Raw genomic sequence first — 56,182 nt, 5'->3', positions numbered from 1 at the left:
CGCAGCGCTCCCCCATATTCCCGCATGGATGCCCTCCATTGAAGCTCTCGGCTCCTCGCCTGATTTCTCTGTTATCCTATCAGATGTCCCTTCGAAATACAAGGAACTCTTGCAATACCAGGCCAGAACTGGTAAGATGGAACTACTCCATAAGAAACGGTGGGTGAAACCATGATGGTCTATTTCTCCCTGGGCGCTCTGTTCATCATCCTGGGCCTGATTTTCCTTCTGATCCCCTTTGAAAAACTGCAAACCGTTTTTCGGCGGATGCGCTCCAGCATCACTACAAAAGTGGGTGGAGCTGTGCTCCTGGTAGCCGGAATCGTTACCATGATTATGGGTCTGCTCCAGTAATATCCATGCGCCGGTGTGTTTTCTCCACCGGCGCACCTTTTTTGATCGTTTTTGCTTGCTTCCTATCTTGAGTTTTCTTTTTTAGCTGGATTTTACCAGAGGACGCCCCGATCAATTCGTCAGACTGTCTAAAAAGCAGTCTGATTTTTTGTGCGTAAACTTGATTGATTATGATTGACTATGATTGTTATCAGTGCTATATTGAAGTCACAAGATAGAACAGTCATTTTCAATCAAACTAGAGCATAGAGGAGGGATTCTCAATGTTGGCAGAGCAGCGTTTTGAAACCATCCTACAGGAACTGACCAACAGCAGGGCTGCCAGCGTAACGCGTCTGTGCGAGCTCACCGGCGCATCAGAGGCCACCATCCGGCGGGATCTTACCATTCTGGCCCGCCAGGGCAGACTAAACAAGGTACACGGCGGAGCGGTTCTGACCAGCAGCACCTTTCAGGGGGAAGAACCGGACGTAACCACCAAGTCCCTGCTCCACCGGGATGAAAAAGATCTCATCGCCCATTATGCCGCCGAGCTTATCAACAATGACGACGTGGTCTACCTGGACGCAGGTACCACCACGGTACGGATGCTGGAGTATTTAAAGGGCTCCCGCGCCACCTTTGTCACCAACGGTATTGCCTGCGCCCAACGGCTGATGGAACTGGGGCTGCGCGGCTATGTGCTGGGCGGCTATCTTAAGCCGGGCACCTGGGCTGTGGTGGGCACCGGCGCGTTGGAGGAGCTTGGTAAGTATAACTTCACCAAGGCCTTCCTGGGCATTAACGGCATTACCATCCGTCAAGGCTTCACCACCCCCGACCCGGAGGAGGCCGCCATCAAGACCAAAGCCGCCGAGCAGTCTTACCTCACCTTTGTACTGGCCGACAGCAGCAAATTTGAGTTGGTATCCACTGTGACTGTACTTCCTCTGGAAAAGGCCACTATCATTACCGAGCATCTGCCCGACCCCAGCTATCTGGAACACACGGTGATCAAGGAGGTATCCGCATGATCTATACAGTAACCTTTAATCCCGCTCTGGACTATGTGGTTTGGATGGACGCTCTGCGTCCGGGCCAGATCAACCGCACCCAGAGCGAGGAGATCCAGTATGGCGGCAAGGGCATCAACGTGTCCACTGTTTTGTCCGCCCTGGGTGTGGAAAATGTAGCACTTGGTTTCCTGGCCGGCTTCACCGGCCGGGCCCTGGAGGAGGGTCTCCGGAGCCAGGGCATCCGCACCGACTTCATCTGGCTTCCCGATGGGCTGACCCGCATCAATGTCAAGGTCAAGGGAGGCGACGAGACTGAGATCAACGGCCAGGGTCCTACCATCGGGCCGGTGGCTCTGCGGTCTCTGCAAGATAAGCTGGACCGACTGGAGGCCGGGGATATCCTGGTGATCTCCGGCTCCGTGCCTGCCGCCCTGTCTCACGACGTGTACGAGCAGATTCTGGCCCGGCTGGAAGATCGGGGGATTCAGTTTGTGGTGGACAGCACCCGGGATCTGCTGTGCAGCGCACTCCCCTATCACCCCTTCCTCATCAAACCCAACAATCTCGAGCTGGGTGAGATTTTCGGGAAGACTCCTGTCACCGATACCGAGATCCGGCACTGCGCCGCCCAGCTGCAGGCCAAGGGTGCCCGCAACGTACTGGTCTCCATGGCAGGAGACGGCTCCCTGCTGGTAGACGAGCGCGGGAACTGCCACCGTCTGGGCGTACCTAAGGGTAAAGTCCGCAACTCGGTGGGGGCCGGTGACTCCATGGTAGCTGGCTTCCTGGCCGGCTGGCTGGAAACCGGCGACTACGCCTATGCCCAGCGTCTGGGCGCTGCTGCCGGTTCCGCCACTGCCTTTGCCGACGGACTGGCCACCAAAGAACAAATCATGGCACTGATCCATACCTTCTAAATCAGAAAGGAGCTCACTACCATGCGCATCATCGATCTGCTGAGCCCGGAAAAAATCGCACTGGGAGCGTCTGCCGCCGATAAGGAAGGCGCCATCGATCTGCTGGTGGACCTGCAAAGCAAAAGTGGCTGTCTCACCGATCGGGAGACCTATAAGCAGGCCATTCTGGCTCGTGAGTCCCAGACCAGCACCGCCATTGAGATGGGCATTGCTGTGCCCCACGCCAAAAGCGCCTGCGTTAAAGCCCCCAGTTTGGCTGCCTGCATTCTGAAAGAGGGCGTGGATTACGGAGCCATGGACGGCCAGCCCTCTGACCTCTTCTTCATGATTGCCGCTCCCATGGACGGGGATCTGCATTTGGAGATTCTCTCCCACCTGATGGTGCTGCTGATGGATTTCAACTTTGTCAGCGAGCTGCGCGCCGCCTCTGACCCCAAAACCTTCATGGAAGTCATCGATAAATACGAAGCTGCCAAATTCCCCGAAGAGGTCCCCGCAGAAACCCCCGCCTCCGTTGTTGAAACCCCCGCAGCCGGTCCCCGCATCCTGGCGGTCACCGCCTGCCCCACCGGCATTGCCCACACCTATATGGCTGCCGAGGCTCTGGAGAAAAAGGGCAAAGAGGTCGGCATCTCCGTCAAGGTGGAAACCCAGGGCTCCGGCGGCGCCAAAAACATTCTGACCCAGGCAGAGATCGACACCTGTGACGGCATCATCATTGCCGCCGACAAAGAGGTTGATCTGGCCCGCTTTAACGGCAAGCCCGTCCTGCGGGTGCCCGTCTCCGATGGCATCCACAAGCCGGAGGAGCTGATCCGTCAGGCACCCAACGCCCCCATCTATCATCACGCCGGCCAGGTGGTTCAGGAGACCTCTAATGAAAGCCTTGGCCGCAAGCTGTACAAGCAGCTGATGAACGGCGTCAGCCATATGCTGCCTTTCGTGATCGGCGGCGGCATTCTCATCGCTCTGGCCTTCCTGCTGGACGACGCCTCCATTGACTACGCCAACTTCGGCACCAACACCCCCATTGCCGCATGGTTCAAAAACATCGGCGGCGTGGCCTTCAACTTCATGCTGCCCATTCTGGCCGGCTACATTGCCATGTCCATTGCCGACCGACCCGGCCTGATGGTCGGCTTCGTGGGCGGCGCACTGGCCGTGTCCGGCGCTACCTTCGCCTCCCCCTCCGGCACTTCCGTCTCCGCAGGCTTCCTGGGCGCGCTCATTGCCGGTTTTGCCGGCGGCTACCTGATGCTGGGTATGCGGAAGGTCTGCGACAAGCTGCCCCGGGCATTGGAGGGCCTCAAACCTATCCTGATCTATCCCGTGGTGGGACTTCTCATCATCGGCCTGTTTATGTGCCTCATCAATCCCATTGTGGGCGCCATCAACACCGCTCTGTACTCCGGTCTGGAGGCCATGGGCGAGGGCAGCAAGATTGTGCTCGGTATCGTACTGGCCGGTATGATGGCCGTGGATATGGGCGGTCCCTTCAATAAAGCCGCTTATGTGTTTGGTACCTCCACCCTGGCCACCATGGCCGCCGGACAGGGCTCCGATATCATGGCTGCCGTCATGATCGGCGGCATGGTGCCCCCCATCGCCATTGCTCTGGCCACCACCTTCTTCCGCAACCGTTTCACCGAGGATGAGCGCAAGTCCGGCGTAGTCAACTACATCATGGGCCTGTGCTTCATCACCGAGGGTGCCATTCCCTTCGCCGCCAGCGATCCTCTCCGTGTCCTGCCCGCTTGTATCGTGGGCTCCGGTGTGGCCGGCGCTCTGTCCATGGCCTTTGGCTGCGCCCTCCCCGCACCTCACGGCGGTATCTTCGTCTTCCCCGTCATGACCAATATCCTGGGCTATGTGGTCGCCCTTGTGGTCGGCTCTCTGGTCGGCATGATTCTGCTGGGCCTGCTCAAAAAGAAAAAGGCTTAACCAAATTATCACCTCATCCATCCCATTTGACTGAATACAGAAAGGAAGTATTACTATGGTTACCGCTAAGACTAAGATCGTCAATCCCCAGGGTATGCATATGCGTCCCGCTCAGCTCTTTGTCAATACCATGGCCAAGTACAAGAGCGACGTCACCATCGTTTTCAACGGCAAGAACATCAACGCCAAGAGCATCATGCATCTGATGGCCGCCTGCATCAAGCAGGGCAGCGAGATCGAGATCCAGTGCTGCGGCGAGCAGGAGGCCGACGCTCTGAAGGCCGCTGTGGAGCTGGTGGAATCCGGTCTGGGCGAGTGATCGCCCGGATCCCCGAACCGACAAACAGGAGGAGACCGCTATGATCTTACGGGGCATCGCCGCTTCGGACGGAATCGGCATCGGTAAGGCCGTCTGCGTCCGGGAGCAGAGTCTGGACTACTCCGCCGTGAAATACGGCGGCAAAGAGGTAGAGAAAGATCGGCTCCAGGCAGCTATCACCCAGTTTAACGAGAAGACCACCGCCATGGCGGAGCACATCCGGGCACAGGTGGGAGAAAAGGAATCCGAGATCCTCACCGGCCAGATCATGATGCTGAGCGACCCCTTTATGCAGAGCCAGATGGAGGAGGTCATTGATGCCGGCCAGTGCGCCGAGGCAGCGGTGGATCAGGTGTGCACCATGTACGCCGAGATGTTCGCCGGAGTGGACGACGAGCTCATGCGCCAGCGTGCCACCGATGTGCGGGATATCCGCAGCCGGATGCTGGCCATCCTGCTGGGGGTCACCGGCGTGGATGTGAGCCATCTGCCCGCAGGCAGTGTGCTGGTAGCCCATGATCTGACGCCCTCCATGACGGTGGGCCTGGATAAGGAGCACGTTGCAGCCATCCTCACCGAGGTGGGCGGCCGGACCAGCCACTCCGCCATCCTGGCCCGGGCCCTGGAGCTGCCCGCCGTACTCAGCGTGCCCCGGGTCATGGAGCAGCTGAAGGACGGCGACAGCGTCATCGTGGACGGCAGCGAAGGGACCGCCATGGTCAACCCGGACCAGCGCACTCTGGCCGAGTATTTGGCCAAGCAGGAGGAGTTCCTCCGCAGAAAGGCCCTGCTGGCTGTCTACCGGGACCGGGAGACCGTGGATGCCGAGGGCAACCGTTACGCCCTGTACTCCAACATCGGCTCCCCCGCGGAGGCTGGCGCAGCCGCGGAAGCTGGCGCCGAGGGCATCGGCCTGTTCCGCACCGAGTTCCTGTTCATGGACCGGAACAGCGTGCCTACTGAAACTGAACAGTATGAGGCCTATTTGGCTGTTTCCCGCATCATGGCGGGCAAAGAGGTTATCATCCGCACCCTGGATGTAGGCGGCGACAAGGCGGTAGAGTACCTGGGGATGGCACACGAGGACAACCCCTTCCTGGGCCACCGGGCCATCCGCTACTGCCTGGACAACCCCGACCTGTACAAGGTCCAGCTTCGGGCCCTGCTGCGGGCAGGCGCCGAGGAAAAGAACATCAAGATTATGCTGCCCCTGGTCACCTCTCTGGAGGAGATCCGCGGCGCCCGGGCTCTGCTGGAGACCTGCAAGGCCGAGCTGGAAGCTGAGGGTCTGCCCTACCACAAGGACATCCCCCTGGGTATCATGGTGGAGACTCCCGCTGCCGCCCTCATCGCTGACCTGTTGGCGCGGGAGTGCGACTTCTTCTCCATCGGCACCAATGACCTGACTCAGTACACCATGGCAGTGGACCGGGGCAATGCCCAGGTGGAAAATCTGTACACCACCTTCCATCCCGCTGTGCTCCGTTCCATCCGCAGCGTGATTACTGCCGCCCAAAAGGCTGGTATTCCGGTGGGTATGTGCGGCGAGGCTGCCGCCGATCCCCGGCTCATCCCCCTGCTCATGACCTGGGGACTGGATGAGTTTTCCGTCAGTTCCTCCGCTGTACTGGCCACCCGCGCCCAGATCCATCGCTGGCGCACTGCCCAGGCAGCCCAGGTAACCCAAGAGGCCATGAGCCTGTCCACCGCCTCCGGCGTGGAGGGTTATCTCCAGTCCGCAGTCAAAGACTAAACCTATCCTTTTTCCTTCTTCCTCATCAAACAGAGCGGCCCCCGGCTTTTGCCGGGGGCCGCTCTGTCAGGATTCAAACGCTTGATTCAAAAGCGGTCTCCCTGGCGGATCGGATTTGACCTGTGTCACAGGTTTCCTGATTTTCTGAATAAGCTTAAAAAGGCTTCCCTGCGCTGTCGTGCAGGGAAGCCTTTTTGTGTTCTGAACGATTGGACCAGCTCAGTAGCCCTGAGGGGTCTGGCCCTTTACCAGCTTGACGATGGCGGAAGTACCCAGGCGGTCGGCGCCCAGGTTGATGAAGTCCTCAGCATCCTGAAGGGTGCGGATGCCGCCAGCGGCCTTGATACGCACCTGGGGACCCACGTTGGCCTTGAAGAGGGCCACATCCTCCCGGGTAGCGCCGCCGGTAGAAAAGCCGGTGGAGGTCTTGATATAGTCGGCCCCCGCCTCGGTGACGATCTGGCACATCTTTACCTTCTCCTCCTGGGTGAGCAGGCAGGTCTCCACGATGACCTTCAGGATACGCCCCTGGCAGGAGGCTTTGATAGACTTGATCTCCTCCAGCAGGTCATCCCACCGCTGGTCCTTGACCCAGCCGATATTGATGACCATATCAATCTCATCAGCGCCATTGCGGATGGCATCCTCAGTCTCAAAAACCTTAACTGCGGTGGTGGAGTAGCCGTTGGGGAAACCAATGACGGTGCAGATCTTCAAATCATTTCCCACATAGTCAGCTGCCTGCTTGACAAAAGAGGCGGGGATGCAGACGGAGGCACACTCGTACTTCAGGCCATCGTCACACACGGCCTTGATCTGCCCCCAGGTAGACTCCTGCTTGAGCAGCGTGTGGTCACAGTGGGCCAGGATCTCCTTTACGTCCATGTCAACTCTTCCTTTCTTTGGGCGTTATTTTACCTCGATCAGCTCATAGGCACGGGTACCCACACCGATCTTTTCACAGTGCGCCAGACAAACCTTCCAGTCCGTTTCCGGCATACTGTTGATAAAGTGGTCGTGGTGGTCGCAGAAGCCGGACCGGTGCATCTGTTCATCCAGTGCGGATCCGGGGATGGGAGTCTGACGCAGGCAGGCGTCGGCACAGGCCTGATCCAGCGCCACGGCATCGAAGGAAGCAAACATCCCCACGTCAGGCAGGATGGGCAGATCATTCTCGCTGTGGCAGTCACAGTAGGGGGACACATCGATGACCAGGCTGATATGGAACTGGGGACGGCCGTCCACCACTGCCTTAGCATATTCCGCCATACGGCAGCTCAGCTCCTCCATGGCGGCGTCGTAGCCCGCGTGGATGGCGTCGGCGTTGCACACTGCGATGCAGCGACCGCAGCCCACACACTTATTCTGATCAATGGAAGCCTTCCGGTCCTCCCCGTAGGAGATAGCATCATGGGCACACTGGGCGGAACACTTCCGGCAGCCTACGCAGTGCTTCTGCTCAACCACCGGCTTACCCTGAGCGTGCTGCTCCATCTTGCCCCGGCGGGAACCGCAGCCCATGCCCAGGTTCTTGATGGCGCCGCCAAAGCCGGTCTGCTCATGACCCTTGAAGTGAGACAGAGAAATGATCACATCAGCCTCCATAATGGCCTTGCCGATCTTGGCCGTGGTGATGTGCTCCGCGCCCTCCACAGGCACCTCCACATCATCGTTACCACGCAGGCCGTCGCCGATAATAACCTGACAGCCGGTAGACAGCGGAGAGAAACCATTCTCAAAAGCGGCATCCAGATGCTCCAGGGCATTCTTCCGCCGGCCGGGATACAGGGTGTTGCAGTCGGTCAGGAAGGGCACGCCGCCCAGACTCTTTACCACATCCGCAACCACTTTCGCGTAGTTGGGCCGCAGAAAGGCCAGATTGCCCGGCTCTCCGAAGTGCATCTTGATAGCTACCAGCTTATGGTCAAAATCGATCTCGCCGATCCCGGCAGTGCGGATCAGCTTCTCCAACTTATTCAGCAGGTTTTTCCCAGGCTGACAGCGCAGGTCAGAGTAGTATACCTTTGCCTGTTCCATAGGTGTAACATTCCTCCCAGTTTACACTGTAATGTTTATTCAACTTATTTTATACCGGTTTTCCAGGAACCGCAAGTGCTTTTCTTGTGCACGCCTTTTTAGCCTCTCACTTTGAAAGGTGCCCCCTGTGTTCTTTCATCTGCGCCTTATTTTTGCATTATGTCACCGAAAACCCAACAGTTTCTTTTTTCTTCTTTTCCCCATTGTGGAAATTTCTGTGGATATGTGGACAAATTCATCCACAAATCAGGCATCTCCATTCTGGTCCTCATATTTCCGCCTCTCATGTATTAAATTATGTAAATCATGTTTCCATTTTAACCGCCTGTGCCGGATACCGTTTTTTCCAGGTTTGCCGCAAATATCAGCACCCATTTTTCATACGTCTTTTTCCCTGGCCAAATCGACGAACCTATTCTTGCAGCAACTCCTTCATTTTTCCACCTATAGAGCAGCTTCATACCGCACATCCTAACTTCGGGGTGATATGATGAGAGCATATTACAGGGATCTTTATGTCCTGTTTCGCCACGATTCCAGAGCGCAGGAATACTTTGACCACCTGCCCGCTCATGTACAGGACCGCATCAGCGCTCAATACCGCCAGATTGACTCCATGGACCAGCTGGAGCGCTTTGCTGCCCGCTACCACGCGCCCCTCTTTCCTCTGGAGGGTATCGGCGGGCAAACCTTTCTTCCTCCGCCGGTGCAGCCATAGGTCTGCACATTGCTTTGCATCGGGCGTTCTTCTGTGCTATAATGTGACAAAGCACAAAAGGAGGCCGTTATCATGGAATTGACCCGCGTGCAGGCCCTGGACCTGCTGAAAACATACAATAAGGAACCCTTCCATCTCCGTCACGCCTTTACCGTAGAGGCTGTCATGGGCTGGTTTGCCCGTCAGCTGGGCTATGAGACGGAAGCTGACTTCTGGGCCACAGCAGGACTCCTCCACGATCTGGACTTCGAGCAGTATCCCGACGAGCACTGCGTCAAGGTCCGGGAGATCATGGAGGAGCAAGGCCTGGATCCCGCCCTCATCCACGCGGTGGTCAGCCACGGCTGGGGTATGACCGAGGGCAACGCAGAGCCGGAACATCAGATGGAGAAGGTCCTCTTTGCTGTCGACGAGCTCACCGGCCTGATCGGGGCTGCCGCCCTCATGCGTCCCTCCAAGAGCGTGCAGGATATGGAGTTATCCAGTCTGAAAAAGAAGTACAAGGACAAACGCTTTGCCGCCGGCTGCTCCCGGGAAACCATCGCCCAGGGCGCCCAACTGCTGGGCTGGGAACTGAACGACCTGCTGGAGCGCACCCTTCAGGCCATGAAGGACTGTGAGGCCTCCATTGAGGCCCAGTGCGCCGACCTTTGAACTCACTGATCTAAGGACCTGCTGCCCCTCCCGACAGCAGGTCCTTCTTTTTTCTTTATTCATATTATTTTACTAGGTTTTCCGCCTCATCTATGATATACTGTTAGCTGTTGTATACCCACAGAAAAAAGGAGCGTAGCATACCCATGGACCTGATATTGACAGACTGCCCCCTCTCTTCCTTGCCCGCAGGTAGTGATTTGCGGCTGGTCAACGTGGCGGAACAGGCGATTGCTCCCTGCGTTGGCTGCTTCGGCTGCTGGATCAAGACGCCAGGACGCTGCGTCATTCGGGATGACGCCCCGTCCATCTACCCTGATATTGCCCGCTGTGACCGGTTACTAGTGGTCAGTCATCTGTTTCTGGGCTGTTATGATCTGCCTATGAAGCGGCTGATGGAGCGTTCCCTCCCCAATCAGCAGGCCTTTATCCGCCTTCACCACGGAGAGAGTCACCACGTCCAGCGGGCCGTAAAGTCAAAGCAACTGACGGTGGTGGCCTACGGAGCTCAGGATAAGGAGGAACAAGCTGTGTTCGATCGCTGGTTGGCCCGCAATGCTCTGAACACGCTTGCAGAGCACTACACCATTCACTTCGCGGACTCCCAGGCCCAGGCGGAAGAGCTGGCCGGAAAGGTGGTACAGACATGGGCAAACTGATGATTATCAACGGCAGCCCCCGGGCCCCTAAATCCAACTCCAAGCAATACATTCAGGCCTTTTTGTCCGCCTGGTCCGGCGCATATGAACAGTACAGCGTACTCCAGCGGCAGCACACCGCCTGCCTGGAACAGTTGAAGGAATGCTCTGACCTGCTGCTGGTTTTTCCCCTCTATACCGATGGCCTGCCTTCCGGTCTGATGGAATTTTTGAAGGCCATGCTGGAGCAGCCTACCGCCCCCCTTACCGTCCATGTGATCATTAACTGCGGCTTTCGGGAGCCCCATCAGAACGATGTGGCGATAGACATGATCCGGCTCTTCTGTAAACGGGGCGGGCATAAGCTGGGAAGTGTTCTGCGGATGGGCTGCGGCGAGGCCTTCCCAACCACTCCGTTTATGGGGATGGCTCGTCGAAAGATCCAAAAGCTGGCCCGATCCATTCAAAAAGGCCGCTCTGTTCAGCTTTCCATCACCATGCCGTTGACAAAGGGATTGTTCCTGCGGGCCGCCAACCGGTACTGGCTGAGCCGGGGCGCGCAATTCGGGAACTCCCAGACCCAGATGGCCGCCATGGATATCGAAGGCCCGTAAGGTATAATGGGGCGCAGCTCTGTATATACTGACTCCAGGTGATACGATATGAAACAAGTTCCCTGGAAAATCTATGCCCTGTTTATCCTCGTCACGGAGGGAGTGGGCTTTCTCTCCGGCTGGCTCACCCGGGACGGAGCTCAGGCTTACAGTCAGTCCATTATACAGCCGCCTCTGTCCCCGCCTGCCATCGTCTTTCCCATTGTCTGGGGCATCCTCTTTGCCCTGATGGCCATTGCTGCCGCCCGGATCTGGCTCTCACCGCCGTCGGATCTCCGAACCCGGGGGCTGGTGCTCTACGCCGTACAACTGGTCTTTAATTTCTTCTGGAGCATCCTGTTCTTTAATCTCCAGGCCTTCGGGTTTGCCCTCCTTTGGCTGGTGGTGCTATGGGGGCTGATCCTTTGGCTGTTCCTCACCTTCCGCAAGATTGATCCCATTGCCGCCTGGCTGCTGCTCCCCTACCTGCTGTGGGTGAGTTTTGCCGCCTACCTCAACCTGGGCGTCTGGTATCTCAATCGATAAAAAATCCGGCAGGCATAGCCTGCCGGATTCTTTATTTAGTTCTCCCCAAAAAACAGCTTCATGTCGTCTTCCACAGTACCGATGCCGGCGATACCAAAGTTGTCCACCAGCACCTTGGCCACATTGGGGCTGAGGAAGGCAGGCAGTGTGGGCCCCAGGTGGATGTTTTTCACACCCAGGTACAACAACGCCAGCAGCACGATCACCGCCTTCTGCTCATACCAGGCGATGTTGTACACGATGGGCAGGTCGTTGATGTCGTCCAGCCCAAAGACCTCCTTCAGCTTCAGAGCAATGACCGCCAGAGAGTAAGAGTCGTTGCACTGGCCCGCGTCCAGCACCCGGGGAATTCCACCGATGTCCCCCAAGTCCAGCTTGTTGTACTTGTACTTGGCGCAGCCGGCAGTGAGGATCACCGTGTCCCGAGGCAGGGCCTTGGCAAACTCGGTGTAGTAGTTCCGGCTCTTGGCCCGGCCGTCACAGCCCGCCATAACCACGAACTTTTTGATGGCGCCGTTCTTAACAGCCTCCACTACCTGGTCGGCCAGAGCCAGCACTTGAGCATGGGCAAAGCCGCCCACGATCTCGCCGGTCTCGATCTCCTCAGGGGGAGCGCATTTCTTTGCGTGCTCGATGAGGGCGGAGAAGTCCTTCTTCTCCCCTACACCGCCGGTGATGTGCTTGCAGCCGGGGAATCCGGTGGCTCCGGTGGTATACAGCCGGTCCTTGTAGCTCTCCTTGGGCGGCACGATGCAGTTGGTGGTCATAAGGATGGGGCCATGGAAGGACTCGAATTCCTCCTTCTGCTTCCACCAGGCATTGCCGTAGTTACCCACAAAATTGGAATACTTCTTGAAGGCGGGGTAGTAATGGGCAGGCAGCATCTCCGAGTGGGTATACACATCCACGCCGGTGCCCTGGGTCTGCTCCAGCAACTGCTCCAGGTCTTTCAGATCGTGGCCGGATACCAGAATACCCGGATTCTTGCCCACGCCGATGTTGACCCTGGTAATCTCCGGATTGCCGTAGGCCCCAGTGTTGGCCTTATCCAGCAGAGCCATACCCTGGACGCCGTATTTGCCGGTCTCCAGAGTCAGGGCCACCAGGTCGTCGGCGGTGAGGCCGTCATCCAGGGTAGCCGCCAGAGCCCGCTGAAGGAAGGCGTCCACCTCGTCATCGTCCTGCATCAGCGCATTGGCGTGTTTGGAGTAGGCGGACAAGCCTTTGAGGCCGTAGGTAATGAGCTCCCGCAGAGAGCGAATGTCCTCATTTTCAGTAGACAGTACTCCCACCTGGGCAGCCTTGACCGTCCAATCCCCGGAGCCGTCCCACAGGGCGGCCTCAGGCAGGCTCTCCCGTTCCTTTACCCGGGCCAGCAAATCCGCCTTGGCCTCAAGGGTGGCACGGATGCGGACCTCAATGGCCTCTTTATCAAAATTAGCATTGGTGATGGTGGTAAATAAATTCAGGGTGATGAGGTGATTGACCGCCTGCTCTACCGGCAGGCCCTGCGCCCGCAGGGCGGTGGTTACCGCGGACAAACCCTTTGTCACATAGACCAGCAGATCCTGCATAGCCGCCACATCGGCGGTCTTGCCGCAAACACCCACCCGGGTGCAGCCGGTGCAGCCGGCGGTCTCCTGGCACTGATAGCAAAACATATTGTGTTTCATTGATAAGCCCTCCTGGTTTTGCACGGCCCGCTTGCCGTTGTGGGCTTAGTATAGTATAATATCAACAACAAGTCTGTTGTTAAAACAACACTCAGGGGGGAAATATGAAGGGAACCTTGCTGGCCAACACCGCCCTGTTCCGGGGAACATCTCCCCTGGAGGCGGAGGCTATGCTGAACTGCCTCGGCGCAATGGAGCGAGGATATGCCAAGGGGGAGCAGATCTACCATAGCGGAGATTATGTCACTGATCTGGGCATGGTACTCTCTGGCAGCACACTGATCCAGACCGACGACCTGTGGGGCAACACCACTGTATTGGACAAAATTGGCCCTGGACAGATTTTTGCCGAAACCTATGCCTGTGTACCGGGAGAACCTCTGATGGTGGATGTAGTGGCAGCAGAGGAGAGCCAGGTACTCTTCCTCAATGTTGAACGAGTGTTACAAATATGCCCCCATACCTGCGCCCACCACAGCAAGCTGATCCGAAACCTGCTCCTTTTGTCCGCCCAGAAAAATCTGAATTTGTCCCGGAAGATCTTCCACACCGCTTCCAAAACCATCCGGGGGCGTCTGCTCTCCTATCTGTCCTACCAGGCCCGCCGGAGCGGCAGCCCCAGTTTCACCGTTCCCTTCAACCGTCAGCAGTTGGCCGACTATCTGAACGTGGAGCGCAGCGCTCTGTCCAACGAGTTGAGCAAAATGCAGCGGGACGGGCTGCTGGTGGTGGAGAGAAACCGCTTTACCCTCACCTCCGATTTGTCTCATCTCTGAAACAACAACGGGCCCGCCGCAAATGCGGCAGGCCCGTTTCATGTGGTTTTTAGTTTCACAGATCGTAACGGTATACCTTTTCCGTGGCGCCTTCACCCACCGGGATACGGTCCACGAACTTCCAGCCGATCTTCTCGTAGTAGTTCTCCAACTTGGTAATAAGATAAAGGCAGGGGTAACGTTTGAGCGCTCTAACAGCCTCAATGCTGGCCGCCTGGAGCCGCTGTCCGATGTGGAGATTGCGGTACTCATCCTTCACATACAGAGTCGCCATCCAGGGCGACAGGTCCTGTCTGGTTTTGGCGTCATTGAGCCACAGGGACACCACACCCACCGGCTTGTCTCCCATGACTGCCACCAACATCTGGGGCACCGTGTCCCGCTGGGAAGCATACTTTGTGCGATAAACGATCTCATCCAGAGAATACCCGTCGGCCTTGGCCCACTCCAGCCACAGCCATTGGGAAACCTCCTCCATATACTCCGGTACATCGGCCAGATTCAGGATCTTGATCTCTTCCTGCATGACAGCCCTCCTATTTGCACTTTGCCTGTTGGAACGCCTTCATTATAGGGGCTTTTCCTGTCTGCGTCAAGGGCAGGCGGGTACAGGAGAACTTCATCAGCACGGAAAAGCGCCGGACACTTGCGTGCCCGGCGCTTCGTTTCTCTGATGCAATTACTTGCCCAGCTGCTTGGCGATCTCCTCAGCGAAGTTCTCCTGCTTCTTCTCGATGCCCTCGCCCTTCTCAAAGCGAACAGCGTTCTTGAAGGTCACAGCGCCGCCCAGAGCCTTGGCAGCGGAAGCGATATACTGCTCCACGGTCATGGAGTTGTCCTTCACGAACTCCTGCTGCAGCAGGCAGTTCTCCTTATAGAACTTGCCCAGCTTGCCAGCCACGATGCCCTCCTTCACCTTCTCAGGCTTGGAAGCCATCTTGGGATCGTTCTCCATCTGGACCAGCAGGATCTTCTTCTCCTCGTCCAGAGTGGCCTGATCCACCTGGCTCTTATCCCAGAAGCGGGGATTCAGAGCGGCGATCTGCATGGCCACGTCCTTACCAACGGTCTCAACCTGCTCGGCGGACAGGCTGGTCTCCAGGTTCACCAGCACGCCGATCTTGCCGCCGGCATGGACATAGGGCACGGAGATACCATCGGTGAAGAAGGCAAAGCGGCGGACCTTGATGTTCTCGCCGATGACCAGCACCATCTCCTGCTGCTCCTCCTGCACGGTGCGGCCGTTGCCATAGGGCAGAGCCATCAGAGCGTCCAGGTCAGCGGGCTTGTTGGCGGCCACAACAGCGGCAACACCCTTCACGAAGTCGACGAACTTCTCGTTCTTGCCCACGAAGTCGGTCTCGGCGTTAACCTCGACCACCACGCCGATGCCGTCCACCACGGTAGCGTAAGCCATACCCTCGGCGGCGATGCGGCCAGCCTTCTTCTGAGAAGCAGCCAGACCCTTCTCGCGCAGGATCTCAACAGCCTTATCCATGTTGCCCTCGGCCTCGGTGAGGGCCTTCTTGCAGTCCATCATGCCCACGCCGGTCATCTCGCGCAGGGCCTGTACGTCTTTTGCAGTGATTGCCATGATCACATTACCTCCATCTCAATTATAAAAAGGAGCGCCCGCCCGCGCGGGCGGGCGCTCCTGTCCTTTGTTTGGGTAAATTACTCAGCGGCCTCGGTCTTCTCGGTCTCCTCAGCGGCGTCCTGGCCCTGCTTGCCCTCCTGGATGGCGTTGGCCATCACACCGGAGATCAGCTTGATGGCGCGGATGGCGTCATCGTTGCCGGGGATCACATAGTCGATCTCGTCGGGATCGCAGTTGGTGTCCACGATAGCCACGATGGGGATGTTCAGCTTGCGGGCCTCGTTGATGGCGTTGCGCTCCTTGCGGGGGTCAACCACGAACAGAGCACCGGGGAGCTTCTTCATCTCCACGACGCCGCCCAGGTACTTCTCCAGCTTGGCGATCTCGCCCAGGTGCTTCATGACTTCCTTCTTGGGGAGCATATCGAAGGTGCCGTCCTCCTGCATCTTCTTCAGCTGGTTCAGACGCTCCACGCGGCCGCGCATGGTCTTGAAGTTGGTGAGCATACCGCCCAGCCAACGGGCATTGACATAGTACATACCAACGCGCTCAGCCTCTTCCTTGATAGCCTCCTGAGCCTGCTTCTTGGTGCCCACGAACAGCAGGGTCTGGCCGGACTCGCCCAGAGAACGGACGAAGTTATAGGCCTCCTCCAGCTTCTTCACGGTCTTCTGCAGGTCGATGATATAGATGCCGTTGCGCTCGGTGTAGATATAGGTGGCCATCTTGGGGTTCCAGCGACGGGTCTGGTGACCGAAGTGAACGCCCGCCTCGAGAAGCTGCTTCATAGATACGACTGCCATGGTAAAAATTCCTCCTTTAATTGTTGATTCCTCCACCCGGTTCATTCGGAGCCGGCCAACCTCCAAGCGGAAGCACCTGGCCCCCCGTCCGCGGGTGTGCGTAATCATGCCCGAATATAATATCACAGTGTTTCCAGTTTTGCAAGGATTTTTTCGCAGCAAAAAATGAAAAAGAGCCCGGATCATTCCGAGCTCTTTTTCGCCTGGATTCAGCTGTTCTTCCACCTTTCATTGACCTGGTTCCAGTAGGTCTCGTTACGGAAATAGTGGGGGGTGAAGCGGAAGTGGATCACCGCGTCACTCTCTTCCTCCCCATACGCCAGACTGTTGTCGCCTACAAAGACGATATCTTTGATCTGGGCCACATCAATGGGGGAGTCCAACTCAAAGCGGACGTGGTCAGCCCGGAAGAAGGTCTGCCCCGCGTCGTCGTGGAACACATCCTGAACGCCGCCGCCCTTTTCAAACTTGGTCCACACCTGGGTACCGTCCTCCAGCAGCACATACACCTGCCAGGGGCCCTGGGCCTCGAACGCAGCATCGTAGGCCGCCCCGTCTGGGATCACCAGATCCATGGCCACGCTGACCGGTGAGATGGTCAGATTTTCCGCCGTGGCCAGCGTGACGCCGTTCAGATTTACGCCGCAGCGCCCCTCAAAGGAGTAGATCTCCGCCGTGGTCTCGATCGGAATGGCGAGGGTAAAGTCCATTCCGGACAGCACACAGGTCTCTTTCCCGTCTTCCAGTGCCCACAGGTTGGACAGGTGGGTAACCTTCAGCCAGGTCGCTTCTTCAGGCAGGGTCTCATCGCAGGTAATCTGGAGCATCAGGGGGATCACTTGGTCGGTGGTATCCGTATCGTCCACTGCCCGGAACCCCCAGCCCCAGCTGCGGGGGTCCACCCGCTGGGTGCAAGCCTCATCTCCATAGAAGGCTGCGGAGCAGTCCCCCTCTTCCTCCCCCAGCCAGAAGTTCCGGCCGTCCGCCGTCTCCTCCGGTATGGGAAGCGCCACCCCTGCCGGAGCGGTGAAGTCCAGCAGCACATAGACCCGCTCCTGATCCTTGACCACCTCTTTGACGGTAATGGAGGCGCCGGAGCCATTTTGATCCTCAAAGACCAAATTCAACTGCTCCGCGCCCAGCTGCTGGGCCTGAGCATCATCGGTAATACCAAACAGTTCCCGGAAGGCGGGAGATACCCCTGCCAGAGATACCGCGCCTACCGCTCCCACCAGCAGGGAGATGGCCGCTACCGCAGCCACCAGTCCCCGGTAGGGCAGGCGCATCCGCCGCGCCGTCGTGGTCGCACGCTCCGCCGTCAGGCGGCGGGTCAGTTCATTCTTTTCCTCCGGCGAAAATTTCAGCCGGTTCAGTTCATCTCGATAGCTTGCCATAGCCCTGTACCTCCAATCCCAGTCTCAGCTTCTGTCTGGCCCGGCTCATCCGGGCCCGTACCGCCTCCGCCCGGATACTCAGGATATCCGCAATTTCATTGGTGTCATAGCCCATATAATAATAGAGCACCAATACCTCCCGGTACTTGGCAGGCAGCTGCTGGACCTCCTCCAGCACGCCCCCCTCTTCCGGTTGGAAAGCCGCCTGTTCGGCCACCGTATCCAGCCCCACCGTCCGGGTATGCCAGGGACTGCGCCGCAAATTTTTGCACAGATTGATGGTCACCCGAATCAGCCAGGCCCGCTCGTGCTCCCGGCTTTCAAAGATAGGGGCGTGGTCCAGCCTCTTAAGCAGCGCCTCCTGGCACACATCCTGTGCGTCCGGCACATTGTTCAGCAGAGAGTAGGCCAGCCGCAGCAGCTGATCGGAATAAGTGTCCACCAGCCGCCGGGCCAGCGCCTCCCTGTCCTGTCCTTCCATGGTCCTCCCTCCTTGCCTTGTGGATTGGAACGCGTTCACCTGGAATACACCTGGGCAAAGCCAAACGTGACAAAACCTCCGGCCGAAGCCGGAGGTTTTTCAAGTCAGCTCTGGTTTTTCTCCCGCCACCAGGCGGCAGATTCCTGCCAGGCAGCGGTATTTTCCGTAGTCTGAGTTCTGGGGACCAGCCCCACCTCGTCTGTCAGGAATCGGCCCAGCCAGGCGGAGAAAATAGCCGCTCCGTCCTGGTTCAGGTGCCCGCCGTCATAGAGATGCTCTGTGGGGATCAGCCCCATCTCCTCGAAGCTGTCCGACCAGTTGTATACCAGCGTCTCCCCATCCAGAGCCAGAATATCTGCCGTATTGCGGGCGTACTGTTCCTGGGTGCAGCGGGTATAGCTGGGATTGAAGGTAATGATGGGCTGGGCACCGTGTTCCCGGCAGAGGGCCAGGATCTTGCCCAGCCACTCCAGGTTGGCGGCGTAGTCCTCCTCCGACACTGTGCGGTTACCTTCCACCACCGTTTCTCCCACGCCGTCCATCACCTGGTCCACCGGCGTAAAGCCCTTGTAGTAGTCCCCCTGTAACGGAACCACCGCTTTTTTCAGATCGCTTTTGCCCATCTCCTTCCAACGGCTGTGGTAGAGAGACAGGTCAAAGAGCAGTCCGGTCCGCAGGTTCTTCTCAGCCGCCGTAAAGATGGCGCCCAGTTTGTTGACCGAGAAGGGCATTTGGCTCACATTCTGCTGGGTATAGTTCTGGTACTGCTTAAAGTACAGAGAGGTACCCTCCAGCACCACGGCGGAGGGAGACTGGGTTTGGAAAATCTCCTTCAAATACCAATAGGTAATGGACAGCGGCTGTTCCGAACCCGCCATCACATACCCCGTCAGGCCGGAGGCATCGTATACCACTGAGGGGTTGAAATCGCAGTAGGCAAAGGAGCTGCCCAGATAGATCACGTCCAGGCTGTCCTCCGGTTCCGCCCGGAAGGCACTCCAGGTGGCTCCGTACATGGTCTGTGAGGGCCGCAGAACGTCGGAGATAAAATTGACCATCACTGCCGTCAGCAGCAGGAAGAGGAGGGCAAAGAAGCACTCTTTCCCCTTGTTCAGGCGCTTCATTGGTGTATCCCCTCCTTAAAAACTAAATCCATACATAAAATCCTGAGCGTCATACCCTGCTCCATAGCTGCCGAAGATCAGGCAGCCAAAGAGGAGCACCCACAGGATGCACCACCGTACCAGCCGGGGCTGTTGCAAATAGGTCTTCCATAGATTGTATCGCTTGCTCAACAAATCTACCAGCAAGAGCAGCAGAAGCCCTGCAGCGGCCGCCAGCAGCTCCCACCGGTCCAGGCCCATGCTCTGGCGCACCCACAGAGGGCCGTGGAGCATCCCGCCCAGAACCGCCAGGGCATTGGACAGAGAACTGGCCTTGAAGAACACCCAGGCCACCGTGGCCAGCAGGAAGGTAATCAGGATCTGCACCCCATGCCGGAAGGGACCGTCCTCCCTGATGTGGAGCAGCCGGTACCCGCCATCCCGCAGGGGCGCAGTAACAGCCCCCATCACCTGATAGAGGCCGTTAAGCACGCCCCACACTACAAAGGTCATGGCCGCCCCGTGCCACAGGCCGCTGACCGCAAAAACGATAAGTACATTCAAATATTTCCGGGCGGTACCCCGCCGGGAGCCGCCCAAGGGGATGTACAGGTAGTCCCGGAACCAGTTGGACAGGGACATATGCCACCGCCGCCAGAATTCTGCAATGGACCGGGAAAAATAGGGTGTGTCAAAGTTCTCCCGCAGGGTGAAGCCCATGCTGTGGGCCACGCCCAGGGCCATGTCGGTGTAGGAGGAGAAATCACAGTAGATCTGGAGGGAAAAGGCCACCGCCGCCCCCATCACCTGCACCGCGCCAAAGGTCTCCGGCGCCCCGAAGATGGTGTTGACCAACACCGCCAGCCGGTCAGCCAGCACCATTTTCTTAAAGGCACCCCACAAAAAGCGCACCAAACCCTCCCGGAACTTGTCCCAGTCAAAGGGGTGCGGTTCCCGGAACTGGGGGGTAAGCTCCCCTGCCCGGCCGATGGGGCCGGACACCACCTGGGGGAAGAAGGAGAGAAACAGAGCGTGGAGCAGAAAATTCCCCTGAGCCTCCGCCTTGCCCCGCCATACGTCGATTACATAGCCCATGGCCTGGAAGAGATAGAAGGAGATACCCACCGGCAGCACAATGTCCAGTACCGGCACATTCCAGGCAATCCCCATGCCGTGAAGAACTTCTCCCACCATAGAGAGGGCGAAGTTGACATATTTGAATAGGAAAAGCAGTACCACGTCGGTCAGCAGGCAGCGCACCAACACCCACCGCCTTTTCTTCTTTCCCAAGGCGATCCCCGCTCCATAGGAAGTGAGAATCACAAAGAGCAGCAGGGTGAGATAGACCGGCTTGGCGCACAGATAGAAAAACCAGCTTGCCAACAGCAGCCACAGGTTCCGCACCTTCCAGGGCAGCAGAAAATAGCCCAGCGCTGTTACCGGAAAAAAGCAGAAGAAGGGCAGGGATAAAAAGGTCAAGAGCGGTCACATCCTTTAAAAAGCCCGCCGGGCTTTGCTCCGGGGCCTCTGGCTCCGAAGTCCGCCGCGGCGGGCCGTGATCTGAGGGATTACTTGTTCATCTGGGCGCTCATGGCCTGGTCAAAGTGCTCGTTGATCTGCTTGGTGAACTCCAGAGCGGCGTTGTAGCCCATCTTCTTATGGCGGTTGTTCATGGCCGCCACCTCGATGATGACCGCCAGATTCCGGCCCGGCTTCACCGGAATGGTGAGGGAGGGCACCTGTACGTCCAGAATGGTGGTGTACAGGTTCTCCAGGCCCAGCCGGTCATACATGGCCCCGTCCTTCCACTGCTCCAGGCTGATGACCATGTCAATCTCCGCCTCTTCTTTAACAGCGCTCATACCGAAGAGGCGGCGCACGTCAATGACGCCGATGCCCCGCAGTTCGATATAGTGGCGGATGAGCTCGGGCGCAGTACCCATCAGGCCGCCGGTGACAGTCTGCTTGATCTCCACCGCGTCGTCGGCGATGAGGCGGTGTCCACGCTTCACCAGCTCGATGGCGGTCTCACTCTTGCCCACACCGGACTCGCCCAGCAGCAGCACGCCCTCGCCATATACCTCCACCAGCACACCGTGGCGGGTGATGCGGGGGGCCAGGTAGGATTTCAGGGAGGCAATGATGGTGCTCATGAGCACACTGGTGGTGTCCTGGCTGCGGAGCACCGTCCGGTCATATTTCTCCGCCATCTCCATGCACTCCGGGAAGGGATCAATGCCCCGGGAGACGATAAGGGCAGGAATATCCTGGCTCAGCAGCAACTCAAAGCTCTCCCGCCTCTGATCCGGTGTCAGGCCCGAGAGGTAGGTATCCTCCACCTTGCCAATGACCTGGAGCCGATGGGGATCGAAGTAGTCAAAAAATCCGGTAAGCTGCAGGCCGGGACGATTCACGTCCTCCGTGCAGATAGCCTGGTCCTCATAGCCCTCCGCCCCGCGGAGCACCTCCAGATTAAACTTTTTGATCAATTCGCCCAGTTTGACGGTGTACAAGCTTTCCATAGCTCTTCCTCCTATAAAGGCGGGTTGTCCCCCGCCGGTCATTTCAAAGCGATTTGTTTTATTATAATGCGTACTGAACAAAGCCACAAACCTTGAAAACCAAGGTTTTCAAGGCCAAATGGCTTTGTTCAAGTGCAAGGGTTTTGGACGAGATCGTCCAAAAAACCTCGCACTTTCCGTTGGTGCGTTGAGACGCGCCAACGGAAATACGCATTGTGACAATGGCTGAATTTCATAAAAACGGCCACTTCGAGCTGTTTTTATAAAATTGCGCGGCTACCTCCGCGCGAATAAACCGCATCACGGTTTATTCAGTAGACATTATTATACCATTCTCTCCTCCCGATTTGCAACCGGGAAGGCAATTTGCCAAAAGAAGCAGTGTGGTAAGAACCTGTGTACAGGCCCCCGCAGAAAAATTCCAGTCATTTTGAAAAAAGCACTTGCTTTTTTGCGTAACTTCTGCTAATATATCGTTCGATGCTTTTGTAAGCGTATCCTGACGAGCGAGGAGGTATAAGTGAATGGCCAAATGTGAATTTTGCGACAAGGGTGTCGTGTTCGGTATTAAGGTGTCCCACTCTCACCGCCGCACCAACCGCCCCTGGAAGCCCAATGTGAAGCGCGTCAAGGCGATCGTCAACGGCACGCCCAAGCACGTTTATGTGTGCACCAGATGCCTCCGTTCGGGTAAGGTCACCCGCGCTGTGTGATTGACCGATAGAAAAAGGACTGCCCAGTCGGGCGGTCCTTTTTTCGTTTTCAGGCATGACAAGCCCACCCTTCTGTGCTATACTGGACCCAGCTTGACAAATGAGGAGGTCCTGCTATGAGCGACTGTCTGTTCTGTAAGATCGCCGCCGGGGAGATCCCGTCCAACAAGGTCTATGAGGACGATCAGGTCTTTGCCTTCTATGACATCGATCCCCAGGCGCCCACCCATTTCCTGGTGATCCCCAAGGCCCACATCGGCTCCTGCGGCGAGATCACCGCCGACAATGCCGGCGTGGTGGCCCATATCTTTGAGGTCATTTCCAAAGTGACCGCCCAGCTGGGCATCACCGACTTCCGAGTGGTGTCCAACTGCGGAGAGCAGGCGGGCCAGTCGGTCCACCACCTGCACTTCCATGTGCTGGCAGGCCGGGATATGACCTGGCCTCCGGGCTAATCCCCCAAAGAAAAGCGGCCGCGCTGTGCGCGGCCGCTTTTGTCATGCCTCTTTCTTCTTTAAATGCCCCTCCAGCCAGGCCAGCACATCCTCATAGACCTGCTGGTGGTTGGTCTCGTTGAGCATTTCGTGGCGGCCCTCCGGGTAAAGCTTGACGGCAACATCCTTTACACCCGCCTCCTTGAACCAGCGGGCCACTTTTTTGACACCTTTGCCCTGCTGGCCCACCGGGTCCCGGTCTCCGGCAAAGAAGTACACCGGCGTATTCGGGTCCAGCCGGGCCAGAGTGCTCTTCCTGGCCAGCAGATTGAGCCCGTGCATCATGTCGTGGAACATACTCACCGTGGGCAGGAACTGACACAGCGGGTCGGCGCAGTAGGCGTCCACCACCGCCTGATCCCGGGAGATCCAGTCCGCCCCGGTGCGGGTGGGCTTGAACTGCTTGTTGTAGGCCCCAACGGACAGGTTGTCCAGCAGTTTGCTGTGGGCCCTGGGGCCTTTGGTTTTCAGAAGCAGGCCGGAGAGGGCCAGCCCCGCGTTCACTTTGGCGGGCGCTTCCTGGCCTGTACCCGACAGGATGGCCCCGTCCACTGTACCCGGCCAGTAACTGAGATAACCCCTCACCACAAAGGAGCCCATGGAGTGACCCATGATAAAATAGGGAGCCTCCGGGCAGGCCTCCCCTGCTAACCGCCGCAGGGTGCGGGTGTCCTTCAGCACATACTTCCACCCATCTTTGTCGGCAAACCAGCCGTACTCCGACGGGTCCGTCGCCGTGCGGCCGTGGCCCAGATGGTCATGACCCACCACCCAGTAGCCGCACTCTGCCAGAAACCGGGCAAAATCGTCATACCGGCCGATATACTCCGAAATTCCGTGGACCAGCTGCACGATGGCCCTGGGCCGCTCCGTCTCCCCTTTCCACCAGGTGGCTCCCACCAGATGGACTCCATCGCTGGAGGGGAAGGTAAATTCCTGCGTCGTCACCATAGAAATCCGGCTCCTCTTATGGTATAATATCGGGTGCTATTTAGTTTAGTCTATTCCATTGCCCGGTATCCGTCAAGAGCAAGGAACGGAAACCGGGAGAAAGGACGCAGAACATGAACGCTGTGGAACGGTTTTTAAAGTACGTCACCTATGATACCCAGTCAGACGAGCACAGCCAGACCACTCCCACCACCGAAAAGCAGAAGGTACTCGGAGAAACCCTGGCCGCGGAACTGAGTCAGATGGGTCTGCACAACGCTCACATGGACGAGTATGGCTACGTCTACGGCTGGCTGCCCGCCACTCCGGGCTGTGAGGGCATCCCCTGTATGGGCCTTATCGCCCACATGGACACCTCCCCCAGCGCCCCCGGCGCTGATGTAAAGCCCCGCATTGTCCACTATGAGGGGGGCGACATCCTCCTGAACGAGGAAAAGCAGATCACCATGAAGGCCTCCGAGTTTGAGAGTCTGTCCAAATATGTGGGCCAGGATCTGATCGTCACCGACGGCACCACCCTGCTGGGAGCCGACGACAAGGCCGGTGTGGCGGAGATCATGTCCGCTGTGGAATATCTCACCCTCCACCCCGAGATCCCCCATGGCCGCATTGCCGTGGGCTTCACCCCCGACGAGGAGGTGGGCAGCGGTGCCGACCACTTCGACGTGGCGGGCTTCGGCGCGGCGGTGGCCTATACCGTGGATGGCGGCGAACTGGGCGAGCTGGAGTATGAAAACTTCAACGCCGCCAGCGCTCAGATCACCATTCATGGCGTGAACATCCACCCCGGCTCCGCCAAAAACAAGATGAAGAGTGCCATTCTCATGGCCGTGGAACTGGTCAACCTGCTGCCTCCCGCCGAGACCCCTGCCCACACCGAGGGCCGGGAGGGCTTCTACCACCTGTGCGAGATGTCCGGCGATGAGACCACCGCTACCCTCTCCTATATCATCCGGGACCACGACCGGGCCAAGTTTGAGGACCGCAAGGCCTTCCTTACCCGTGTTGTGGACTATCTCAACGCCAAATATGGCGCCGGCACGGTGGAAATGGAGTTGAAGGACTCCTACTACAATATGCTGGAGCAAATCGAGCCCCATATGTACCTGATCCATCGCGCCCGGGCCGCCATGGAGGCGGTGGGTGTCACGCCTCTGGAGGTACCTATCCGTGGCGGCACCGACGGCGCCCGTCTCAGCTATATGGGTCTCCCCTGCCCCAATCTGTGTACCGGCGGCGTCAACTTCCACGGGGTCCACGAGTATATCCCGGTGGACGCCCTGCACAAGATGACCGACGTGCTGGTCCATCTGGTAAAAGCCTGAATTTGAGGAATAAGAAAAGTCCCCTCCAAACGGAGGGGACTTTTTTTACATGACCATCTGGAAGAACTGCCAGATCAGCTTACCGCCGTAGAAAATAATGATAATACCGCAGATGATGTTGATGACCCGCAGAATCTTGTCGTTGAAGCGGGCGGAGAAGAGGGAGATCAGCACCGTGATGCCAAAGAACCACAGGAAGGAGGCGGTGGAGGAACCCAGAATCAGCTGAGTGCTCACCCCGCCGGGGTTGCCCGCCCGGAAGCCGCCGAACAGCATGGTACCGTCGATAATGGCCTGGGGATTGAACCAGGTGACCACGCAGGCCTTGGCCGCCACCTTGGGCAGGGAGATATTTACGTCCACATTGTTGTCCATGGTGGGCTTATCCCGCAGCAGACTGATACCAATCCAAATCACGATGGCACCGCCTACCAGCAGAATAACCATCTGCAGCCAGGTGAAGTGTTCCATCAGCGCGCCGATACCAAAGAAGCAGGCCAGCGCCAGGGTCACATCGAAGAATACCACGATGAGGGCAGTCAGCAGCGCCTTGTGCCGGGGCTGAGTCAGAGCTGAATTGATGACGAACAGGTTCTGCATTCCGATGGGGGCCACATAGGCCAGGCCAATGCCAAGACCGGTCAAATAGGGCGGCATGGAAATTCCTCCTAAAAAATACTTTTCATTTTTACAACCTGGTAGTATTATAGTACCTATCTTCTCTCAACGCAAGAACGCAGAAATTTCGTACCAGGTAAGGAGGAACTGACCTGTGGAACATGAAAACTGTCCCTGCATGGAGACCTGCCCTCTGAACCACGCCCTGTCCCTTATCGGCGGCAAGTGGAAGATGCAGATCCTGTGCTCCCTGTATAATAATGGCCCCACCCGGTACAACCAGCTGAAAAAGACCCTGGACGGGGTATCCAACACTGTGCTGGCCAATGCCCTTCGGGAGCTGGAGGAGGACAAGCTGGTCACCCGGACAGAGTATCTGGAGGTACCGGTGCGGGTGGAATACAGCATCACAGAGCCCTGCAAACAGCTGATCCCCATTCTGGATCAGTTGGGTAACTGGAGCATCTCCCTCTAAATACAAAAAAGCCGCGGGCAAAGCCCGCGGCTGGATAGAAACTCAGTCTTTGTGGGTCATATTGAACTTGACCCGGTTCCAGAAGGTATCCTTCTCGTATCCCTTGGAGACCCGGAACTTCCATTCCGCGTCCCTGGCCTGCCTGCGGCAAACCCGCTCGGCAGAACTCATCCGGTCCTCGGGGGGCAAAGTCTGGCTCATCTTGATCTGCAAACCAGCAAACCCGAACATACTGTACTCCTTTCTCAGTCGCACCAGTAACAGGGATTCCTTCTGGCTTAAACATACCAGAGCGGTATCCAAAAGTCAACCGTTGAAAATCACCCAGAAACGCCGTTTAACGGCGGTTAGGAGAATCTATATGGCTAAAACATTGGTATTGGCGGAAAAGCCCTCGGTAGCGCGGGAATTGGCCCGTGTGTTGGGCTGCAAAAAGTCCGGCGAGGGCTTTCTGGAGGGGGAGCGCTACATTGTCACCTGGGCCCTGGGCCATCTGGTGGAGCTGGCGCCCCCGGAGGACTATGACAAGGCTTGGGCCAAGTGGGATCTGCTTACTCTGCCCATGCTGCCTGACAGAATGAAAACGGTGGTCATTCCTCAGTCCGGGCGGCAGTTCCGGGCGGTACAGGCCCAGATGCGGCGTGGCGACGTCAGCGATCTGGTCATCGCCACCGACGCCGGCCGTGAGGGAGAATTGGTAGCCCGGTGGATCATGGAGAAGGCGGGCTGGAAGAAGCCGGCCAAACGGCTGTGGATCTCCTCCCAGACTGATAAGGCCATCAAGGAGGGCTTTGCCCACCTGCGCCCCGCCGCCGACTACGACAACCTGTACCACTCCGCCCGGGCCCGCAGCGTGGCCGACTGGGTGGTGGGTCTCAATGTCACCCGGGCTCTCACCTGCAAGTACAACGCTCAGCTGTCCGCCGGACGGGTCCAAACCCCCACCCTGGCCCTCATTGTGGACCGTGAGGAGGAGATCCGCAAGTTCCAACCCAAGGAATTTTACACCGTTTCTGTGAAGCTAAATAGCTTCACAGCTACATGGCGCGATAAAAACGGGCAAGCCCGTATTTTCAATAAGGAGCAAGCAGATTCCCTTGTCAATAAACTGACAGGAAAGACCGCTGTGCTGACCGAAATCAAGCGCACCTGGAAGCAGACCCCTCCCCCCGCCGCCTACGACCTGACCGAGCTGCAGCGGGATGCGAACAAAAAGTACGCCTACTCCGCCAAGGAGACCCTGTCCGTCATGCAGAACCTCTATGAGGTCCACAAGATCCTCACCTACCCCCGCACCGACTCCCGCTATATCTCCGACGATGTGGTACCCACCCTGCCCGAGCGGCTGCGCAGCGTGATGATCGATGAATACGCTCCCCTGGCCCGGCAGATCATGAGCCATCGTCCCCTTCAGACCCGCTATTTGGTAAACAACGCCAAGGTGAGCGACCACCATGCCATCATCCCCACCGAGGAGCAGGTGGACCTGTGGCGGCTGTCCGGGCCCGAGCGCAACATCTTCGACCTGGTGGCACGCCGGTTTTTGGCGGTGCTGCTGCCCCCCTTCGAGTACGAGGAGGTCTCCCTCAAGCTGACCATCGACGGCGAGACCTTCCACGCCCGGGGCAAAATCGTGAAGGAGCCGGGCTGGAAGGCGGCCTATGATCGTTCCTTCGACCTGGAGGAGCCCGAGGATGAAGAGGAGCGGGAGCAGTCTCTGCCCGACCTGCGCCAGGGGGACAAGCTGCCTGTGCTGTCCGTCCGGGCCAATGTGGGCAAGACCGCACCTCCCAAGCGGTACACCGAGGCCACCCTGCTCACCGCCATGGAGCACCCTGCCGCTCAGGTACAGGACCGGGACCAGAGTAAGATTCTGGAGGAAACCGGCGGCCTGGGCACCCCCGCCACCCGGGCAGATATCATTGAAAAGCTGTTCTCCGCTTTCTATATCGAGCGCCGGGGCAAGGAGTTGGTACCCACCTCCAAGGGGGTCCAGGTGGTGGGACTGGCCCCTACCGACCTGCGCTCGGCCTCCCTCACCGCCCAGTGGGAAAAACGGCTGGGAGACATCGCCCAGGGCAAGGAGAAGGAGGATGCCTTCGTGGGTGAAATGAAGGGCTACGCCTCCCATCTGGTGGCCGAAGTGAAGGCCAGCGACGCCACCTATACCCACGATAATGTGACCCGTGAGAAGTGCCCCGACTGCGGCAAATTTCTGCTCAGCGTCAAGGGTAAACGGGGCAAGATGCTGGTGTGTCCCGACCGGGAGTGCGGCTACCGCCGCTCGGTCACCCAGACCACCAACGCCCGCTGCCCCAACTGTCACAAGAAGATGGAGCTGCGGGGCGAGAGAGACAAGCAGCTCTTCGCCTGCGTGTGCGGCTACCGGGAACGGCTCAGCGACTTCAAGAAACGGCGGGAGACCAAATCCGCCGGTAAGGGAGATGTGCGCCGCTATCTCCAGCAGCAGGAGCAGCAGAAGGACAGCGGCAGCTCCGCCATGGCCGAGCAGCTGAAAAAGTGGCTGGAACAGAACAAATAAGAGAGAATCAGAGAGAAAAGAGGGATTTCTATGGATGTAATCGTATCCTTCATCAACTGGCTGGACGACTTTATCTGGGGTATCCCCATGATCGTGCTGCTCTTCGGCACCCACCTGTTTATGACGGCACGCACCGGCTTCATCCAGCGCAAAACCTTTACGGGCATTCGCCTGTCCGTAACCCGTGACCCCGACTCCCCCGGCGACGTGAGTCAGTTTCAGGCCCTCACAACTGCTCTGGCCTCCACCATCGGCACCGGCAACATCATCGGTGTGGGCACCGCCATTTTCCTGGGCGGCCCCGGCGCGGTGTTCTGGTGCTGGATCGCCGGCATTTTCGGTATTGCCACCAAGTACGCCGAGTCCCTCATCGCCGTAAAGTACCGAGTCCGCACCCCCGACGGTAAAATGCAGGGCGGCGCCATGTACGCGCTGGAGCGGGGCCTTGGCCTGAAATGGCTGGGTGTCCTCTTTGCCGCCCTGGCTGCGCTGGCCTCCTTCGGCATCGGCTGCGGCACCCAAATCAATGCCATTGCCGAGGTCATTGAGAACAACATCCCCCTGCCCATTCCGCCCATCGTGGTAGGCATTGTAGGCGGCCTGCTCACCGCCATCGTTATCATTGGCGGCATCAACTCCATTGCCAGCGTCTGTGAAAAACTGGTACCCTTCATGGCCGCCTTCTATGTACTGGGCTGTATCATCATCCTTGGCTTTAATTACGACTTCATCCTCCCCGCCATCGGCGCCATTGTTCGTCTGGCCTTCACCCCCGGCGCGGTGGCCGGCGGTCTGGTGGGTCAGGGTCTGATGATCGCCATGCGCTTCGGCGTGGCCCGCGGCCTGTTCTCCAACGAGTCCGGCATGGGCTCCGCCCCCTTGGTGGCCTCCGCCGCCCAAACCCGCAATCCGGTGCGTCAGGCCCTGGTGTCCGCCACCGGCACCTTCTGGGACACGGTGGTGGTGTGCCTCATGACCGGCCTGGTGCTGGTATCCACCATTATGAAAAATCCCGCCATCAACATGGCCGACATCACCGACGGCGGCAAGCTGACCACCCTGGCCTTCTCCCAGATCCCCGTACTGGGACCGGTAATTCTGGTGGTGGGTATCATCACCTTTGCCTGGTCCACCATTCTCGGCTGGTCCTACTACGGTGAACGGTGCGCCCAGTATTTGTGGGGCAAGAAGGCCATTCTCCCCTACAAGATTCTCTTTGTAGCCGTTGTGGTGGTGGGCCCCGTGCTGGCTCTGGACCTGGTGTGGACCATTGCTGATATCCTCAACGCCCTCATGGCCATCCCCAACCTGATCGCGGTTCTTTTGCTGTCCGGAGTCATCGCAAAAGAGACGAAATATTACCTGAGCCACCTGGACGAAGTGGACACCACGGAGATCCCCAGCGTAGATAAATAGTTGACAACACTTTTCCACAGTGCTATGATAAGGCCAACAAGTTCATATGCAGTCTTCAGGGCAGGGTGAAATTCCCGATCGGCGGTAAAGTCCGCGAGCGCGTAAGCGCAGGATTTGGTGCAATTCCAAAACCGACAGTTAAAGTCTGGATGGAAGAAGACGCCGGTGGGAATGAATCTTACCCCTGCTTTATATCCGTTTCATTCCGCCCCGTAGATGCTTTCTCAGCGCCCCGAAGTTGCTTCGGGGCGCTTTTTTCGTCCCGAAAAGGAGGGAGAAGCGAATATGAACGACACCGACTATATGGGGCTGGCTATAAAGCTGGCCCAACGGGGTACCGGATGGACCAGCCCAAATCCCCTGGTAGGGGCGGTGCTGGTGAAGGAGGGCCGCATCATTGGCCAGGGATGGCACCGCCGCTGCGGCGGCCTCCACGCCGAGCGGGAGGCTCTGGCTGCCTGCACAGAGGACCCGACAGGAGCCACCCTGTATGTCACCCTGGAACCCTGCTGCCACCAGGGCCGTCAGCCCCCCTGCACTCAGGCCATTCTGGATGCAGGCATTGCCAAGGTGGTCATCGGCTCCCGGGACCCCAACCCCCTGGTCCACGGCAAGGGAGCAGCCCTGCTGCGGCAAGCCGGGGTAGACGTGGAAGAAGATTTCATGCGGAACCAGTGCGATACCCTGAACCCGGTATTCTTCCACTACATCACCCACAAGACTCCCTATGTGGCCATGAAATACGCCATGACCGCCGACGGCAAGATCGCCTGCCATACCGGCCTGTCCCAGTGGGTCACCGGAGAGACCGCCCGGGCTCACGTTCAGACTCTGCGGCACCAGTACCGTGGCATTCTGGCAGGTATTGGTACGGTGCTCCAGGACGACCCCATGCTCACCTGCCGGATGGAGGGCGGCCGCAATCCGGTGCGCATCATCTGCGACTCCCAGCTACGCATCCCCCTCACCTCCAACCTGGTCCGCACCGCCAAGGAGGTGCCCACCATCGTGGCCTGTGCCTCCCCCATGCCGGACAAGCGGGCTGCCCTGGAGGGCCTTGGGAGCACAGTACTGGACCTGCCCGGCGCCGACGGCAGAGTGAACCTGCCCGCCCTGATGACAGAGCTGGGAAAACGGGAGATTGACGGCGTACTGCTGGAGGGGGGCGGCGGCCTCAACGAGTCCATGCTGCGGCAGGGTCTGGTGCAGAAGGTCTATTGCTACCTGGCCCCCAAGCTATTCGGCGGCGCGGAGGCCAAAAGCCCGGTGGAGGGCCGGGGAGTGGACCGCCCGGAGGACTGCTGGCGGCTCTCCCCTCCCACCTGCACCCCCATGGGGGAGGACCTGCTGCTGGAATACGAGGTGATACAACATGTTCACAGGGATCATTGAGGAACTAGGCACCATCCGCAGGGTGGGGCCGGGTAGTCTGGAACTGGCCGCCCACACCGTGCTGGAGGGCACCAAACTGGGGGACTCCATCGCAGTGAATGGGGTGTGCCTGACGGTGACCGCCCTCTCCCCCGCCGGCTTTACCGCCGACGTGATGCCCGAGACCTTCCGGCGCACCGGCCTAGGCGGGCTCCATCCCGGCTCCCAGGTCAATCTGGAGCGGGCGATGGCTGCGGATGGCCGTTTCGGGGGCCACATCGTCACCGGCCACATCGACGGCACCGGCACGGTAACCTCCCTCCGGCGGGAGGGCAACGCGGTGTGGGTCACCATCTCCGCCCCCCCGGAACTGCTCTCCGGCATTGTGGAGAAGGGCTCCATCGCCATTGACGGCATCAGCCTGACGGTAGCTGCCGTCACTGACCGGGATTTCTCCGTCTCCATCATCCCCCACACCGGGGGCCACACCACCCTGCTGGACCGGAAGGCGGGAGACACCGTCAACCTGGAGACCGATATTTTGGGAAAGTACGTGGCCAGACTGCTGGGCCGGGAGGCACCCAAGCCCTCCGGCATCACCATGGAATTTCTGGCTCAACACGGATTTTAAAGGAGGATACATACCATGGGATTTGCCACCATTGAGGAGGCCCTGGAGGAGCTGCGGGCCGGACACCTCATCATGTGCATCGACGACCCCGACCGGGAGAATGAGGGCGATCTGATCTGCGCCGCCCAGTTTGCCACCACCGAGAACGTAAACTTTATGGCAGTCCATGCCAAGGGTCTGATCTGCACCCCTATGTCGGAGGCCGTGGCCGCCCGGCTGGGACTGGAGCAGATGGTAAAGGTAAACACCGATAACCATCAGACCGCCTTTACCGTGTCCATCGACCATGTGGACACCACCACCGGCATCTCCGCCGAGGAGCGGGGCTTCACTTGCCGCCGGTGCGCCGCTCCCGACGCCAGGCCGGAGGAGTTCCGGCGACCCGGCCATGTGTTCCCCCTGGTGGCCCGCCGGGGCGGGGTGCTGGCCCGCAACGGACACACCGAGGCCACGGTGGATCTGTGCCGCCACGCAGGCCTTGCCGAGTGCGGCCTGTGTTGCGAGATCATGCGGGATGACGGCACCATGATGCGCACCACCGAGCTGCTGATAAATGCTGAGGCCTGGGGCATCAAGGTCATCACCATCAAAGATCTCCAGGACTACTGCCGCCTCCACGACAAGCACGTGGTCCGGGAGGCGGTGGCCAAAATGCCCACCAAATACGGTGACTTCACCATCTACGGCTACACCAACGACCTCACCGGCGAAAGCCATGTGGCTCTGGTCAAAGGCGATATTGGGGACGGCATGGGGGTGCTGTGCCGGGTCCACTCCGAGTGCCTTACCGGCGACGTGTTTGGCTCCCAGCGGTGCGACTGCGGCCAGCAGCTGGCCGCCGCCATGGAGCGCATCGAAAAAGAGGGCCGTGGCGTGGTGCTCTATATGCGGCAGGAGGGCCGGGGCATCGGTCTCATCAACAAGCTGAAAACCTACACCCTCCAGGAGCAGGGGTATGACACGGTGGAGGCCAACATCAAGCTGGGCTTCGCCCCCGACCTGCGGGAGTACTGGATCGGAGCTCAAATTCTCCGGGATCTGGGGGTCAAGGAACTGCGCCTTCTGACCAATAATCCGGACAAGATCTACGGTCTGTCCGGCTTTGGCCTGGAGATCACCGAACGCGTTCCAATCGAGATCGCGCCCCAGGAACACGACCATTTCTATCTGTGGACCAAACGTGAAAAAATGGGCCACCTGCTGGAGCAGGTGACCGACGACGATAAGATTCAGGGAGGTATTTGACATGAACATTCTGGAAGGAAAACTGATCGGCAGCGAAAGCCTGCACATCGCCATTGTGGCGTCCCGATTCAACGAGTTTATCGTGAGCAAGCTGCTCTCCGGCGCAGAGGACGGCCTGGTACGTCACGGCATTCCCACCGAGAACATTGACGTTGCCTGGGTACCCGGTGCCTTTGAGATTCCGGTAGCCGCCCTCCACCTGGCCCAGAGCGGCAAGTATGACGCGGTAATCTGCCTGGGCGCTGTCATCCGTGGCTCCACCTCCCACTACGACTATGTGTGCGCCGAGGTGTCCAAGGGCGTGGCTCAGGCCTCTCTCCAGACCGGCAAGCCGGTGCTCTTCGGGGTACTCACCACCGACACCATTGAGCAGGCCATCGAGCGTGCCGGCACCAAGGCAGGCAACAAGGGCTACGACTGCGCCCTGTCCGCCATCGAGATGGTCAATCTCTTCAGCAAACTGGGCTGAAACAGGACTAAAAGGGGCTGCTGCATTTTGCAGCAGCCCCTTTTTAACGCAGCAGCACTGCCATATCATCCGGCAGAGGTGCAGTCCAGTGGAGAGCCGCCCCGGTGATGGGATGGGTCAGAAAGAGCTCTGATGAGTGGAGGGCTGGCCGGGCAATGAGACCCTTGTCCTCCCTGCCGTAGAGGAAGTCGCCGGTGAGAGGACAGCCCAGCCATGCCATATGGACCCGTATCTGATGGGTGCGGCCCGTCTCCAGAATGAGCTCTACCAGGGTCCGGTTCCCTGTCTGTTCTACTACCCGGTAGCAGGTGGCCGCAGGCTGGCCCGCCGGATCCACCTGACGCTGGATCAGAGAACCGGGTACCCGCCCGATGGGGACCTCCACCCTCCCCTGTTCCGGCACCGGTACCCCGTCGCACACCGCTAGATAGATCCGCCGAAAGGCAGCCGTATGGAGCTGCTCCTTCAGCCGCTCCTGGGCCAACGGGTGTTTGGCAATCACCATCAGGCCGGAGGTACCCCTGTCCAGCCGATGGACCGGATGGACCCCCGCCGGTTCTCCCTTCTGCTGGTAATAATAAGCTACATAGTTGCACAGGGTCTCTCTGCCGTTGCCTGGTCCAGGATGAACCGGTACACCGGGGGCCTTGTTGACCACCAGCAGGTCCTGGTCCTCATAGACCACATCCACCGGCCCAGGCGTGGGGACCACAGCCTCAGGCCGATCCGGATCGTCCACCCGCACCGAGAGAACCTGTCCCGCCGCTGCCCGCTGGCCGGTGATAGCCCGGACGCCATCCAGCAGGATGCCGTCCTCCAACCATTTGATCCGTTTGATCACAGTACCTGACAGTCCCAGCTCCCGGCGGAGCAAGGTGTCGATCTTCTCTCCATCCCATGCCGAGGTCACTGTCAGTGTCAGCCGCCGTCCATCCTGTTGGGGCATTGTGTCCCCCTCCTCTCTTTTTTGAGTATAGCATGGCAGGCTATGCTTTTCAAATTGAGCTTTTTCATGTATAATAGTTAGATAAGCAAGTGATACTTGGGTAGCACCACTGCACCTTTCCAGGAAGCGAGGCGCCGTCTATGGCAGAAAAACTGGGCATCTACATCCACATTCCCTTTTGCCGCAGCAAATGCGACTATTGCGACTTCTACTCTCTGGCCGGGCAAGAGGGACGGATGGACGACTACCAGAAGGCCTTACTGGCCCATCTCAAGGAAACCGCCCCTCAGGCCAGAGGCTGGCAAGTTGACACCGTTTATTTTGGCGGCGGTACACCCAGTTTTTATGGGGAAAAGCGGCTGCGGGAGCTGCTGCGGTTGATCGCCAAACGCTTTGATCTGGCTAAGGACGCGGAAATTACCGTGGAGTGCAATCCGGACAGTGTGGATCTGAAAATGCTCCAGGCCCTCCGTCGGGCTGGGGTCAACCGGCTCTCTTTGGGCGTTCAGTCCGCCTGTGACCAGGCCCTCCAGAGCCTTCACCGCCCCCATACCTTTGAACAGGCGGTTCAGGCTGTCACCCTGGCACGGCAGGCTAAGTTCCAGAACCTGAGTCTGGACCTGATCTACGGTCTGCCCGGTCAGGATCTGGCAAGCTGGCAGGACACGGTGGAGCAGGTTCTCACCCTCAAGCCGGAGCACCTGAGCTGCTACGGCCTGAAGGTGGAGTCGGGTACCCCTCTGGACTACCGGGTCTCCCGGGGCGAAAAGCTGCCCGACGATGACGCCCAGGCGGATATGTACCTCTGGACCGTGGAACGGCTGGAAAAAGAGGGCTACCGCCAGTATGAAATCTCCAACTTCGCCCGTTCCGGCTATCAGTCCCGCCATAATCTGAAGTATTGGATGGGCCATCCCTATATTGGCTTTGGTCCCGGCGCTCACTCCGACTTCGGCGGGCGGCGCTACTCCTTTATCCGGGACCTGGAGGGCTATATCTCCGGCGTTTTGGAGGGAGGCGTGGTGATCGACTCCTCCGACTTGATCCCCGCCCGGGAGCGGGGCAGTGAGTACCTCATGCTCCGGCTGCGTACCACCCGGGGCATTGAGGAGTGGGAATACCGCCGAGAGTTCTTCCTGGACTTCGACCCCATCGAGCAGAAGCTGGAGGACTACGAACGCCACGGTTGGGCGGAGCGCCACGACCGCCGCTGGCATCTGACCCCCAAGGGTTTCCTGGTGTCCAATCAGCTCATTGGAGATCTGCTGGTGATCCAGGAAGAGGCGACCTTGGAGAAAACCCTTCCTCGATTGAAACAAGGCCGTCCCGAGGACGCAGAATAAAGATTTGGGTACAAATACCCCCGCTTGTTTACAAGCGGGGGTATTTGTGTTAACATAACGTATGTATCTTTTCACCCTACCATAGGAGGACAATCATGAAGCACTTCATCCGGCGATGCGCCGCAGCAGGCCTGGCTCTGGCCCTGACGGTCACTGCGGCGTCGGCCTCATACGCCCTGGGCTGGGACCTGCACACAGGACAGGTCCCTCTGTCTCAAGGCGCCACTCTGAGAAAAAACATTTTCTGGAGCGACACCTACTCCGATCTGCGCCACGAGTACTACATCTCTTACAGCCCCAATGAAAATGTAGTGCCCACTGTGGCCTACGGAAACAAGGTACTGGACCGGCTCACCCTGTCCAGCATGGCCAAGAATCTGGAAAACCAGGGGAAGCGGGTAGTCTCCGGCATCAACGGAGACTGGTATGTACTCTCCACCGGCTCTACGGTAGGCCTGCTGGTCACCGATGGCGTGGTGCGGGCCACCCCCTACTACAACAGCTCCTGGGCCATTGGCTTCAACGAGGACGGTACCGCCTTCATCGGTCAGCCCGCCCTCTCCACCACCGTCACCTTCGGCGGCGCCACCTATAAATTAAGCGGTGCCATCAACAAGGTCCGCAAGATCACTGCCAGCGACACCAGCGGCGGACTGACCCTGCTCACCTCCGACTTTGCTTCCACCACCCAGAACACCGACCCCGGCGTGGACGTAATCCTCACCCCGGTGGACGACGGCACAGGAGTCTATGCCACTCAGCCCACCATCGGCAAGGAAGTCCAGTACACTGTGGACCAGGTACTGGAGTCCACCGGCAGCATCGCCATCCCAGAGGGCAAGGCCGTCCTCACCATGAATGCCAAGGACAACGCCGACATTTTGGCCAAGCTCCGCGCCCTCCAGCCCGGCGATACGGTGACCCTGTCCATCACCAGCACTGATGAGCGCTGGAACTCGGTTACCCAGGCTCTGGGCGGTACTTATAAGATCGTCACTGACGGCAAGGTGGTCTCATCCGGCCTGCCCTCGGAGCGCACCGCCTGGACTGCAGTGGGCGTCAAGGCCGACGGCACCGTGATTTTCTACACTCTGGACGGCAAGCAGTCCGGTTACAGCGTGGGCTGCACTCTGTCCCAGGCGGCTCAGCGCCTGGTAGAACTGGGTTGTGTGGAGGCCATCGCCATGGACGGCGGCGGCTCTACCACCATCGGCGCTACCTATCCGGACACCAATGGAATGCAGGTGGTCAACCGCCCCTCCGATGGCTCTCAACGCTCCAACAGCACCGCCATCTTCCTGACCACCACCCTTCAGCCCACTGGTGAGCTGGACAGCTACTATGTGACCCCCACCGACTCCATGCTGCTCTCCGGCGCCACAGTTCAGCTCTCCGCCACCGGCCTGGATACCAACTACTATCCCACCACCGGAAACACAGTATCCTGGTCCGTTTCTGACGGCGGCGGAACCGTCAATGAAAGCGGACTCTTTACCGCCGGCAGCAAGAGCGGCTTCTACCAGGTCACCGCAACGGACGGCACGCACTCGGGTACCGCCTATCTGACCACTGTGGCCACGCCGGACACCATCACCATTTCCAATGAGTCTACCGGCTCCAAAGTCACCTCCCTGAACCTGAATCCCGGCCAGCAGATCGATTTGAAGGCCTCCGCCACCTACCGCACCCTGGCTCTCACCGCCCAGGACACCTGCTTCACCTGGTCTATGGACGCTTCACTGGGCACGGTAGATGCAAACGGTGTACTGACCGCCTCCCAGAACAGCGGCAGCGGCAAGCTCACCGTCTCCGCCGGCGGCAAAAGCGTCACCATTCCCGTGACCATCGCCAGCCATGTCAAGACGCTGGATACCTGTGAGGGCAACCTATCCTCCTTCCAGAATACCAATACCGCCACCGCCGAGGCAGAAACCAGCCTGGACTTTGTACACAACGGCAGCCAGAGCCTGAAGCTGTCCTACGACGCCACCAGCGGCTCCGCCAGTCTGTCTACCTCCCTCTCCATTCCCGAAGGGGAGAGCTGGCTGGGTATGTGGGTCTATGGCAACGGTTCGGGCAATACCCTGATGGCTACCACCGCTGACCAGGATGGGCAGACCCAGCAATTCCTCCTGACCGCTCTGGACTTCACCGGCTGGAAGTATGTCATGGTCCAGCTGCCCACCGGCGCCTCCTCCCTGTCCAGTCTGGATGTGGTCTATGGCGGCGGTGCGGAGCGGCAAATCGGCTCCATCTGGCTGGATCAGTTGGTCACTGCCAATCAGCAGGTTACTGATAACACCGCCCCCACCGTCTCCGTGTCGGTAAAGGGCACCCAGCTCACTGCCACAGTCAAGGACGATCTGGACCAGACCATCCCCCAGAGCAACGTCACTCTCACCTACGACGGCAAGGTCCTGACCGGCACCTGGAATGAGAGCACCGGTACCCTCACTGCCACTCTGCCTGCCGCCGACAGCGGCTATCATCGGGTCACCGTTACTGCCTCTGATGCCAGCGGCAATCTGGCCCGGGCCTCCGCCGATGTGAAGCCCTCCTCCAGCCGGACCAGCCCCTTCGGCGACATGACCGGCCACTGGGCCGAACCCTATGCCACCTTCCTGTACGACCAGGGCATCTCCCAGGGCACCGGTGGAGCCACTCCCCAGTACGAGCCCAACAAGAACATCTCCCGGGCAGAGTTCTTCGCTCTGGTTGCCCGGTGGATGGATCTGGACCTGGAGCAGTATGCCAATGTGGAGCTGCCCTTTGCCGATGCCGACTCCATTCCCTCCTGGGCTCTCAACGAGATCAAGGCCATGTACAGCCTGGGTATCCTTCAGGGCGCCTCCAGCGGCGGCCAGCTGCTGGCCAATCCCATGTCCACCATCACCCGGGCAGAGGCCATCACCATTCTGGGCCGCACCCAGGCCAAGGGATACACCGCCAACGATCTAACCTTTGACGACGCCGGTCAGGTCCCCTCCTGGGCCCTCTCCTACACACAGATTCTGGTCACCCAGGGCGTAGTCAGCGGCAACAACAATCTGATCCGCCCCTCCGACTCCATCACCCGGGGCGAGGTGGCCAAGCTGCTGTACGCCATGCTGTAATATGAAACAGGCAAGAAAAAAGTGCGCTGATGGTAGCTACTCATAAAACAGCATCAACAATCAACTGAAACAGGGTAGCTGCCATACGGATTGCCACAAAAGCGGGTAAGAGGTCAAAGACTTCTTGCCCGCTTTTTCTGTGCCGCGTGGAACGATAGAAAGGCATTTTTGCGCTTTCAAGGGATACGATACTACTTGTTCTGTTTCCGTTCTCTGCAAGTCGCATAAATCAAGGCTTTTCGCCTGCCTAAATGTCCACGCTGGCATGGCAAAATGTTACGCAGTAGACCGCCATTTTTGAGGGTGGGGATATAAACACTCAACTCTTGTGTTTTCAAGTCTGCAAAACCGCGTTGTGTAAGGCGCTCTCGCTCTCTATTGCGTAACACATCATCATAGATTGAGGGCGCAAGCGGTCTATCCGTTTGCGCCCTCTTGATTACCCGACAGCAAAGACGGGCAAAGCCGTCAAGGACGCGAAGCGCGAAGTTTATCCTTGACGGCTTTTTCTGCCTTTGCTACTTGTCATCTGTCAAAGCGGAACTTGGGTAGTGCTTCCATTAAGGACGCTTTGAGATAATCTTGAATATCGTCGTTGATACTCCCTTGAAAGTAGGACAGATATTTGATGTAGCCGGTATAGGTTTGAATGACGGTGTTCACCGCTTCCGGCTCCCCGGCGGTTGCCTTTACAATCGTTTCATAGGGCAGCAAATTGCCTGTGTTGCGAACCATGAAGAACAATTCCGCAAGGCTATGGGTGCGAAGCAGAAAGCCGAAGCAAAAAGAGAACTCGCGGCGAAGCGTCGGCAACTGACGCAGGCAGAACGACGGATAGAAGAACTTGACCGACTATTCAAGCGTATTTATGAGGACAACGTAGGCGGAAAACTATCTGACAGCAGATTTCAAATGCTCTCTGACGACTACGAGCAGGAGCAGAAAGAACTGCGGGAAAAGCTGTTGCGGTTGAATGAAGAAATTACAGAACAAGAGGAACAGGCAGAGAATATCGACAGGTTTATCTGCAAGGTGCGGAAGTATCTCGACTTGAACGAGCTGACACCCACTATCCTAAACGACATGGTAAAGGCGGTATATGTTCACGCGCCGGACAAGTCGAAGGGTTATCGGGAACAACAGATTGACATTTCCTATGACCTTGTAGGAATACTCCCCGCGTCTTTACTGATTGACCTGCAAAACGGAGAAACGGCATAGCCGAAGCTACGCCGTTTCCTGAAAACATTCTTATGCTGTTTTATGCGTGCCGCCCCGACGCGCACTTTTTTCTTGCCTTTATTCTGTTTTGGGCAACCGTCCATACAGTTCCATCTGCCGGTGGAGTTTGGCCGCCAGTTCCGGGCTGTCAAAGCCCTCCGCCGCCCGCCAGGTCCAGTTGCGGCCCAGGGTGGAGGGGATATTCATCCGGGCCTCCGAACCCAGGCCCAGCACATCCTGGATCTGCACCACGGCGCACCGGCCCACACTGGCCCAAACCGTCCGCATCATGCCCCAGTTCTCCCCCTCCTGCTGGTCCAGGTGGAGATACTCCCGGGCATAGGCCACATCCTCCGGCCGGGCAGTCACCAGCCAGCCCATGGCGGGCTCGTTGTCGTGAGTGCCCACATAGACCACACAGTTGACCGGATAGTTGTGGGGCAGATAGGCCGGTCCCTCCTTATCCCGGCTGTCAAAGGCAAACTCCAGCACCTTCATGCCGGGAAATCCGGTCTCATCCCGGAGCCGGTGGACCGAGGGGGTCAAAAAGCCCAGATCCTCCGCAATAATCTCTTTTTTGCCCAGAGCCCGCTCCACAGCCTGAAACAGTTTAATCCCCGGTCCCTGCCGCCACCGCCCGTTCTGAGCGGTGGGCTCCCCATAGGGGATGGCGTAGTAGGCGTCAAAGCCCCGGAAGTGGTCGATCCGCAGCACATCGTAGATCTCACACTGATAGGCGATGCGGCGCACCCACCAGGAGAAATTGTCCCGCTCCATGTAGTCCCAGTCAAAGAGGGGGTTGCCCCACAGCTGGCCGTCGGCGGAGAAGCCGTCGGGGGGACAGCCCGCCACCTCGGTGGGCCGCCGGTGCTCGTCCAGCTGGAACTGCTCCGGGTGGGCCCACACGTCCACGCTGTCGGCGGAGACATAGATGGGCAGGTCCCCGATGATTCGGATGCCTTTCCCATTGGCGTATTCCTTGAGTGCCTTCCACTGGCGGAAAAAGAGGTACTGCACCCCCCGCCAGAAGGCCAGATCGGCGGCCAGGGCCCGCCGCACCCGGTTGAGGGCCACCCGGTCCCGGTTCTGGATGGCCGGTTCCCAGTCGGTCCAGGGCTCTCCGCCGTTGGCCTCCTTCATAGCCATAAAGAGGGCGTAGTCCTCCAGCCAGAAGGAGTTTTCCTCGCAGAAGGCCCAGTAATCCGCGGTGGGTGCGGCCAGCAGCGCCTTGCAGGCCTTCCGCAGCACCGGATAGCGGTTCTGATACAGCTTGCCGTAATCCACCCGCTGTGGGTCGCTCCCCCAGTCCAGTCCCTCATAATCCGCCCGGTCCAGCAGGCCGTCGGCCGCCAGGTCGTCCAGATCAATGAGGTAGGGGTTACCGGCAAAGGTGGAAAAGCTCTGATAGGGGGAATCTCCATAGCTGGTGGGACAGATGGGCAGGATCTGCCACAGGGACTGGCCCGCCGCCTGGAGGAAATCCACGAACTGCCGGGCACAGGCGCCCATGGTGCCCACGCCGTAGGGGGATGGCAGCGAAGTGAGGTGCATCAGGATGCCGCCGGTCCGCATAGTTTCACGTCCTTTCCTTCACGCTCTCCCCTTCCAAAAAGGTATAGGGGATCAATTCATGGGCGGGCTTCGCTCCGTCCTGAATCTGGTGGATCAGCAGATCCACGCTCCGCTCCGCCAGCCGCTGGGCGTCCTGGCGGACGGTGGTGAGCCGGGGCACCGCGTACCGCCCCAGCACAATGCCGTCATAGCCCAATATGGAGATATCCTCCGGCACCCGCAGACCCCGGTCATGGAGGGCCCGCATGGCCCCCAAGGCCTGCACGTCGGACATGGCAAACACGGCGGTCATACCGGGCAGCTTATCCAGCAGCCGCTCCATGGCGGCGTAGCCTCCCGACAGATCGAAGCGGGCGGTCTCATATTGGCTCGCCTCGTCCAGGACCAGTCCCCGGTCGGCAAAGGCCTGCCGCACCCCTTCCAGGCGGGCCTGGGCGGCGTCGGACTGCTCCGCCCGGCCGCCCAGGATACCAATGGTCCGGTGGCCCAGTTCCATGAGCCGCTCTACCGCACGGCGGGCGCCGTCGGTGTCGTCGGTGGAGACGCTGGACAGATTGGGCTGGTCCAGCCCGGCTGCCGAGTTGGTCACCAGCACGCATGGGATGGTGATACTGTGAAAGCCGGCCCGGAACAGGCTCAGGTTGCTGCCCAGGAAGAGGATGCCCATGGGCCGCCGCTCCCGGCACACCCGGATGGCCTGATCGATCTCATCGTCATCCTCATCGATGTAGTAGATCAAGCTGGGGTATCCACTGTCCCGGATACGGGTCTGGATACGCTCCACCAAATCGGCAAAGAGCATATTCTGGGTGCCTTTGACGATAAGTGCCACTCCGCTGCTGGCCTGCTGCTTGAGGTGCTTGGCATTGCTGTTGCGCGTAAAATGGTGGGCCTCCACCACCGCCATCACCTTGGCGCGGGCCTCCTCGGATACGTCCGGGCGGTTGTTGAGTACCCGGGAGACGGTACCCACCGCATAGCCGGACAGCTTGGCGATGTCTTTGATGGTCAAAGAAACTCACCTCTTGTCGGTCTGCGTCTTTTTTATCCCTTGACCGCGCCGGCGGCCACGCCCTTGATGATGTGCTTCTGGCAGGACAGATAGAAGATAACCACCGGGATCACGGCCATAATGAGGGCCGCCATAATGGCGCCCATATCCACCCGGCCATAGGAGCCCTTCATGTACTGAATCACAATGGAGATGGTCTTATACTTCTTGATGTCCAGGGTCAGGTAGGGCAGCAGGAAGTCGTTCCAGATCCACATGGTCTCCAGAATACCCACGGAGATGTAGGTGGGCTTCATGATGGGGAGCACCACCGAGAAGAAGGTACGGATGGGGGAACAGCCGTCGATCATGGCGGCCTCCTCGATCTCAATGGGGATGGACTTGACGAAACCGCAGAACATGAATACCGCCAGTCCCGCGCCAAAGCCCAGGTAGATGATGATGAGGCCCCAGGGGGTACCCAGGCCCAGCCGGTCGGTGACCAGGGACAGGGTGAACATGACCATCTGGAAGGGAACCACCATGGAGAACACACACAGGATGTAGATGGCCTTGGTGACCCTGGTCCGCACCCGGGTGATAAACCAGGCGCACATGGAGGTGCAGATCAGAATGACGAGCACCGAGCCCACGGTGATGAACACTGTCCATCCCACCGCTTTCAGGAAGTCGTACTGGTTGATGGCGGTAGCATAGTTGTCCAGACCGGTAAAGGTGGTCTCATTGGGCAGCTTGAAGGGCTCCAGATTGATGTAGGACTTCTTTTTGAAGGAGTTGAAGAGTACCACCACAACGGGCAGTACATAGAAAATACTGATGAAGGTAAACAGGCCGGTGCCCAGCCGGTTCAGCCGCTTTTTCCGGATCATTACTGCTGCACCTCCTTGGAACGGGTGGCTTTCAGCTGGATCAGGCCGATGGCCACCACCAGAATGAAGAAGACCACGGCTTTGGCCTGGCCCACGCCCTCCCAGCCGGTGCGGCCGTAGAAGGTATTGTAGATGTTCAGCGCCAGCATCTCGGACATCTTGGAGGGTTCGCCGGCAGTGAGGGACAGGTTCTGGTCAAAGAGCTTGAAGCCGTTGACCACCGACAGGAAGGTGCAGATGGTGATGGAGGGCATCATCATGGGGATAGTGACCTTGAAGAGGCGCTGGGGACCGCTGGCGCCGTCAATGGCGGCGGCCTCCATCACGTCGCCGGGGATGGACTGGAGACCGGCGATGTAGATGATCATCATATAGCCGATCTGCTGCCAGGCCACCAGGATAATGAGGCCCCAGAAGCCGTACCACTCGTTGAGGTTGAGGGCGGTGGCAAAGGGGGCAAGCAGGCCGTTGAAGATCAGCTGCCAGATGTAGCCCAGCACAATGCCGCCAATCAGATTGGGCATGAAGAACACTGTGCGGAAGATATTGGTGCCCCGCAGCTTCTGGGTCAGGGCCAGGGCGATGGCAAAGGCGATCACATTGATGACCACCAAAGAGACCACCGCGAAGAGGGCCGTATACCAGAAGGAGTGGAGAAAAATGGGGTCCTGGAATGCCTTGATATAGTTGCTCAGGCCCACAAAGGTGGCGTCGGTCACGGTGGTGAACTCACAGAAGGACAGCCAGATACCCATAATGAAGGGCACGATAAAGCCGATGGTAAACGCGATCAGGGTGGGCAGCAGGAAGATGGGAAAATACCGCTTGATTGCCTTTTCCAAAGGATCGACCTCCTCTCTCATTGCTCAGAAAGGCAGAGGCAGCGGGCGGACAGAATGCCCGCCCGCTGCCGGTTCAGCAGTTATTTTTGGGGGTCAGTCTCAGCCGTTGACGGCGGCAGCCTCGGAGGCCCAGCCATCCACGAAGGCGGATACCACGGCGTCCCACTTGGCATCGGTCTGGTCAGCAGCATAGGCGGTCAGAGCGGAGCCCACGCCGTTCTTCCACTCCTCGGAGGGCATGGTGGAGAAGTTCCAGGACACGGACTCATAGCCGTCAGCCACATACTGGTTGCCGATGTTGACCAGGGGGTTGGTGGACTCCAGGTTGCCCTTGAAGGGGATCACGAAGCCCATACCGGCCTGGCCGGAGGGCATGGCGCCCTCGCCGCCGCACATGGCCTTGGTGCCGGTCTCGGAGGTGACGCACCAATACATGAAGTCCAGGGTGGCCTGGATGTCAGCCTCGGAGGCCTTGGCGTTGACGCACCAGTAGTTCTCGGTGCCGGTGCACAGGCCCTGCTTCTCCTCGCCTTCCACACCGATGTAGATGGGCAGCATACCCAGGTTGTCGTCGCCTAGCTCGGCCACGTCGTTGTAAGCCCAGGTGCCGTTCTGATAGAACACGGCCTGACCGGTCACAAACTCGGCCACGGCGTCGTCGCCGGTCTTGGTGGACAGCAGCGCAGGCTCACAGGTGGCGTTGTTGATGTACAGATCCCAGATCTGGCGGTAGTTGTCCAGATAGGTGCCCTTGATGGCGTCGGTGTTGTCGATGCCGTCGGCCTTGTACTCATAGTAGATGGGCAGGTTGGCCAGATGGGTCTTGAAGCGCCAGTCGGAGGAGCCGTCCATACCGGCGGAGGTGAAGGCGGAGAAGCCCAGCTCGTCCTTGCGGGCGGTGATGTCCTCGGCCACCTTCTTCAGGTCGTCAAAGCTCTTGATGTCGTCGGCAGTGTAGCCGGCCTGCTCCAGCAGCGCCTTGTTGTAGATGATGCCGTAGGTCTCGATGACGTAGCCGATGCCGGCCATCTTGTCCCCGTCCATCAGGGCGAACTCGTCGCTGGACAGCTCGCCGGCCACGGCGGAGCCGGTCAGATCATAGCAGTAATCCTTCCAGGCGGCCAAGCCCACAGGGCCGTTGACCTGGAACAGGGTGGGGGCGTCGGTCTTGGCCATCTCGGACTTCAGGGTGGTCTCGTAGTTGCCGGAGGCGGCGGTGAGGACGGTGACCTCCACGCCGGTCTCAGCGGTGTAGAGCTCGGCGAGCTCCTGCCACTGGGCGTCCTGCTCAGGCTTGAAGTTCAGGTAATAGACCTTGCCGCCGGTGGCGTCGCCGCCGCCGCTGGGGGAGGAGTCGCCGGAGGGGGTGGTGTCGCCGCCGCCGCAGCCGGCCAGCATACCGGCCACCATGGTACCGGTCAACGCAAGCGCAAACAGACGTTTCTTCATTCTAAGTTCCTCCTGTCACAGTTGATTCGTGTCTCGGCTGGAAACGTTTCATGGAAACGTTTCCAGCTCCCTGTGATTGAATCTTACTCCTTCCCGCTTCCATTTTCAAGCATCTTTTTGTCAAACTCCCCAATTTCAGCTTTGCGCTTAATTTATACGCTGTTATTTTGTACAATATGCCAAATCGCAAAACCGTTCAGTCCAATTTGAGCAGCTCCAGAAGCTTGTCACGCCGGTTATCCTCGGGATGTTCTAATACATGGAGGGCCAGCTTCCGCTGGGCCGCGCCGATCTCCCTGCCCTTCAGACCAAGGGCCGCCAGCTCCCCGCCGGACAGGGCCAGCTGCCGCAGAACCTCCTCCTCCGGGTGGCGTACCCCCCGGCGCAGGGCCCGCTCCACCGGCAGACATTCAATGGGAAAGCCGGTGACGGCGCAGAACCCCCGCCACCGGGGGATGGGTTGGGGAGGCAGCTCCCCCAGACAGGACAGATCAGGGCAGCTGCATACCGGCCATAGGTGGGACAGCAGTCCCCAGCGGAGCAGCTCCCCCGCCCGCTCCGGATGAGGTGAGAGGAGGATTTTCTCCAGCTCCGCCTTGATCCGTTCCCCCGACACTCGGGCCATCCGCCCGGCATTGCGCCGGGTGGCCTCCTCGGTCTCCGGCTCAATGGCAAACCCCAGTTGAGCGGCAAAGCGCACCGCCCGCAGCATTCTCAGTGCATCCTCAGAGAACCGCCGGTCCGGCTCCCCCACACACCGGATGATCCCGGCTTTCAAATCATCCCGTCCGTCAAAGGGGTCGACCACCTCCCCGTCCGGTCCCAGGGCCATGGCGTTGATGGTAAAATCCCGCCGGGCCAGATCCTGGGTGAGCCCCACGTCAAAGGCTACCCCGTCGGGGTGCCGCCCGTCGGCATACCCGCTCTCCCGGCGGAAGGTAGTCACCTCCACCGGACCATCCTCAGTCAGGACGGTGACGGTGCCATGCTGTATCCCCGTGGGGACGGTATGCGCAAACAGCCCCATTACCTGCTCCGGATAGGCGGAGGTACACACGTCGTAGTCTCCCGGCGTGCGGCCCAGCAGCAGATCCCGAACGCAGCCACCCACCGGATGGGCAGCACAGCCTGCCTTCCGCAGGATATCCAAGCAATGCTGCACGCCTTCCGGAATCGGCCACTTCTTCATTTTCTCCACCTCCCCCGGTATGTTTGGCTTGCTATTTACCTATAATGGATTATAATATGGTGTTGAACTTTTATCATTATAATCTGTAGAAAAGGGTGTGTAAACCCCATGACCAATCCCAACATTCACGACTATCTGACGCCTGGCCGCAAGGCTCACCTGATCGGCATCGGCGGCGTTTCCATGTCTCCTCTGGCCGAGGTGCTTCACAAGGCGGGTATCCAGATCACCGGCTCCGACATGAGCGACAGCGCTACCGTGGAACACCTCCGCTCCCTGGGTATTCCCGTGGCCATCGGCCACCGGGCTGAAAATGTACGGGGCGCCGACCTGATCATCCGTACCGCCGCCGTTCATGACGACAACCCCGAGATTATGGAGGCTCATGCCCTGAATATCCCTGTGTTTGAGCGGGCCCAGGCGTGGGGCTCCATCATGCGGGGGTACAAAAACGCCCTGTGCATCTCGGGCACCCACGGCAAAACCACCACCACTTCCATGTGTACCCATATCATCATGGCAGCCCAAATGGACCCCACCGTCATGATCGGCGGCACTCTCCCACTGCTGGGTGCCGGTTACCGGGTGGGCCACGGGGACACCATTATTCTGGAGAGCTGCGAATACTGCAACTCCTTTCTCTCCTTCTTCCCCACTGTGGCAGTCATCCTCAACATTGAGGCTGACCACCTGGACTTCTTCAAAGACCTGGACGATGTGGAGCACTCCTTCCGGGCCTTTGCCGACCGGGTGCCGGAAAACGGCCTGATCGTGGCCAACGCCGACGACGCCAACACCATGCACACGTTGGAAGGCGAAACCCGCCCTGTTCTCACCTTCGGTCTGGAGGAAGGCGATGTCCACGCCGCTAACCTGACATGGAGTCGGGGGCTGCCCACCTTTGACATCATCTATCGTGGCGAAGTCTTTACCCGGGTAGGCCTGCGGGTCCCCGGAGAACACAACGTGAAAAACGCCCTGGCTGCGGCAGCCGCTGCCATCGCCCTGGCTGTCTCCCCCAAGGCGGTAAGCGAAGGTCTCAACGCATTCCGGGGCGCCGGCCGCCGCTTTGAGCACAAGGGCACTTACAATGGCGCCGAGGTGTACGACGACTACGCCCATCATCCTGGTGAGCTTCAGGCCCTGCTGGCCGCCGCCCGTACCCTGGGTTATGAGCGGATTATCTGTGCCTTCCAGCCCCACACCTACAGCCGCACCAAAGCCCTGTTCGACGACTTTGTTAAGGTCCTGCGTCAGCCCGATGTCACCCTGCTGGCCGAGATCTATGCCGCCCGTGAAACCAACAATCTGGGCATCTCTTCGCAGGATCTGGCCGACCAGATTCCCGGCAGCATTTACTGCCCCACCCTGGAGGATGTAACTGCCAAGCTGAAGGAGTTGGCCCAACCCGGTGATCTGATCCTTACCGTAGGTGCCGGCAACATCTATACCGCCGGCGAGGCCCTTCTCCAAAAATGAGCCATTCTTTCTCTCGCTAAAGCAAAAGAGGAAATTATACCACAAATTTCCGCTGTTGACAAGACTGTTAAAGAGACGTACAATGGTCTTAGTGTCCTGTCCCTTTTGTTCTCTTTTCACAAATATGAATAAGGAGTGGAATCGACATGGAAGAGAAAAAGTACACCTCGATGATCCGTCTGCGGATGTCTGCGAAGGACGCCCACTACGGCGGAAACCTGGTGGATGGCGCCCATATGGTGCATCTGTTCGGCGACGTGGCTACCGAGCTGCTGATCCAGTGTGACGGCGACGAGGGCCTGTTCTGCGCTTACAACAACATTGAGTTCAAGGCGCCTGTGTATGCCGGCGACTTCATCGAGGCCTATGGTGAGATCACTCACATCGGCAATACCTCCCGCAAGATGAAGTTTGAGGCCCGCAAGGTGGCTGTCCCCCGCCCCGACATCAGCGATTCTGCTGCTGATTTCCTGGAGGAGCCCATTGTGGTGGCCATTGCTGAGGGCACCTGCGTGACCCCCAAGAAGTGCCAGCGCAAGGAGCATTGATTCCTGCTTACATGAAAAAAGTCCGCCGCGAAGCATTCTTCGCGGCGGACTTTTTTATTGCGAGGCAGGCGTTCCGCTGCGCTCGGCCAGAATACGGGGGAAGAAACGAAGGAACAGAATGGTGGTAACGGTAGCCGCCACGGCATCGGCAATGGGCTCAGACAGGAAGGTAGCCTCCGCCGACACCAGAGCGGGCAGCAGCAGCAAGCAGGCCAGAAAAACCGTCTTACGGAACAGAGAACAGAACAGCGCCAGCCGCACATGACCCAGGGCGGTGGTCTCGTCCACCAGGGGATACTGGACGGCCAGAGGCAGGATCATAGCGGTAAACACCTTGATATAGCCCACTGAGCGGTCAATCAGTTCCGGATTCTGAGTAAAGAGCCGGACAAACACCGGAGACAGGGTGTAGGTCACCACAGTCATCAGGGCGCAGAAGGTCAGGCACAATCCCACAATGGATTTCATGGCCCGCTTGATCCGGGCGACGTTGCCCGCCCCGTAGTTAAAGCTGATCACCGGCTGAGTACCCAAGGTCAGGCCACCCATGGGCATGGTGATGAGAAGCAGATAGCTCTGCACAATGGTGGCGCAGACCACCAGCTTGTCGCCCAACTCTGGGCCGCCGTAGTGCTGGAGCACTGTGTTGAGGACGATGAGCAGCACGCTGTCGGTGGCAATGATCAGGAAGGGGGACAAGCCAAATGTGACGATCCGCATCATGATCTTCCGGTCAAAGCCGCCCCATCGCAGGGGCACCGGCATCTTTTCCCGCAGCAGAGAGCAGAGCACGAAGGCGCAGGATGCCATCTGGGAGATGACCGTAGCCAGAGCCGCACCCGCCACATCCAACTTTAAAACAAAGATAAAAATGGGGTCCAGCACAATATTGAGCACCGCCCCCAGCATCACTGTGGCCATACCCAGGCCAGAATAGCCTTGGGCGATCAAAAAGCTGTTCATGCCGGTGGCCATCAGGGCAAAGAAGGTGCCGGCGGTGTAGATGGTCAAATAAGTATCCGCATAACCAAAGGTGGCCGGACTGGCGCCAAACCACTGGAGCAGCTGCCCCTTAAGCAGCAGGAACAGCCCTGTCAACCCCACCGCCAGTACCAACAGCATGAAGAAGCTGTTGGACAGCACCCGGCTGGCCTCCTTCCGGTTCCCCTCCCCCATCCGCATGGCCAGGATAGGCGAGCCGCCCAATCCAACCAGGGATGCAAAGGAACCGAGCAGGGTGACGATAGGTCCGCACACACCCACTCCTGCCAGGGCCAGATCCCCGATCTGCGGAATATTTCCGATGTAAATGCGGTCTACGATGCTATAGAGTACGCTGACCAGCTGAGCCAGCATGGTCGGAATGGCCAGCTTACATACCAGGCGAAAAACTGGATCATGCCCCAAATCGTTGGTCCGTTTCATCTCGCTCCTCCTTCAGGCAGTCCACGGCATTATACCTCTTTTTTCTGCGCTCGTAAAGGGGCTATCCTGTCAAATCACTCCACCCGCCGAAGGTTTTAGCACTCTCTTCATATGAGTGCTAAAAATTCACACTCCGTTCATGATTTTTGTTTTGCAGGGGACTATACTGAGGACAAACAAAAAGCTGCCCCTTGAAAGGAGTGTTTTTTATGAATGCACAGAAATATACCCAGAAATCTCTGGAGGCCGTCCAGACCGCCCAGAGTCTGGCCACGGAATATGGTAACCAGCAGATCGAGCAGCCTCACCTGCTGCTGGCACTGCTCAGCGACGAGTCCGGCCTGATTCCCCAGCTGTTGGGGAACATGGGTCTCACCGTTCCCTCTTTCACCGCCGCCACCAAGGCGGAGGTGGAAAAACTGCCTCGTGTCTCCGGCTCCGGCCGTGAGCAGGGCAAGATCTATGTGGCTCAGGATGTGGACAAGTGCCTGAATACCGCCGAGTCCATTGCCTCCTCCATGAAGGACGAATATGTCTCGGTGGAGCACCTGCTGCTGGCCCTGATCGACACCGCCAACCGGGAGCTGAAGGAACTCTTCCGTACCTATAACGTCACCAAGGAAGGGGTGCTCCAGGCTCTGACCGCCGTCCGCGGCAATCAGCGGGTCACCTCCGACAACCCGGAGGACACCTACAACGCCCTGAAGAAGTATGGCTCCGACTTGGTGGAGCGGGCCCGGCAAAATAAGCTGGACCCGGTAATCGGCCGTGATGATGAGATCCGCAACGTGATCCGTATTCTGAGCCGCAAGAGCAAGAACAACCCCGTCCTCATCGGTGAACCCGGTGTGGGTAAAACTGCCATCGCCGAGGGTCTGGCCCAGCGTATCGTCAAAGGCGATGTACCCGGCTCACTGAAGGACAAGACCATCTTCGCTCTGGATATGGGTTCCCTCATTGCGGGTGCCAAGTACCGGGGCGAGTTTGAGGAGCGGCTGAAGGCCGTCCTCAACGAGGTGAAGAAGTCCGAGGGCCGTATCATCCTCTTCATCGATGAGCTGCACACCATTGTGGGCGCCGGCAAGACCGAGGGCGCCATGGACGCCGGCAATCTGCTGAAGCCCATGCTGGCCCGTGGCGAGCTCCACTGCATTGGCGCCACCACCCTCAACGAGTACCGCCAGTATATCGAGAAGGACGCCGCCCTGGAGCGGCGGTTCCAACCCGTTATGGTCAACGAGCCCACAGTGGAGGACACCATTGCCATCCTCCGTGGCCTGAAGGAGCGCTATGAGGTGTTCCACGGCGTAAAGATCCAGGACGGCGCCATCATCGCCGCCGCCACCCTGTCCGACCGCTATATCACCGACCGGTTCCTGCCCGACAAGGCCATCGACCTGATCGACGAGGCCTGCGCCATGATCCGCACCGAGATCGACTCCATGCCCACCGAGCTGGACATCATCCAGCGTAAGATCATCCAGCACGAGATCGAGGAGGCCGCCCTGAAGAAGGAGGACGACGCCATCTCCCGTGAGCACCTGGCCGAGATCCAGAAGGAGCTGGCCGAGATGCGGGATGAGTTCAACGCCAAGAAGGCCCAGTGGGAGAACGAGAAGAATGCCATCGGCAAGGTTCAGAAGCTGCGTGAGGACCTGGAGGCTGCCAACGCCGAGCTGGAGAAGGCTCAGCGGCAGTACGACCTGAACAAGGCCGCCGAACTGCAGTACGGCCGCATCCCCGAGCTGCGCAAGCAGCTGGAGGCGGAGGAGGCCATCGCCAACGAAGGCAAAGCCCGTTCCCTGCTGCGGGATAAGGTCACCGAGGAGGAGATCGCCCGCATCATTGAGCGCTGGACCGGTATTCCCGTGGCCAAGCTGATGGAAGGTGAGCGCGAGAAGCTGCTCCACCTGGAAGATATCCTCCACCAGCGTGTAGTGGGCCAGGACGAGGCCGTTCGTCTGGTGTCCGAGGCCATTCTGCGCAGCCGGGCCGGTATCGCCGACCCCAACCGGCCCATCGGCTCCTTCCTGTTCCTGGGCCCCACCGGCGTGGGCAAGACCGAGCTGGCCAAGACCCTGGCCGAGGCCTTGTTTGACTCCGAGAAAAACATGGTGCGTATCGACATGAGCGAGTACATGGAGAAATTCTCTGTGTCCCGTCTGATCGGCGCCCCTCCGGGATATGTGGGCTATGAGGAGGGCGGTCAGCTCACCGAAGCCGTCCGCCGTCACCCCTACTCTGTGGTCCTCTTCGATGAGGTGGAGAAGGCCCATCCCGATGTGTTCAACATCCTGCTCCAGGTGCTGGACGACGGCCGTATCACCGACAGCCAGGGCCGCACCGTGGACTTCAAGAACACCATCATCATCCTGACCTCCAACCTGGGCTCCCAGTATCTGCTGGACGGCATCGACGCCAATGGCGAGATCACTGAGGAGGCCAAGAGCGCTGTACAGGAACTGCTGCGCCACTCCTTCCGGCCCGAGTTCCTCAACCGTCTGGACGAGATCGTGTTCTACAAGCCCCTCACCAAGGACAACATCACCCACATCATCGACCTGCTGGTGAGCGAGCTCAACCGCCGTCTGGAGGAGAAGCAGCTGAAGGTGGTCCTCACCGACGCTGCCAAGCGCTTCATCATCGACAGCGCCTACGATCCTGCTTTCGGTGCCCGTCCCCTGCGCCGCTTTGTGCAGCACGGGGTGGAAACCCTCATCAGCCGGAAGATCATCGCCGACCAGGTGGAACCCGGCGATACCCTTACCGTGGACTGCGCCAATGGCGAACTGACCGTGGAGGCCAAAAGCGTCCTCTCCGGCCAGGTCGTGGACCAGGCCTGATCCTTTCCAACTCCCACCAGCCCCTGAACGGATTTACCCCCGTTCAGGGGCTTTTTTTGATAAAATTGTGGGGAACATCGTCAGGTATTCCGCTGCTCCATCGTACTGTTGGGTGAAAGGGGGGAAAGGCATGGATACCACCATGGACCGGGACCGAGAGGCCCAGCGGGTGCTGGACCAGTACGGCAGACTGCTGCGCACGGTGGCGGACGCTCTGCTGCCCGGATACCCGGAGGAGGCCGAGGAGTGCGTCCAGGACACTCTGTGGGCCTATGTAGACGGCACTCAAACGTGGGACCCGGCCAGGGGGAGCGAAAAGACCTATCTCTGTGTGCTGGTCCGCAGCCGGGCCAAAGACCGCCGCCGCAGGCTGACCGCCCGGCGGGAGGACTCCCTGGAGGAATACCAGGGGACCCTGTGGGCGGAGGACCACGCCGAGCGCTCCGCCCTTCGGGACGGTGTCCGCCGTGTTCTGAAGGCCTTAGGTCCTGAGGAACGGAGACTCTTTACCCTGCGGTTTCTCTACCAATGGCCCTCCGCAGAGATTGGGAAAACACTGGGGCTGTCCCCCAACGGGGTGGACGCCCGGGTGACCCGCCTGCGCAAGAAGCTAAAGCGGCTGCTGGCCCAACAGGGACTGGGCTGGGGCGGAAAGGAGGATACCAGATGAAAGCCTATCATTGGGATGAGCTATTGGAAGATGAGGACCTTATGGAGCTGACAGAGGAGGCCATAAGCCCCAGGACGGCACGGCGCATTCCCTGGAGGCAGCTGGGGGCTCTGGCGGCCTGTCTGGCACTCATTCTGTGTCTAGCCAACTACCAGGCTCTGGCGGCAGCAATGAAGCGAATTGTGGATTATTTCGCCGGGGTGGGAGCGGCAGAGCAGGGCACCCAGGTGCTGGTGCTGGACGCGCCCCTGACCTGGACCGACGACACCTGGACTTACCACCTGAACGCCTATCAGGCCGGAGCGTATCTCTTCGTGCAGATGGAGTACCTATCCACCGAATTGGAGCAAGGTGCGGATATCAGCGACGGCGTGCCCGATTATGACTTGCAGGCCGAACTGCTCCCTCCCACAGACTGGGATGCGTCCTGGCTGCCCCAGAAAAAGGCGCTGGATCGCTGCTCTGCATCCTATGAGGACCTCAATCACTGGGAGTCTCCGGAAGGAGCCGCCCTGCGAGAAGCGGGCTACCGCACCTACGGCTCCCATTCCAATCTGTTCCAGGTGGGAGCATTTTCCAGCAACAACTACCGGTTTAGGATCACGTTTACCAACAGCTCGGCAAGCAAGGGGTATCAGACCTTTACCTATGAGAAAGAACTAAACCTGGTTCCTGGGAAAGCTGAGGCTACCGTTTCTGACAGCCGTACCTTCCCGGAGGGAACGATTACAGTGCTGGTGAGCAAAGACGGCTCCGGCGTCACAAACTTTGTGGACTGGTCCCCGGAGCTGACTGGGGACAGCTCTATCCACGCCCTGGATCTCCAGTTTATAGGCGCCTCGGGCAAACAGTATCCAGCCGGATTCCACAACACCTACCTGGAGGACTTTGCTCATGTAGAATACTACCCCAGATTCCCGGTGGATGAACCCATTGCCGCAGTAGAGATCACAGGGGTCCTGTTTGAGGACCCATCTGGTGCATGGCAGCATAACTATGAGAATCTGAACTGGATCATCCCCCTGACCTAGTTTTCCAACAAAAAACGACCGCCTTTTGAAGTCGGTCGTTTTTGCATTTACCGTTTTCCGTGGATCAGGGGGGACAGGGGCTTGTAGATCAAAAAGCAGATCACCGCGTCCAACAGGCCCTTCAGCAGGGTGAAGGGGGCATTGAACACCACAAGGCACTCCAGCAGGCCGTTGGTGGAGGGGCGAATGGCCTGATACATCCCGATGATAGTATCGATGGGCATAAAGTTGGAGTAAATGGGGTAGGTAATATAGTAGTTCAGGGGAATGGACAGCAGGGCCATGATGATCGCACCCACCAGAGCGCCCAAAATGGCGGTCTTGCGGGACTTGTGGAGCTGGTAGAGCAGGCCCGCCGGGAACACAAAACAGGCACCCAGCAGGAAGTTGCACAGTTCACCGGCACCGCCGGTGGTGGTGATAAGCAGGTGGAGCAGGTTCTTCACCAGGCACACCACCACGCCGTACACCGGCCCCAGACCGAAGGCGGCCAGCAGGGCGGGCAGCTCGGATACATCCATCTTTACAAAGCTGGGGATGATGGGGAGAGAAAACTCCAGGAACAT

57 protein-coding genes and 1 riboswitch (2 of these 58 running past the window's edge) are annotated in these 56,182 nt (G+C 58.9%); of the genes, 30 read left to right on the top strand and 27 right to left on the bottom strand.

Features of this window, described 5'->3' with window-relative positions; all coding sequences use genetic code 11:
- A protein-coding gene (locus B5G40_RS07500; protein ID WP_087327737.1) for a Crp/Fnr family transcriptional regulator crosses the window boundary here: on the bottom strand, positions 1-26 show its start. It extends 655 nt beyond the left edge of the window; 26 of the gene's 681 nt are visible here — the first part of the coding sequence; the start codon lies at positions 24-26; the stop codon falls past the left edge of the window.
- A 133-nt stretch (positions 27-159) separates the two neighbouring features.
- Between B5G40_RS07500 and B5G40_RS07495 the strand changes: the two genes are divergently transcribed.
- The 6 genes from B5G40_RS07495 (at position 160) to ptsP (ending at position 6,279) form a co-directional block, all read left to right on the top strand.
- A complete protein-coding gene (locus B5G40_RS07495; protein WP_242959319.1) occupies positions 160-354 on the top strand; it encodes a hypothetical protein in 195 nt (64 codons plus the stop codon).
- 263 nt (positions 355-617) lie between these two features.
- The gene (locus B5G40_RS07490) at positions 618-1,367 is read left to right on the top strand and encodes a DeoR/GlpR family DNA-binding transcription regulator (RefSeq protein WP_087189434.1); all 750 of its coding nucleotides are present in this window, start codon (positions 618-620) and stop codon (positions 1,365-1,367) included.
- Positions 1,364-2,266 (top strand): 1-phosphofructokinase, encoded by a 903-nt coding sequence (gene pfkB / locus B5G40_RS07485; RefSeq protein WP_087189433.1) that lies wholly within the window; start codon positions 1,364-1,366, stop codon positions 2,264-2,266. The genes B5G40_RS07490 and pfkB overlap by 4 nt, the downstream gene beginning before the upstream one ends.
- Positions 2,267-2,287: 21 nt before the next feature.
- Positions 2,288-4,207, top strand: coding sequence for a PTS fructose transporter subunit IIABC (locus B5G40_RS07480; RefSeq protein WP_087399226.1), 1,920 nt, complete (start codon positions 2,288-2,290; stop codon positions 4,205-4,207).
- A gap of 55 nt (positions 4,208-4,262) precedes the next feature.
- Complete coding sequence (locus tag B5G40_RS07475) at positions 4,263-4,526, top strand: HPr family phosphocarrier protein (RefSeq protein WP_087189431.1); 264 nt, start codon at positions 4,263-4,265, stop codon at positions 4,524-4,526.
- A 40-nt stretch (positions 4,527-4,566) separates the two neighbouring features.
- A complete protein-coding gene (gene ptsP / locus B5G40_RS07470; RefSeq protein ID WP_206407223.1) occupies positions 4,567-6,279 on the top strand; it encodes a phosphoenolpyruvate--protein phosphotransferase in 1,713 nt (570 codons plus the stop codon).
- A gap of 219 nt (positions 6,280-6,498) precedes the next feature.
- Here ptsP and deoC read toward each other — a convergent pair whose 3' ends face one another.
- The 3 genes from deoC to B5G40_RS16845 all read right to left on the bottom strand — a co-directional run bounded on the left by deoC (position 6,499) and on the right by B5G40_RS16845 (position 8,777).
- Complete coding sequence (gene deoC, locus B5G40_RS07465; protein WP_087189428.1) at positions 6,499-7,164, bottom strand: deoxyribose-phosphate aldolase; 666 nt, start codon at positions 7,162-7,164, stop codon at positions 6,499-6,501.
- Positions 7,165-7,188: 24 nt separating this feature from the next.
- Complete coding sequence (locus tag B5G40_RS07460) at positions 7,189-8,316, bottom strand: DUF362 domain-containing protein (protein WP_087327730.1); 1,128 nt, start codon at positions 8,314-8,316, stop codon at positions 7,189-7,191.
- Positions 8,317-8,633: 317 nt separating this feature from the next.
- On the bottom strand, positions 8,634-8,777 hold the full coding sequence (locus B5G40_RS16845) for a hypothetical protein (protein WP_158099492.1): 144 nt from the start codon (positions 8,775-8,777) through the stop codon (positions 8,634-8,636).
- Positions 8,778-8,806: 29 nt separating this feature from the next.
- On the opposite strand from B5G40_RS16845, the gene B5G40_RS07455 reads away from it, so the two are divergent.
- From B5G40_RS07455 to B5G40_RS07435, 5 genes are all read left to right on the top strand, one after another.
- Positions 8,807-9,034, top strand: coding sequence for a hypothetical protein (locus B5G40_RS07455; protein WP_087189426.1), 228 nt, complete (start codon positions 8,807-8,809; stop codon positions 9,032-9,034).
- A 72-nt stretch (positions 9,035-9,106) separates the two neighbouring features.
- The gene (locus B5G40_RS07450; protein WP_087399225.1) at positions 9,107-9,688 is read left to right on the top strand and encodes an HD domain-containing protein; all 582 of its coding nucleotides are present in this window, start codon (positions 9,107-9,109) and stop codon (positions 9,686-9,688) included.
- Between the two features lie 146 nt (positions 9,689-9,834).
- Entirely contained in the window at positions 9,835-10,347 is a 513-nt protein-coding gene (locus B5G40_RS07445) for a flavodoxin family protein (RefSeq protein ID WP_087399224.1), read from the top strand.
- Positions 10,335-10,940 carry a hypothetical protein gene (locus B5G40_RS07440; RefSeq protein ID WP_087399223.1) on the top strand — a complete coding sequence of 202 codons (606 nt, stop codon included), beginning with the start codon at positions 10,335-10,337 and terminating at the stop codon, positions 10,938-10,940. The genes B5G40_RS07445 and B5G40_RS07440 overlap by 13 nt, the downstream gene beginning before the upstream one ends.
- Positions 10,941-10,988: 48 nt before the next feature.
- Positions 10,989-11,465, top strand: a complete 477-nt coding sequence (locus tag B5G40_RS07435; RefSeq protein WP_087399222.1) for a TspO/MBR family protein — start codon at positions 10,989-10,991, stop codon at positions 11,463-11,465.
- Positions 11,466-11,500: 35 nt separating this feature from the next.
- Here the strand turns inward: B5G40_RS07435 and hcp are convergent, their stop codons facing one another.
- The gene (gene hcp / locus B5G40_RS07430) at positions 11,501-13,138 is read right to left on the bottom strand and encodes a hydroxylamine reductase (protein ID WP_087399221.1); all 1,638 of its coding nucleotides are present in this window, start codon (positions 13,136-13,138) and stop codon (positions 11,501-11,503) included.
- A 104-nt stretch (positions 13,139-13,242) separates the two neighbouring features.
- Here hcp and B5G40_RS07425 point away from each other — a divergent pair, with 104 nt between their 5' ends.
- A complete protein-coding gene (locus B5G40_RS07425) occupies positions 13,243-13,914 on the top strand; it encodes a Crp/Fnr family transcriptional regulator (RefSeq protein WP_087399220.1) in 672 nt (223 codons plus the stop codon).
- Positions 13,915-13,969: 55 nt separating this feature from the next.
- Here the strand turns inward: B5G40_RS07425 and B5G40_RS07420 are convergent, their stop codons facing one another.
- The 8 genes from B5G40_RS07420 to hprK all read right to left on the bottom strand — a co-directional run bounded on the left by B5G40_RS07420 (position 13,970) and on the right by hprK (position 21,814).
- Positions 13,970-14,440 (bottom strand): GNAT family N-acetyltransferase, encoded by a 471-nt coding sequence (locus B5G40_RS07420; protein WP_087189608.1) that lies wholly within the window; start codon positions 14,438-14,440, stop codon positions 13,970-13,972.
- A gap of 153 nt (positions 14,441-14,593) precedes the next feature.
- Positions 14,594-15,508 (bottom strand): translation elongation factor Ts, encoded by a 915-nt coding sequence (tsf, locus tag B5G40_RS07415; protein WP_087265659.1) that lies wholly within the window; start codon positions 15,506-15,508, stop codon positions 14,594-14,596.
- 80 nt (positions 15,509-15,588) lie between these two features.
- A complete protein-coding gene (gene rpsB / locus B5G40_RS07410; protein WP_087188242.1) occupies positions 15,589-16,314 on the bottom strand; it encodes a 30S ribosomal protein S2 in 726 nt (241 codons plus the stop codon).
- A 209-nt stretch (positions 16,315-16,523) separates the two neighbouring features.
- Complete coding sequence (locus B5G40_RS07405) at positions 16,524-17,708, bottom strand: DUF4179 domain-containing protein (RefSeq protein ID WP_087399219.1); 1,185 nt, start codon at positions 17,706-17,708, stop codon at positions 16,524-16,526.
- Positions 17,689-18,189, bottom strand: a complete 501-nt coding sequence (locus B5G40_RS07400) for an RNA polymerase sigma factor (RefSeq protein WP_087399218.1) — start codon at positions 18,187-18,189, stop codon at positions 17,689-17,691. Before B5G40_RS07400 ends, B5G40_RS07405 begins: the two co-directional genes overlap by 20 nt.
- Positions 18,190-18,293: 104 nt before the next feature.
- Entirely contained in the window at positions 18,294-19,313 is a 1,020-nt protein-coding gene (locus B5G40_RS07395) for an SGNH/GDSL hydrolase family protein (protein ID WP_087399217.1), read from the bottom strand.
- 15 nt (positions 19,314-19,328) lie between these two features.
- Positions 19,329-20,771, bottom strand: coding sequence for an MBOAT family O-acyltransferase (locus tag B5G40_RS07390; protein WP_087399216.1), 1,443 nt, complete (start codon positions 20,769-20,771; stop codon positions 19,329-19,331).
- Between the two features lie 89 nt (positions 20,772-20,860).
- Entirely contained in the window at positions 20,861-21,814 is a 954-nt protein-coding gene (gene hprK / locus B5G40_RS07385) for an HPr(Ser) kinase/phosphatase (protein WP_087188237.1), read from the bottom strand.
- Between the two features lie 524 nt (positions 21,815-22,338).
- Here hprK and rpmB point away from each other — a divergent pair.
- Positions 22,339-22,527 (top strand): 50S ribosomal protein L28, encoded by a 189-nt coding sequence (gene rpmB, locus B5G40_RS07380; protein WP_087188236.1) that lies wholly within the window; start codon positions 22,339-22,341, stop codon positions 22,525-22,527.
- A gap of 116 nt (positions 22,528-22,643) precedes the next feature.
- Entirely contained in the window at positions 22,644-22,982 is a 339-nt protein-coding gene (locus B5G40_RS07375; RefSeq protein WP_087188235.1) for a histidine triad nucleotide-binding protein, read from the top strand.
- 42 nt (positions 22,983-23,024) lie between these two features.
- On the opposite strand, the gene B5G40_RS07370 is transcribed toward B5G40_RS07375, so the two are convergent.
- Positions 23,025-23,972: an alpha/beta fold hydrolase gene (locus tag B5G40_RS07370; protein WP_087188234.1), complete on the bottom strand. Its 948-nt coding sequence runs from the start codon at positions 23,970-23,972 to the stop codon at positions 23,025-23,027.
- Positions 23,973-24,085: 113 nt separating this feature from the next.
- Here B5G40_RS07370 and pepT point away from each other — a divergent pair, with 113 nt between their 5' ends.
- A complete protein-coding gene (gene pepT / locus B5G40_RS07365; protein WP_087399215.1) occupies positions 24,086-25,297 on the top strand; it encodes a peptidase T in 1,212 nt (403 codons plus the stop codon).
- A gap of 45 nt (positions 25,298-25,342) precedes the next feature.
- On the opposite strand, the gene B5G40_RS07360 is transcribed toward pepT, so the two are convergent.
- On the bottom strand, positions 25,343-25,954 hold the full coding sequence (locus B5G40_RS07360; RefSeq protein ID WP_087188231.1) for a LysE/ArgO family amino acid transporter: 612 nt from the start codon (positions 25,952-25,954) through the stop codon (positions 25,343-25,345).
- A gap of 139 nt (positions 25,955-26,093) precedes the next feature.
- Between B5G40_RS07360 and B5G40_RS07355 the strand changes: the two genes are divergently transcribed.
- Positions 26,094-26,390, top strand: coding sequence for a winged helix-turn-helix transcriptional regulator (locus B5G40_RS07355; RefSeq protein ID WP_087188249.1), 297 nt, complete (start codon positions 26,094-26,096; stop codon positions 26,388-26,390).
- 42 nt (positions 26,391-26,432) lie between these two features.
- On the opposite strand, the gene B5G40_RS07350 is transcribed toward B5G40_RS07355, so the two are convergent.
- Positions 26,433-26,621 (bottom strand): hypothetical protein, encoded by a 189-nt coding sequence (locus tag B5G40_RS07350; protein WP_087188230.1) that lies wholly within the window; start codon positions 26,619-26,621, stop codon positions 26,433-26,435.
- Positions 26,622-26,751: 130 nt separating this feature from the next.
- Between B5G40_RS07350 and B5G40_RS07345 the strand changes: the two genes are divergently transcribed.
- The 6 genes from B5G40_RS07345 to ribE all read left to right on the top strand — a co-directional run bounded on the left by B5G40_RS07345 (position 26,752) and on the right by ribE (position 34,064).
- Complete coding sequence (locus tag B5G40_RS07345) at positions 26,752-28,932, top strand: DNA topoisomerase III (RefSeq protein WP_087399214.1); 2,181 nt, start codon at positions 26,752-26,754, stop codon at positions 28,930-28,932.
- Positions 28,933-28,962: 30 nt separating this feature from the next.
- Entirely contained in the window at positions 28,963-30,348 is a 1,386-nt protein-coding gene (locus B5G40_RS07340; RefSeq protein WP_087188228.1) for an alanine/glycine:cation symporter family protein, read from the top strand.
- 47 nt (positions 30,349-30,395) lie between these two features.
- A riboswitch (FMN riboswitch) is annotated at positions 30,396-30,513 on the top strand.
- 120 nt (positions 30,514-30,633) lie between these two features.
- Positions 30,634-31,740: a bifunctional diaminohydroxyphosphoribosylaminopyrimidine deaminase/5-amino-6-(5-phosphoribosylamino)uracil reductase RibD gene (gene ribD, locus B5G40_RS07335; protein ID WP_087399213.1), complete on the top strand. Its 1,107-nt coding sequence runs from the start codon at positions 30,634-30,636 to the stop codon at positions 31,738-31,740.
- Positions 31,721-32,350, top strand: coding sequence for a riboflavin synthase (locus B5G40_RS07330; RefSeq protein WP_087399212.1), 630 nt, complete (start codon positions 31,721-31,723; stop codon positions 32,348-32,350). Before ribD ends, B5G40_RS07330 begins: the two co-directional genes overlap by 20 nt.
- 15 nt (positions 32,351-32,365) lie before the next feature.
- On the top strand, positions 32,366-33,595 hold the full coding sequence (locus tag B5G40_RS07325; RefSeq protein WP_087399211.1) for a bifunctional 3,4-dihydroxy-2-butanone-4-phosphate synthase/GTP cyclohydrolase II: 1,230 nt from the start codon (positions 32,366-32,368) through the stop codon (positions 33,593-33,595).
- 1 nt (position 33,596) lies between these two features.
- A complete protein-coding gene (gene ribE / locus B5G40_RS07320) occupies positions 33,597-34,064 on the top strand; it encodes a 6,7-dimethyl-8-ribityllumazine synthase (RefSeq protein ID WP_087188224.1) in 468 nt (155 codons plus the stop codon).
- A 43-nt stretch (positions 34,065-34,107) separates the two neighbouring features.
- On the opposite strand, the gene B5G40_RS07315 is transcribed toward ribE, so the two are convergent.
- Positions 34,108-35,010 (bottom strand): RluA family pseudouridine synthase, encoded by a 903-nt coding sequence (locus B5G40_RS07315; RefSeq protein WP_087399210.1) that lies wholly within the window; start codon positions 35,008-35,010, stop codon positions 34,108-34,110.
- 140 nt (positions 35,011-35,150) lie between these two features.
- Between B5G40_RS07315 and hemW the strand changes: the two genes are divergently transcribed.
- The gene (gene hemW, locus B5G40_RS07310) at positions 35,151-36,353 is read left to right on the top strand and encodes a radical SAM family heme chaperone HemW (protein WP_087327644.1); all 1,203 of its coding nucleotides are present in this window, start codon (positions 35,151-35,153) and stop codon (positions 36,351-36,353) included.
- Between the two features lie 95 nt (positions 36,354-36,448).
- A complete protein-coding gene (locus B5G40_RS07305) occupies positions 36,449-39,466 on the top strand; it encodes a phosphodiester glycosidase family protein (protein WP_087399209.1) in 3,018 nt (1,005 codons plus the stop codon).
- A gap of 40 nt (positions 39,467-39,506) precedes the next feature.
- Here the strand turns inward: B5G40_RS07305 and B5G40_RS17165 are convergent, their stop codons facing one another.
- On the bottom strand, positions 39,507-39,692 hold the full coding sequence (locus B5G40_RS17165; RefSeq protein WP_206407222.1) for a hypothetical protein: 186 nt from the start codon (positions 39,690-39,692) through the stop codon (positions 39,507-39,509).
- A gap of 299 nt (positions 39,693-39,991) precedes the next feature.
- Positions 39,992-40,201, bottom strand: coding sequence for a helix-turn-helix domain-containing protein (locus B5G40_RS07300; protein ID WP_087399230.1), 210 nt, complete (start codon positions 40,199-40,201; stop codon positions 39,992-39,994).
- 21 nt (positions 40,202-40,222) lie between these two features.
- Here B5G40_RS07300 and B5G40_RS07295 point away from each other — a divergent pair, with 21 nt between their 5' ends.
- Positions 40,223-40,687, top strand: a complete 465-nt coding sequence (locus B5G40_RS07295) for a DUF4368 domain-containing protein (RefSeq protein WP_242959318.1) — start codon at positions 40,223-40,225, stop codon at positions 40,685-40,687.
- A 78-nt stretch (positions 40,688-40,765) separates the two neighbouring features.
- Here the strand turns inward: B5G40_RS07295 and malQ are convergent, their stop codons facing one another.
- The 6 genes from malQ to B5G40_RS07265 all read right to left on the bottom strand — a co-directional run bounded on the left by malQ (position 40,766) and on the right by B5G40_RS07265 (position 47,620).
- Positions 40,766-42,259, bottom strand: a complete 1,494-nt coding sequence (gene malQ, locus B5G40_RS07290; RefSeq protein ID WP_087399208.1) for a 4-alpha-glucanotransferase — start codon at positions 42,257-42,259, stop codon at positions 40,766-40,768.
- 4 nt (positions 42,260-42,263) lie between these two features.
- Positions 42,264-43,271: a LacI family DNA-binding transcriptional regulator gene (locus B5G40_RS07285; RefSeq protein WP_087327635.1), complete on the bottom strand. Its 1,008-nt coding sequence runs from the start codon at positions 43,269-43,271 to the stop codon at positions 42,264-42,266.
- A gap of 32 nt (positions 43,272-43,303) precedes the next feature.
- Positions 43,304-44,140, bottom strand: coding sequence for a carbohydrate ABC transporter permease (locus B5G40_RS07280; RefSeq protein WP_087188218.1), 837 nt, complete (start codon positions 44,138-44,140; stop codon positions 43,304-43,306).
- Positions 44,140-44,982, bottom strand: coding sequence for a carbohydrate ABC transporter permease (locus B5G40_RS07275; protein WP_087399207.1), 843 nt, complete (start codon positions 44,980-44,982; stop codon positions 44,140-44,142). Before B5G40_RS07275 ends, B5G40_RS07280 begins: the two co-directional genes overlap by 1 nt.
- Positions 44,983-45,081: 99 nt before the next feature.
- Positions 45,082-46,431 (bottom strand): ABC transporter substrate-binding protein, encoded by a 1,350-nt coding sequence (locus B5G40_RS07270; protein WP_087188216.1) that lies wholly within the window; start codon positions 46,429-46,431, stop codon positions 45,082-45,084.
- A 196-nt stretch (positions 46,432-46,627) separates the two neighbouring features.
- A complete protein-coding gene (locus tag B5G40_RS07265) occupies positions 46,628-47,620 on the bottom strand; it encodes a CCA tRNA nucleotidyltransferase (protein WP_087399206.1) in 993 nt (330 codons plus the stop codon).
- 108 nt (positions 47,621-47,728) lie between these two features.
- On the opposite strand from B5G40_RS07265, the gene murC reads away from it, so the two are divergent.
- Both murC and B5G40_RS07255 read left to right on the top strand, forming a co-directional pair.
- Positions 47,729-49,099: a UDP-N-acetylmuramate--L-alanine ligase gene (gene murC / locus B5G40_RS07260; protein ID WP_087399205.1), complete on the top strand. Its 1,371-nt coding sequence runs from the start codon at positions 47,729-47,731 to the stop codon at positions 49,097-49,099.
- A 146-nt stretch (positions 49,100-49,245) separates the two neighbouring features.
- Positions 49,246-49,647, top strand: coding sequence for a hotdog fold domain-containing protein (locus B5G40_RS07255; RefSeq protein WP_087265709.1), 402 nt, complete (start codon positions 49,246-49,248; stop codon positions 49,645-49,647).
- A gap of 54 nt (positions 49,648-49,701) precedes the next feature.
- Here the strand turns inward: B5G40_RS07255 and B5G40_RS07250 are convergent, their stop codons facing one another.
- The gene (locus B5G40_RS07250) at positions 49,702-51,072 is read right to left on the bottom strand and encodes an MATE family efflux transporter (protein ID WP_087399204.1); all 1,371 of its coding nucleotides are present in this window, start codon (positions 51,070-51,072) and stop codon (positions 49,702-49,704) included.
- 209 nt (positions 51,073-51,281) lie between these two features.
- On the opposite strand from B5G40_RS07250, the gene clpB reads away from it, so the two are divergent.
- The 3 genes from clpB (at position 51,282) to B5G40_RS07235 (ending at position 55,616) form a co-directional block, all read left to right on the top strand.
- Complete coding sequence (gene clpB, locus B5G40_RS07245) at positions 51,282-53,915, top strand: ATP-dependent chaperone ClpB (RefSeq protein ID WP_087399203.1); 2,634 nt, start codon at positions 51,282-51,284, stop codon at positions 53,913-53,915.
- 130 nt (positions 53,916-54,045) lie between these two features.
- Entirely contained in the window at positions 54,046-54,585 is a 540-nt protein-coding gene (locus B5G40_RS07240; protein ID WP_087399202.1) for a sigma-70 family RNA polymerase sigma factor, read from the top strand.
- Positions 54,582-55,616: a hypothetical protein gene (locus tag B5G40_RS07235; protein WP_087399201.1), complete on the top strand. Its 1,035-nt coding sequence runs from the start codon at positions 54,582-54,584 to the stop codon at positions 55,614-55,616. The genes B5G40_RS07240 and B5G40_RS07235 overlap by 4 nt, the downstream gene beginning before the upstream one ends.
- 47 nt (positions 55,617-55,663) lie before the next feature.
- Here B5G40_RS07235 and B5G40_RS07230 read toward each other — a convergent pair whose 3' ends face one another.
- Positions 55,664-56,182, bottom strand: partial view of an ECF transporter S component gene (locus B5G40_RS07230; protein ID WP_087327612.1) — the 3' portion only. 87 nt of this gene lie beyond the right edge of the window; 519 of the gene's 606 nt are visible here — the last part of the coding sequence; its start codon lies off the right edge, out of view — the gene reads right to left on this strand; it ends in the stop codon at positions 55,664-55,666.

Source organism: Flavonifractor sp. An9 (assembly GCF_002161245.1).
GTDB lineage: Bacteria > Bacillota > Clostridia > Oscillospirales > Oscillospiraceae > Flavonifractor > Flavonifractor avicola.
Note: the sequence above shows the minus strand (reverse complement) of the source record. Positions and strands in the feature narration are given on the sequence as shown.

Bases quoted from the DNA above. Each gene is read 5' to 3' on its own strand.
- B5G40_RS07490 (WP_087189434.1), top strand. From the start codon at position 618: ATGTTGGCAGAGCAGCGTTTTGAAACCATCCTACAGGAACTGACCAAC.
- pfkB (WP_087189433.1), top strand. From the start codon at position 1,364: ATGATCTATACAGTAACCTTTAATCCCGCTCTGGACTATGTGGTTTGG.
- B5G40_RS07480 (WP_087399226.1), top strand. From the start codon at position 2,288: ATGCGCATCATCGATCTGCTGAGCCCGGAAAAAATCGCACTGGGAGCG.
- B5G40_RS07475 (WP_087189431.1), top strand. From the start codon at position 4,263: ATGGTTACCGCTAAGACTAAGATCGTCAATCCCCAGGGTATGCATATG.
- ptsP (WP_206407223.1), top strand. From the start codon at position 4,567: ATGATCTTACGGGGCATCGCCGCTTCGGACGGAATCGGCATCGGTAAG.
- deoC (WP_087189428.1), bottom strand. From the start codon at position 7,164: ATGGACGTAAAGGAGATCCTGGCCCACTGTGACCACACGCTGCTCAAG.
- B5G40_RS07460 (WP_087327730.1), bottom strand. From the start codon at position 8,316: ATGGAACAGGCAAAGGTATACTACTCTGACCTGCGCTGTCAGCCTGGG.
- B5G40_RS16845 (WP_158099492.1), bottom strand. From the start codon at position 8,777: ATGAAGCTGCTCTATAGGTGGAAAAATGAAGGAGTTGCTGCAAGAATA.
- B5G40_RS07455 (WP_087189426.1), top strand. From the start codon at position 8,807: ATGAGAGCATATTACAGGGATCTTTATGTCCTGTTTCGCCACGATTCC.
- B5G40_RS07450 (WP_087399225.1), top strand. From the start codon at position 9,107: ATGGAATTGACCCGCGTGCAGGCCCTGGACCTGCTGAAAACATACAAT.
- B5G40_RS07445 (WP_087399224.1), top strand. From the start codon at position 9,835: ATGGACCTGATATTGACAGACTGCCCCCTCTCTTCCTTGCCCGCAGGT.
- B5G40_RS07440 (WP_087399223.1), top strand. From the start codon at position 10,335: ATGGGCAAACTGATGATTATCAACGGCAGCCCCCGGGCCCCTAAATCC.
- B5G40_RS07435 (WP_087399222.1), top strand. From the start codon at position 10,989: ATGAAACAAGTTCCCTGGAAAATCTATGCCCTGTTTATCCTCGTCACG.
- hcp (WP_087399221.1), bottom strand. From the start codon at position 13,138: ATGAAACACAATATGTTTTGCTATCAGTGCCAGGAGACCGCCGGCTGC.
- B5G40_RS07425 (WP_087399220.1), top strand. From the start codon at position 13,243: ATGAAGGGAACCTTGCTGGCCAACACCGCCCTGTTCCGGGGAACATCT.
- B5G40_RS07420 (WP_087189608.1), bottom strand. From the start codon at position 14,440: ATGCAGGAAGAGATCAAGATCCTGAATCTGGCCGATGTACCGGAGTAT.
- tsf (WP_087265659.1), bottom strand. From the start codon at position 15,508: ATGGCAATCACTGCAAAAGACGTACAGGCCCTGCGCGAGATGACCGGC.
- rpsB (WP_087188242.1), bottom strand. From the start codon at position 16,314: ATGGCAGTCGTATCTATGAAGCAGCTTCTCGAGGCGGGCGTTCACTTC.
- B5G40_RS07405 (WP_087399219.1), bottom strand. From the start codon at position 17,708: ATGGCAAGCTATCGAGATGAACTGAACCGGCTGAAATTTTCGCCGGAG.
- B5G40_RS07400 (WP_087399218.1), bottom strand. From the start codon at position 18,189: ATGGAAGGACAGGACAGGGAGGCGCTGGCCCGGCGGCTGGTGGACACT.
- B5G40_RS07395 (WP_087399217.1), bottom strand. From the start codon at position 19,313: ATGAAGCGCCTGAACAAGGGGAAAGAGTGCTTCTTTGCCCTCCTCTTC.
- hprK (WP_087188237.1), bottom strand. From the start codon at position 21,814: ATGGAAAGCTTGTACACCGTCAAACTGGGCGAATTGATCAAAAAGTTT.
- rpmB (WP_087188236.1), top strand. From the start codon at position 22,339: ATGGCCAAATGTGAATTTTGCGACAAGGGTGTCGTGTTCGGTATTAAG.
- B5G40_RS07375 (WP_087188235.1), top strand. From the start codon at position 22,644: ATGAGCGACTGTCTGTTCTGTAAGATCGCCGCCGGGGAGATCCCGTCC.
- B5G40_RS07370 (WP_087188234.1), bottom strand. From the start codon at position 23,972: ATGGTGACGACGCAGGAATTTACCTTCCCCTCCAGCGATGGAGTCCAT.
- pepT (WP_087399215.1), top strand. From the start codon at position 24,086: ATGAACGCTGTGGAACGGTTTTTAAAGTACGTCACCTATGATACCCAG.
- B5G40_RS07360 (WP_087188231.1), bottom strand. From the start codon at position 25,954: ATGCCGCCCTATTTGACCGGTCTTGGCATTGGCCTGGCCTATGTGGCC.
- B5G40_RS07355 (WP_087188249.1), top strand. From the start codon at position 26,094: ATGGAGACCTGCCCTCTGAACCACGCCCTGTCCCTTATCGGCGGCAAG.
- B5G40_RS07350 (WP_087188230.1), bottom strand. From the start codon at position 26,621: ATGTTCGGGTTTGCTGGTTTGCAGATCAAGATGAGCCAGACTTTGCCC.
- B5G40_RS07345 (WP_087399214.1), top strand. From the start codon at position 26,752: ATGGCTAAAACATTGGTATTGGCGGAAAAGCCCTCGGTAGCGCGGGAA.
- B5G40_RS07340 (WP_087188228.1), top strand. From the start codon at position 28,963: ATGGATGTAATCGTATCCTTCATCAACTGGCTGGACGACTTTATCTGG.
- ribD (WP_087399213.1), top strand. From the start codon at position 30,634: ATGAACGACACCGACTATATGGGGCTGGCTATAAAGCTGGCCCAACGG.
- B5G40_RS07330 (WP_087399212.1), top strand. From the start codon at position 31,721: ATGTTCACAGGGATCATTGAGGAACTAGGCACCATCCGCAGGGTGGGG.
- B5G40_RS07325 (WP_087399211.1), top strand. From the start codon at position 32,366: ATGGGATTTGCCACCATTGAGGAGGCCCTGGAGGAGCTGCGGGCCGGA.
- ribE (WP_087188224.1), top strand. From the start codon at position 33,597: ATGAACATTCTGGAAGGAAAACTGATCGGCAGCGAAAGCCTGCACATC.
- B5G40_RS07315 (WP_087399210.1), bottom strand. From the start codon at position 35,010: ATGCCCCAACAGGATGGACGGCGGCTGACACTGACAGTGACCTCGGCA.
- hemW (WP_087327644.1), top strand. From the start codon at position 35,151: ATGGCAGAAAAACTGGGCATCTACATCCACATTCCCTTTTGCCGCAGC.
- B5G40_RS07305 (WP_087399209.1), top strand. From the start codon at position 36,449: ATGAAGCACTTCATCCGGCGATGCGCCGCAGCAGGCCTGGCTCTGGCC.
- B5G40_RS17165 (WP_206407222.1), bottom strand. From the start codon at position 39,692: ATGCGACTTGCAGAGAACGGAAACAGAACAAGTAGTATCGTATCCCTT.
- B5G40_RS07300 (WP_087399230.1), bottom strand. From the start codon at position 40,201: ATGGTTCGCAACACAGGCAATTTGCTGCCCTATGAAACGATTGTAAAG.
- B5G40_RS07295 (WP_242959318.1), top strand. From the start codon at position 40,223: ATGGGTGCGAAGCAGAAAGCCGAAGCAAAAAGAGAACTCGCGGCGAAG.
- malQ (WP_087399208.1), bottom strand. From the start codon at position 42,259: ATGCGGACCGGCGGCATCCTGATGCACCTCACTTCGCTGCCATCCCCC.
- B5G40_RS07280 (WP_087188218.1), bottom strand. From the start codon at position 44,140: ATGATCCGGAAAAAGCGGCTGAACCGGCTGGGCACCGGCCTGTTTACC.
- B5G40_RS07270 (WP_087188216.1), bottom strand. From the start codon at position 46,431: ATGAAGAAACGTCTGTTTGCGCTTGCGTTGACCGGTACCATGGTGGCC.
- B5G40_RS07265 (WP_087399206.1), bottom strand. From the start codon at position 47,620: ATGAAGAAGTGGCCGATTCCGGAAGGCGTGCAGCATTGCTTGGATATC.
- murC (WP_087399205.1), top strand. From the start codon at position 47,729: ATGACCAATCCCAACATTCACGACTATCTGACGCCTGGCCGCAAGGCT.
- B5G40_RS07255 (WP_087265709.1), top strand. From the start codon at position 49,246: ATGGAAGAGAAAAAGTACACCTCGATGATCCGTCTGCGGATGTCTGCG.
- B5G40_RS07250 (WP_087399204.1), bottom strand. From the start codon at position 51,072: ATGAAACGGACCAACGATTTGGGGCATGATCCAGTTTTTCGCCTGGTA.
- clpB (WP_087399203.1), top strand. From the start codon at position 51,282: ATGAATGCACAGAAATATACCCAGAAATCTCTGGAGGCCGTCCAGACC.
- B5G40_RS07240 (WP_087399202.1), top strand. From the start codon at position 54,046: ATGGATACCACCATGGACCGGGACCGAGAGGCCCAGCGGGTGCTGGAC.
- B5G40_RS07235 (WP_087399201.1), top strand. From the start codon at position 54,582: ATGAAAGCCTATCATTGGGATGAGCTATTGGAAGATGAGGACCTTATG.